Genomic DNA, 45823 nt, shown 5'->3' on the forward strand with positions numbered 1-45823 from the left:
TGTTTTTTTAATAAAGTAATCTTACCTCAAAATAAGCTAGTCAAAAATACTTCAGAAAAGGATACTATAGACTAAATTCTCATCAACTAACGATAATCAATCTAAATCTTTAAAATAAGTTCAGATACTGATTTATTGGAATAGTTAGCTATTATTTATACCTAAAATATGATGATCGGTTATCAATCTTACAATAATTATTCTGTAATCATTACTGCATAGACTAAATGAATTTTTCAAAAAAACGATGGACAAATTGTCCATCGTTTTAAATCTTAATGTTTAAGAATATAAACATCTTTTAAATAGTAGTTTTTCGCTGGATGATTAGCTGCAAAACCTTTCACCCAAGGTTTTACTAATCTTGGTTGAACATAATAATAGACATTAATTACTGCACTATCTTTCACTAAGATCTGTTCTGCTTTGGCATAAATCTCTACTCGTTCTTCATCTGTCTTAGCACGGAAAGAAGACGCAATCAATTCGTCATATTCTTTATTCTTATAGAAAGCACGGTTGTTGGCACTATTTGATAAGAAATAATTTAAGAAGGTTGTTGCTTCATTATAATCAGCACACCACCCAGCTCGTGCCATTTGTGAGTTACCTTGACGTCGAGTATCCAAATAGGTTTTCCACTCTTGATTATCTAATGTCACATCCACAACACCTTGAAGGTTTTTCTTCCAAATTGATTGTGCGGCAATCGCCAATTTTTTGTGATTATCCGAAGTGTTATATAACAACTTAAAATTCAGTGGATGCGATTTATCGTAGCCAGCCTCTTTTAATAATTTCAATGCTTCTTCACTGCGTTTCTTTTGATCCCAACTTGCCCATTCTGGATTTTTCATCTTTTCTGCACCATTAATAAACGGTGGTGTAAACAGATAAGCAGGTTTTTGTCCTTGTTGCAAAATCTTATCCGTCATAATATGGCGATCTAATGCAAGAGATAATGCTTTGCGTACCTTAGCATCATTAAAAGGTGGTTTAACGGTATTCATTTCATAGGTATAAGTACATAAGACTGGTGGGGTATAAATTTCATTCGGCATTTCTTTTTTCAATTTTGCGAACAATTCTATTGGTAATTCCTTCCCTGTCACATCCTCATCACCAGCGCGATAACGCGCGATATCAGTTGCTGCTGACTCAATTGGCAATAATGTCACTTTTGTTAATACCGTTTTTGCATTATCCCAATAATGCGTGTTTCTTTCTAAAATAGCTTTTTCATTGACTACCATCGAAACAAGTTTAAATGCACCATTCCCCACTAAATTACCCGGTTTTGTCCACGCATCACCAAATTGCTCAACGACCTTTTTATTAACTGGTGAAAGCACGTAATGCTCTACTAATTTATCAACATACGGCACAGCCTCTGTTAAATGTAATACCAATGTATGATCATCTTTAGCTTCCACACCTAAATCTTTAACTTGAGCTTTGCCTTCTAAAACCTTATCCGCATTTTCTAATTTCAAAAAATCTAAATAACTCGCATAAGGTGAAGCTGTGTTCGGATCGGCTAGACGCTGCCAGGCATACACAAAATCCTGTGCAGTAACAGGTTCACCATTTGACCATTCTGCTTCTGGACGAAGATGGAATGTCCAGGTCTTAAAATCATCGCTATGTTCCCAAGAAGTGGCTGCACCCGGCAAAATATGTCCTTTCTCATCTGAAGTCACTAATGTTTCAAAAATTTGTCTAGCAAAATAGCCCTCTACATCGCCCTCCATCTTTTGTGGATCTAACGTTGCTGGATTAGCACTAATATTCCAAACTAGCTCTTGTTTTTTCGCAAGATCCGCACCGGCGGGTACATTGGCTGCTGTTGCTACACCTGTCATTGTTAAACCTAATGCAGCAACAAGTAATGATTTTTTAAATAAGGTTTGCATAACCTATTCTCCTTCAGTCAATATCTTCTACCCGATGTAGAATTGCTCAATTAATAACTAAAATTTAACATTTTGTAAATAAAGCGATTACTTAAATCAGCTCATTTATCCATCTTTATTTTAAAAATGTGATCAAAATTGTTTTTTACGCAAGTTAAAGTGTTAAGCTATAGTAAAAATTCTTTAAGCTAAAACGGAGTGAATGCTTATGACAAATCACGCAAATAGCAATATTGATTTTGAAAATACAGTTGCAGATGTAATACGTTTAACCCAATACAGTCACGGCGCTGGCTGTGGATGTAAAATATCTCCTAAAGTTCTTGAATCTATCCTACATACCGAAATTGAAAAGTTTATCGATCCTCATCTTCTGGTTGGCAACGAAAGCAAAGATGATGCGGCTGTTTATGATATTGGTAATGGTATGGGGATTATTAGTACCACCGATTTTTTTATGCCGATCGTTGATGATCCGTTCACTTTTGGTCGAATTGCCGCTACAAATGCAATTAGCGACATCTTTGCCATGGGAGGAAAACCGATCATGGCAATAGCTATTTTAGGCTTTCCAATTAAACTTTTGCCGCCTGAAATTGCTAGACGTATCGTTGAAGGAGGGCGCCAAGCTTGTAAAGAAGCTGGAATTGCATTAGCAGGAGGGCACTCTATTGACTCACCTGAACCTATTTTTGGGCTTGCTGTAACAGGAATTATTCCAATTGAAAAAGTGAAAAAAAATAATTCTGCACAGGCAGGTTGTGAATTATATCTCACTAAACCTTTAGGTATTGGCGTTTTAACTACTGCCGAAAAGAAAGGCAAATTGAAACCAGAACATCAAGGTTTAGCCGCACAAGTGATGTGTCAAATGAATAAGATTGGTGCCCAATTCTCTGAACTTGATGGCGTTACGGCGATGACTGATGTGACCGGGTTCGGTTTATTAGGACATTTACTCGAAATGTGCGAGGGTTCAAATGTAGCGGCAGAGGTTGATTTTGCTAATATTACCACTCTTGATGGTGTGTATGATTATATTGAGAAAGGCTGTATTCCAGGTGGTACAGAGCGTAACTTTGATAGCTATGGTCATCATGTTAGCCCTCTTACCCCACAACAAAAAGCGGTACTTTGTGATCCACAAACCTCTGGTGGCTTACTCGTCGCAGTAAAACCAGAAGCCAGACAAGCGTTATTTGCTTTAGCAGAACAGGCGAATATTCATTTAATCCCTGTTGGGCGATTAATCGAAAAATCTACCGAAAACGATATATTAGTGACCGTTAAATAGAGGAAAACCACGCTATTACTAGCGTGGTTTTCTACATTATTATCTAGAAACTAATCTAGCTTACTCTTCACCAAGTAATTTCAACTCACGTCCTCTTACTTGTTTCTTCAAGATTTCAGTAAATTCTTCGACTGAGAAAGAACCTAAATCCTGACCTTTACGAGTACGTACCGCAATCTTACCTTCTGCGATTTCTTTATCCCCACATACCAACATATAAGGAACACGTTTTAAGGTATGTTCACGGATCTTAAAGCCAATTTTCTCATTGCGAAGCTCTGATTTAACACGTAATCCAGCATCAGAAAGAGTTTTCACCACGTTTTGCACATATTCCGCTTGTGAGTCAGTAATATTCATTACTACCGCTTGGGTTGGTGCTAACCATGCAGGGAAGAAACCAGCGTATTCTTCAGTAATAATTCCGATGAAACGCTCAATAGAACCAAGAATTGCTCGGTGAATCATCACTGGTGTTTTACGTTCGTTATCTTCTGCAACGTAAGACGCATTTAAACGACCTGGTAAAGCAAAATCTAACTGAATGGTACCGCATTGCCATTCACGTCCAATGCTGTCACGTAAAGCAAACTCAAGTTTCGGTCCATAGAATGCACCTTCACCCGGTTGTACTTGATACGCTAATCCATTATGTTCTAATGCTTTCGCTAGGTCTGCTTCCGCACGATCCCACATTTCATCAGAACCAATACGACTTTCCGGACGAGTTGAAAGTTTTACATAAATATCAGTAAAACCGAAAGTGCTATAAATGTCATAAACCATCTTGATACAAGAGGTTACTTCACTTTCAATTTGATCTTCAGTACAGAAAATATGAGCATCATCTTGAGTAAAGCCACGTACACGCATTAATCCATGTAATGATCCTGATGGTTCATTACGATGACATGAACCAAATTCCGCCATTCTTAATGGAAGATCACGATATGATTTTAAACCTTGGTTAAAAATTTGTACGTGTCCTGGGCAGTTCATTGGTTTAATTGCATATTCACGGTTTTCTGATGAAGTAGTGAACATTAAATCACCATAATTTTGCCAGTGACCTGTCTTTTCCCACAAAACACGATCCATCATAAATGGACCTTTTACTTCTTGGTAATCGTATTCTTTTAATTTAGCACGCACAAAAGTTTCTAATTCACGGAAAATCGTCCAACCGTCATTGTGCCAAAACACCATTCCCGGTGCTTCTTCTTGCATATGATAAAGATCTAATGCTTTACCAATTTTACGGTGGTCACGTTTTGCTGCTTCTTCAAGACGTTTTAAATACTCAGCAAGCTGTTTCTTATCCGCCCATGCAGTACCATAAATACGTTGCAACATCTTATTATTGCTATCACCACGCCAATAAGCTCCTGCCACTTTTTGTAATTTAAAGTGATGACAAAAACGCATATTGGGTACGTGTGGTCCACGACACATATCAATATATTCTTGGTGGTGATAAAGTGCTGGTGTTGCAGTTCTTTCAATGTTTTCTTCTAAGATTGCCATCTTATATGGCTCACCACGTTGCTCAAATACGTCATGTGCTTGCTGCCAAGACACAGGTTCTTTCACCACGTCATAATTGGTTTTCGCTAACTCGAGCATACGCTTTTCGATTTTTTCTAAATCTTCGGTCGTTAGCGATTGTTCTAAGTCAATGTCGTAATAGAAGCCATTTTCAATCGTTGGACCAATCGCCATTTTGGCATTTGGATAAAGTTGTTTTAAGGCATGACCAAGTAAGTGTGCACAAGAGTGGCGAATAATTTCTAAACCATCTTCATCTTTTGCTGTGATAATTTCTAACTTAGCATCTTCGCTAATCAGATCACAGGCATCTTTACGCACACCATTAACACGTCCAACGATACAGGCTTTTGCTAATCCAGCACCGATACTTTGTGCGACTTCAAGAACAGTTACAGGTTGATCGAATTGACGTTGAGAACCGTCAGGTAAAGTAATAATTGGCATAATAAAAATCCTTACAGTGGTTACCTATACGAGGGGTAACTTGTGATTAATTAAAAAAGTTTATTTTTAACAGACTCTGCAATGATAAACACCCACAATGTGTCTGTTTCATTGCGGGCGAAAGTATAGTACAGAATGCTTTAAATATGAATAAAATTTGAAAAATTAAACTATTTTGATATTAAAGCGAGGAATTCTTGTTTACGTTCACGATCTTGTTGGAATACGCCACCATACGCAGAGGTTACGGTAAAACTATTCGCATCACGAACACCACGGCATTTCACACAAAAATGGGTTGCTCTCACATAAACCGCCACATCTTCTGTTTCTAATAAGGTTTGAAATGCAACTAAAATTTGTTCCGTTAAACGCTCTTGCACTTGTGGACGTTGCGCTAAAAAATCGACCACACGATTAATTTTCGACAAACCAATCACCCAATCTTTTGGATAATAAGCCACTGATACTTTGCCGGCAAATGTAACAAAATGATGTTCACAGGTACTGGTTAAATTAATATCATTCACCAATACCATTTCACTGACATTCATTCGATTTTCAATACGAGTAATTTTAGGGAAATTATGGTAATCCAGACCACTGAAGATCTCATCAAGATACATTTTAGCTAAGCGTTTTGGCGTTTCTTCTAAACTATCATCACGCAGATCCAACCCTAAAATATTCATCACTTCACGCATATGTTGTTCAATTTTTTGGCGGCGTTCATCTTGTGTTCCAACACGTGCCACCATTGGCGTTTCTATGCCTTTCGCCGATAAAGCCGCTCTAACTTGCTGAGCTTCTAGTGAAATTGTGTTCATTAACCACTCCTTAATTTTCCGGCGAATATTCTAACAACGCTAATACATTTATGAAAGACTAAATAAACATTTACTGAAATAGATTCAATTTAAAAATAAATATCCCTTATATTTCTCAGGTAAATTTTCTGTTAATGATTATTTAGGCTTCTTTTTTAAGGAAAAATTGAAATACCCATTACGGAAAAAGATAAGCAAATACTAGATAGACTTACACCAAGCTAGATTTTCTTGAGTAAATCAAACTACGCCTACTTCTTTTTCTAGCAAGAAATGCTATGATTGGCGGCGGCAAAAAGGAGTATGTAAGATGAACCGACGAGAATTGTTACTACATGAAATGGGAATCACACTTTGGGAATTAACTCGCCCAGATGTGTTACAGGGCATAGGTAACATTCAACTTTCATCACAGATTCATACGCTATTACTCACCAATCAACCGCATTTACTGCAACAACCATTAGTACAAGATTTACTGCGTGCAGCAAATAGCACAACCAACAACACGTTGCTCACCCTTTCCAGTGATAAATTAGCTCGTGTTGAAAGCCAGCAGCCCCTACTAATTTTTTATACTGAAGATTGCCAAACAGCATTAGCGAATTCTCCTTTTGCAAAACCACCACACCAAGTCATCGCTTTGCCAAAACATCTACAATTAGACGCTGTACAAAAACGGCAAATTTGGCAACAGATTCAACAATATTTAATCCAGTATGATGAACATTGATATTCAACCGATCCAAGAAACTGATTTCGCTCAAATCTTCTCTATTGAAACTGCTGCCCATACAGTACCATGGAGTTTAGGGACGCTAAAAAATAATCAGGGAGAAAATTATCTTAATCTCAAACTTTTACAACGAGATCAGATTGTTGGTTTTTGTATTTGCCAAATGGTGCTTGATGAAGCTACCTTATTTAATATTGCGATTACGCCTCAATCACAAGGACAAGGGTTAGGTAAAACTTTATTGCAATCATTAATGGCACAGTTAAGAGAAAAAGGGATAAATACGCTTTGGTTAGAGGTACGTGAATCAAATAAAAAAGCCCAATGTTTATATCAAACACTCGGCTTTAATGAAGTTTCTCTACGCAAAAACTATTATCCTCTGCCTGATGGCGGACGTGAACACGCGATTATTATGGCGTGCTACCTCTAGTAGAAGACAATAACATAAATAATACGGCGTGATGATATAACACCGTATTATGTTGAAACCTAACAACTACAACTCTGACTGACGATAAACTAATTTAATATCTTCACCGATTTGTGTCATTTCAGCGAGTTTCCATAAGGGAGCATCCGCAAGATGATGTAAATTCGGCAAATGGCATAACCCTTTTGCCTGATCTCCTAATAACTTCGGCGCGATATATACAATCAGCTCATCTACAACCCCAGCTTCAATTAACTTACCCGCTAAAGTTGCTCCCGCTTCTACCCAAACAGAATTGATCTGCTGTTTGCCTAAAAAAGTAAATAGATCCGTTAAAAAATAGGGGCTTTCCGGTAATTGTTGCTGCTGACAAAACTCAGGATAACCTTGCATTTCTCTGGCTTGCGAACTCACTAACCAAATTGGCGTTGGTGTTGCAAATAGACGCCCTGTTGGTGATACCTTATGTTGTGAATCTAAAATAATACGTAGTGGTTGACGTAATTTTTCCTCTGGATAGATCGCTTGTATCTGTGGTTCTAATTGTGACCAACGCACCGTCAATGCGGCATCATCGATTATTACTGTTTTACTGGTTGATAAAATGGCAGACGCCATCGCACGATATTGCTGCACATCCTGTCTGGCTAACTCACCTGTAATCCACTGACTTTCACCATTTGCCATTGCAGTTCGCCCATCAATACTCATTGCCATTTTTAATTGTACATAAGGCAAACCAGTTCGCATTCTCTTTAAAAAACCACGATTTAATTGTTCAGCTTCCTTTTCTAACAACCCTACCGAGGTACTGATTCCTGCATCGGCTAACATTTTCAAACCACGACCAGCTACTTGCGGATTGGGATCCTGCATTGCTGCCACTACCCTCACCACACCTGCTTCAATTAATCCTTTAGCACAAGGTGGTGTCCGCCCATAATGAGAGCAAGGTTCTAAAGTCACATAAGCAGTCGCACCTTTTGCGTTTTCTCCTGCTTCACGCATTGCCATCACTTCTGCATGACCTTCCCCTGCTTTTGCATGATAACCTTGCCCAACAATTTTTCCATCTTTAACTAACACACAACCTACTGCTGGATTAGGGGTACAAGTAAAACGTCCTTTTTTGGCAAGTTCAATTGCCAATGCCATAAACTGCTGATCTTGTTCTGAAAAACCTACTGCTGACATCTTAATCGTTATCTCTCTCTTTTAATTTTTCAATTTCATCACTAAATTGTTTAATATCATCAAAACTTAAATAGACCGAAGCAAAACGAATATACGCTACTTTATCCATCTTCTTTAATTCATTCATCACTAAATTACCGACCAATTTACTCGGCACTTCTCTTTCCCCAGTTGCTTGTAATGCATGTTCAATGCGCATAATCGCATCTTCAATTTGTGCCTCACTCACTGGGCGTTTTTCTAACGCATGATAAATCCCAGTACGCAGTTTTTCTTCATTAAATGGCTCTCGATTACCATTATTTTTAATAATACGTGGAATAATTAATTCAGCCGATTCAAAAGTAGTAAAGCGCTCCTTGCATTGCAAACACTCACGACGGCGTCTTACTTGATAACCTTCAGCGACTAAACGGCTATCAATTACTTTAGTTTCTGGCGCTGCACAAAATGGACAATGCATAAATGCCTCCTTTACTTAATGGATATATTGATGATTACCTTAAAAGGTAATGGCGTTTTATCCCAACTCTTGTAATAAATTCAAAATCCGTTTATCTGAAATTGGGTAAGCGGTTCCTAATTGCTGTGCAAATAAGCTAACTCGCAATTCCTCAATCATATACCGAATTTCTAAAATTTCATCTGAAATTGGTTTTGATTTTGGCAATTTATTTAATAGCTGTTGATAGGCTTGCTGGACTTTTTCAATCCGTAGCATTGCCGCCCTGTCACGATTAACATCTTGTGCCACTTTATCTAGGCGTTTATCAATCGCTTGCAAGTAACGATATAAATCCGGCAAACGCTGATACCCTGTTTTTTCAACAAATCCTGGATAAATCAACTCTGCTAATTGTGCTTTGATATCTGATAAGGCAAACGCTAAATTGAAATCTAAACGCCCTTTCATACGTTTATTAATTTCAAATACTAAAGTTAAAATTTGTTCTATTTTTTGTGCAATCTCAACTGTAATTTCATTTAAATTTGCGCGCACAAAATCCCGTAGCTGTTCAAATTTTTCTTCTTCCCAAACAAATCCACCAAAATCAACAATTAACTTATCGACCGCACAAGCAATACAGTCATCAATCAGCTGTAATACTGTACCAAAAGGGGTGAAATATAATCCCAGTTTTGCTTTATTTGGCAATTTTTCATGTAAATATTTGATTGGCGACGGTACATTTAACAGCAATAAACGACGTAATCCTTGTTGCATCGCTCGTTGCTGTTCAAATTCAGTTTCAAATAGTTTAATACCAACTGATTCTTTCTCATCCACAATTGCAGGAAAAGCTTTAATGCTAAAACCTTGTTTCTTTTGCTCATAAAATTGCGGTAATTTATCAAAGTTCCAAATATGGATTCCTGTTTGTTCGATACCATCATCAGCAACTTCGGCAATACTTTGTTGAATACGATCTTTTAATGCGACTTTCAAAGCATCAAGATCGCTATCTTCAGCGATTTTACGTCCTTTTTCATCAATGACTCGGAAAGTCATTTTTAGATGTGTCGGTACTTGTTCCCAATTCCACTCTGACGGTTCAACCCAAACTCCAGTCATCTTTCTAAATTGTTCGCTCAAAGTTTCTACTAACGGTTTTGCAAAAGGTTCTGCTCGTCCTAAAAATGCTTCTGCATAATTTGGCGCGGGGACAAAATTTCGTCGTTGAGCTTTTGGCAACGATTTAATTAACGCAATCACCAACTCTTTACGTAAACCCGGAATTTGCCAATCAAACCCTTGTAACCCTACCTGATTTAACAGCGGTAATGGAATATGAACAGTTACCCCATCCGCATCACTACCCGGTTCAAATTGGTAAGTAAGTTTTAATTTTAAGTTACCTTGATGCCAATAATTTGGGAAATCTAAAGCACTAATATTAGCTTCTTCATTTAATAAGAAAGCCTTTTCAAAATTTAATAATTCAGGTTCTGTTTTTTGTGCTTGTTGCCACCATTTATCAAAATGGCGTTGTGAAATCACTTGTGCTGGAATACGTTGATCATAAAATTCAAATAGCGTTTGCTCACTCACCAGAATATCACGGCGGCGTGTTTTATGTTCCAGCTCCTCAACTTCCCGAATCAATTTCTGATTTTCAGAGAAAAATTTATGTTTAGTATGCCAATCCCCTTCAACTAAAGCTGAACGAATAAAAATTTCTCGGCAAGTAAGAGGATCAATTGGTCCATAATGGACAGTTCTGCCTTGAACAATCGGGACACCATAAAGTGTAACTTTTTCACTGGCTAATACCGCCCCCTGTTTTTTTGACCAATGTGGTTCGTGATAACTACGTTTTACTAAATGTTGTGCCAATGGTTCAATCCATTCAGCTTCAATACTGGCAACCATTCTTCCCCACAATTTACTTGTTTCTACAAGTTCCGCTGCCATACACCATTTAGGTTGTTTCTTAAATAAAACAGAAGCTGGGAAAATCGAGAAATGGGCATTTCTTGCCCCTAAATATTGCTGTTTTTCTGCTTCTTTATTACCAATATGAGAGAGTAAACCGGTTAGCAACGCCGTATGAATAGCAACATATTCCGCTGCTTCTGAATTAATAGCTAACCCCATTTCTCGTACAGTTAAACGTAATTGGTGATAAATATCTTGCCACTCTCGAATCCGTAAATAGTTGAGATAATCTTTTTGACATAGACGACGGAACTGATTACGTGACAGTGCTTTTTGTTGTGTTTGAATGTATTGCCATAAATTCACAAAAGCTAAGAAATCTGAATTTTTATCTGCAAAACGGCGATGTTTATCATCAGCAGATTGTTGTTTCTCTTGTGGACGTTCTCGTGGATCTTGAATTGACAACGCAGAAACAATCACCATTACCTCACGTAAACTTCCCATTTGTGCTGCACTCAACACCATTTTTCCTAAACGAGGATCGATTGGTAAATTAGCTAATTGTCTCCCACTTTCAGTTAATACCCGTTTTTTACCTGAACGAGTTTCAATCCATTTTAATGCCTGTAACTCTTCTAATAAACGTAATCCATCTTGGATTTGACGGCGATCTGGGGCATCTACAAATGGAAATGCCTCAATATCATCTAGCCCTAGTGCTGTCATTTGTAAAATTACTGAAGCAAGATTGGTTCGCAAAATTTCTGGATCGGTAAATTGTGGTCGATTATTGAAATCTTCCTCTGAATACAGACGTATACAAATCCCTTCACTCACACGTCCACAACGCCCTTTACGTTGATTCGCTGAGGCTTGTGAAATTGGCTCAATCGGTAAACGTTGTACTTTAGTACGATAGCTATAACGCGAAATTCTCGCCGTTCCCGGATCGATCACATATTTAATGCCCGGTACAGTTAATGAGGTTTCTGCTACATTTGTCGCTAAGATAATCCGATTTAAGCCACTTGGATGAAAAATACGATTTTGCTCTTGTGCCGATAAACGAGCATACAGTGGTAAAATTTCTGTATGACGTAATTCTCTTTTTTCTAGTGCTTCTGCTGTATCTCGGATTTCCCGTTCACCATTCATAAAAATTAAAATATCACCTCGACCTTCTGCTTGCAGTTCATCTACTGCATCAAAGATCGCTTGTAACTGATCCTGATCCTCGCTCTCTGCCACAGGGCGATAACGTACTTCAACAGGATAGGTTCTGCCCGATACTTCAATAATCGGCGCATGATCAAAATGGCGTGAAAAACGTTCAACATCAATCGTTGCTGAGGTAATCACCACTTTTAAGTCTGGGCGACGTGGTAATAACTGTTTTAAATACCCAAGAATAAAATCATTATTTAAACTGCGTTCATGGGCTTCATCAATAATTAACACTTCATATTGGTTTAGATAACGATCTGATTGGATTTCTGCTAATAAAATCCCATCCGTCATCAATTTGATTTGCGTTTCATCACCAACTTGATCATTAAAACGCACTTTGTAGCCAACTAAATCGCCTAATTCTGTTTGTAATTCCTCTGCAATTCGGGTAGCCACTGAACGAGCCGCAATTCGCCGCGGTTGTGTGTGACCAATTAAGCCTCGCTTTCCTAAACCTAACTCTAAACACATCTTCGGTAATTGCGTTGTTTTACCCGATCCGGTTTCTCCTGCAATCACGACAACTTGGTGTTCTCGAATAGCAGATAAAATCTGTTCTCGGCGTTGGCTAACTGGCAATTCTTCTGGATAAGTAATCGTTATAGTTCGTTGCTGGCGTTGTGATAATCGTTGTTTCGCTACCATTACTACTTGATTAAGCTCGGTTTGTAATGCTTCTTTTGCTTGTTGTGGTGTATTTTTAATCCGAGCCATTAGCGGATATTTTTCCATCAACATTACATCATTTAATTGCGATAACAATTCACGTTGCCACTCTGCTAACGGTTGTGAATGTCTTGCTGTTTTTTTATTGAAATGACGTATTTTTTTATTATTTGTTTTTTGTTGTTCTGACATAATTTTTTGGAAAATGAATAAAATAATTTGACTATTATACTGGTGTCACGTCTGGGAACAAGCCACAAGCCAATTCCCCTTTCTAAATCTATCTAAAATGGTCTTCTTTCTTTTTTGATTGACCCTTTAAATAAAATCTTTTATAAATTTGACCGTTTATTTTTTAATAACATATCAATAACTTTTTCTTTGTGGGGAAATCATGCAAAAACTATCACTAACACTATTTACCTTAGTATTAGCCACTGTCGCTAATGCTGAAACAACCTTAGAACATGGTGAAAATGTATTTAGCCAAAATTGTGCTATTTGTCATGGTCAGCAAGGTGAAAAATCTGCACTTAATCAATCAGCGATTATCAATAAACTAAGTGTTGATGAGATTGTAACCACATTAAAAAAACGTAAATCAGGTGAAATCGTTGGTCCGGGGAATACGGTTAAATCTCGTCTAAATGAAGATGATATGAAAGCGGTTGCTGAATATTTGCAAACCTTAAAAAACTAATGCTTCTATTAACAATAAAGGCTGAACAGAGTTCAGCCTTTTCATTCTCTAAATAATATTAATTAGAAGCGGTAATTTAAACCTAAGCCGTAAAGCGTTGCGGTTGATTTAGAATCAAATGTACCGCTTATCCCATTTTGTGATTCAGTAAAGGTAAGATTTTTACCTTTAATAAAGGCAAAACCTGCATCTACAGAAAGATTTGGTGTAAAGCGATAAGTTGCCCCTAAAGTGTACCAAGTACGATCGGTATCTGGGATTGAAATAGAATGGTAGCCTTTAGATACTGCACTTTCATCATGAGCTACACCCGCACGTAAGGTTAATTTATCATCCACATCATAGATAAAACCAAGTGCAATACGGGTAGTATCACTAAAGTTTTCATCTTTTTGAAATAATCCTTGTCCGCCACGATGTGCATATAATTCTTGGAAACGGCTCCATTCTGTACGTTTTACACTATAAGTAACGGCAAATTTTGGTAATACACGGTGATAACCTGCCACTTCCCAATACGCTGGTAAAGGTAATGTTAATGAACCATCCCCATTACCACCTTTAATATTTAATGCAGGCCATAAGGCTGTAGGAATATCAGTAGTATATTTTCCATCAAAATCAAGTGATACATGTGAATGATATGCTACACCAATACGGTTATTTTCATTAAATTCATATACCGCACCAACATTCCAACCATAACCCCAAACATCACCTTCTAACTTATGCCATAAAGTAGAATTATTTAAACCAAGTGCGGAAAATACAGGATTAGTTAGTGATACTGCCCCCAAACGACGTTCAACAACTGCATCTGCATATACCGCATTTAACCCTGCACCAATACTAAAATTATTAGTTATACGGTACGCTCCGCTTAAATTGAAATTTAACGTAGTTAAGTCGGTTTTACCTGCAAATGGTCCCGCATTGTAACCATTGTCAAATTCTGTTGCTAAACCATAATTAACGTTTACTCCACCACCCACAGAAAAACGATCATTAATTGGATAGACAGTATAAATGTAAGGAACTAATTCCTTAGTTGCAATGTTCTTATGCCCTGCGTCCACTGAACCAAATGTTCCTGTTAAATCAATATTCGGATTTACATAAATTCCACCAACAGAGATTTCTGGGCGTTTAAAGAAAGTCATCAACGCTGGATTAGAAGCAACCACTGAAGCATCATCTGCAATCGCAGCATCCCCAGCATAAGCACGGCCTAAACCAGAAGTTGAAGTTTCGTGTAGTTGGAATGCAGAAGCAAAAGCACCTTGCGATGCAACAGCCACTAAACTTGCAAGTAGAGTTTTGGAAAGTAAACGCATTTTAGTTATTCCTTGTAGTTATTAACAATGTTTTTTTAAAGTTCGCATATTAGGGAACTTTATTAATTAACTCAATACAATTTATGGCTATTTATACAGTGATTAGACCAGTACCTATGGTTTACTTTTGATATAGATCAAAATTACTTAACTCTTCACGGTTTTCTTACGCTCTCGTGTTAAAATAAATTTGTTTTTTTATATCTTTTTTTGAAATGGAGCTATTTATGAGTCAAATGAAATGCAAAGCAGAAGAAGCGAAAGTATGCTGCTGCGTTGATGTTGGTACGGTAATTGATAATGAAGATTGTGGCGTAAACTTTAGCCAAGTTTATGCAACTGAAGAACAAGCCAAAGAAGCATTAGCTTATTTAACCGAAAAAGCACGTGCAGCTGAAAGCGATCCTTGTGAAATTACCAGTGAAATTGTGGCGGTAGATGGTGGTTATCAACTTAATGCAAGTTTTACTTTCTGCTGCCAAGCTGAAACTATGATTTTCCAACTTTCTACTCGTTAATTCTCTTGAGATGGTATGTAGTAAAATCTACATACCTTTTCTTGTTTTAGTCTCCAATATTATCTTTAGAGAAAACTGAACTAATTCTGTAGCTCCGCACCCTGTGCAATTTGGTCAGCAAATTTACCAATACTAATCGCAAAATAGTAAGATTTATTCCAATCCATAATGGTTTTAAAGTTTTGAGAAACTAAAAATGCTCTACCCGCCAAACCATTTGGTAACACTAACCACACTCTAGTGCGTTGTAATTGAGAGATAGCACGTTGTGAAAATGCATCTTGTGGCAATAACACGCCTAATCGCTGCCAATCCGCAACTGAACGTGCCTTATTGTTTTCTGTACCAGCCATATTTGGATCTAACCAACCTGATAATTGTACTTCAACACCCCAAGGTAATTGATTATTCCAACCCACAGTTGCTAAATAATTTGCAATAGAGGCAAATGCGTCATAATAGTTTTGCCAAATATCGGCGATTCCATCGTTATCACCATCTTTCGCATAACTTAGGTAAGAACTTGGCATAAATTGCGTTTGCCCCATTGCACCAGCCCAAGATCCTTTCATTTTTTCCCGTTCTATATGGCCGCGATCAATAATCCTTAACGCTTTAATAAATTCATTCGCAAATAACGATTCCCGGCGTCCTTCAAACGCTAAGGTCGCTAACACAGATAACACATCAAAATTTCCTTGATAACGGCCAAAACTGCTTTCCATACCCCATAACGCAACCAAATATTGTGGTTGAACCCCAAAACGTTGGCTGGCAGTTTCCACTTCTTGACGTTGTTCTGCAAAATAACGAATCGCTAATGCAACTTTCGTATTAGTTAAAACCCGATTCAGGTAATTCGTTACCCCATTCGGATTGACTTGAGGAGGCGTTGAGCTAGAACGCTTACGGCCTGCTTGTTGTTGATCCAATTCAATAGAACGTTCTACAAATTGAATATTTTGTTGTGAATAAACTACAGTTGGATCCACCCCTTGTGTCACTGCTTGTTGCCGTAAATAATCCACATAATGATTAAAATTTGCTGGTGTTCTACTATGTGGATAATTGAAATTAATATCACCAACATTGGTCGGTGTAGAAGGCGAACTACTACATCCAACTAAGAGTAATGCTCCTAAACTTAAAATTGCTTTTTTTAACATCTTTTTACTACACTAATCACACTAAACTATATTTTATTGTTCTTAAAACTCTCTAATAAATTCTCTGGTGGTGGCGGCATCTGTAAATAGAAACCCTGCTGTTTAATTTGTGCTAATACCGTCTGATTATCTAATTGCGCCAATTTTTTCGGCCCTAATAAATTAAATAACATCACAAATTGTGGTTTACCAAAGAGATTAAGCAAGGCTTCTGGTACATTAGAAAAGTTGTCATGTTTTTCAATATAGAGATACATTCCCTCTTTTTTATGACTTTTATAAATTGCACATAACATCTGTGTTCTTACCTATTCTCTTGTTTAAATACACCCCAGTAATTCGCACTTACATCATTATTCAGCCAGAAATTGCCTGTAATTGGATTATAGTGATAGCCTTTTAACTGTTCACAAACCAATCCTACTTGATCACAATAACCTAATAACTCGGCTGGCTTAATAAATTTCTCGTAATCATGCGTTCCTTGCGGTAATAGTTTCAATACATATTCCGCACCAATCACCACCAACGCCCAAGCCTTTAATGTTCGGTTGATAGTTGATAGAAATAATACCCCATTCGGTTTTAATAACTGCTGGCAGCTGCGAATAATGGAAAGCGGATCAGGAACATGCTCTAACATTTCCATACAAGTAATCACATCAAATTTTTCTGCACCTGTTTGCTGCTGATGATGCAAAAACTCTTCGATAGTAATTTTTTGATAATCAATCTGTAATTGGCTTTCACTGGCGTGTTGACGTGCAACTGCAAGCGGTTCAGAACTCATATCAATTCCAGTTACTTTGCCACCTACTTTAGCCAAGCTTTCCGATAAAATACCGCCACCACAACCAACGTCTAATACTTTTTTGCCCGCTAAACCACCCGTATGCTGCAAAATGTAATTAACCCGCAATGGGTTAAGCTGATGAATCGGTTTAAAATCACCATTTAAATCCCACCAAGTAGCTGCCATTTTTTCAAATTTTGCCAGCTCTTGTTGATCTACATTTGCTGTTAGTGTTTTTTCTGTCATCTATTCTGATCCTCTTCCTCAACCCATTGATTTTTATCCAATAGTTGATCTGCCAAGGTTACTCGCTGTTTAAAGCGCCAAATTTGTTGTTGTAATGCTTCCCCTTGATCAGAAATGGTTATCTGTTTTTGACCAATAAAAGTTGCATTCCCTAATTGACTAATCATTCCCAATACCTGTGCATTACCGACTAATAATGCTGGTTTTGTATTCACTGGGTGAACTAATGATTGCCCAAATGTTGAAATTGGCGTTTGAATGCCAAGTAAATCCATTATGGTTGGCAATACATCATACTGTGAAGCATATTGCTGCAATCGCTGTGGCGGTAAACTGCCATCTGGTGCAAAAATGACCAACGGAATATGAAACTGCTCATCTAAATTTTCTGATGGTAATGAATTCAATGTATGATCCGCTGAAAAAATAAAGATTGTATTCTGATACCAAGGTTGTTTCTGCGCTGCTTGCATAAATTGTTCTAATGACCAATCAGAATAACGTAACGCATTTAAAAACCCTTGTTCACTGCGAGGATCATGCGGATAGATATGAAACTCTTTTCCTGCATCCGCAAACGGTTCATGTGTTGTACCAGTAAATAAAAATGCAAAAAAAGGTTGATCAACTGGAGTCTGATTAATTTTTCCTAACAAAAATTGCAAACTGTCATAATCCCATCCAAAATGTGGCGGCGCTTGAGGATACTCTTTAATAATTGGCACATCCTCTTTGCCATAATACTCTTGGAAACCTAATACACTCGCAATACTATTCACATTAAATGAGCGGCGATTAGAAGTTTGCATCATAATGGTTCGATAATCCCGTTCATTAAGAATCTTACCAATCTGACTAAGATGGTTAAGCTCTAATCCAAAGCCTAACGTTGGGTGATTACTTAAAGCGGGAACTGAAGATAAAATTGCTTGGATACCAATAATGCTGCGCTTTCCTGCTGCGTAATAGTGATCCCATGTTTGAGATTGGGTAATCAACTGATCCATAAATGGCGTAACGTGATAACCTCGATGTGCTAACCCATCAATATATTTATAACTCCAACTCTCTAAAAGAATAAGCACAATATTCTTTCTCGTTGGGGCTACTACTGATTGAAATTTAAATTGCTCTTCTGCATTTGGTAAAGCTAACTTTTTCTCCTCTGCATTCAGTAGATTTAATGGTTTAAACTCTTCTCGTGATCTAATTTGTTTCATCACCACAAATGGCGTATTTAAAATAAGATTGGCTTGATTAATTGAAGCAGTATTTTCAAACGCATCTGCATAACTAATTGGGCGACCTTGAATAATCATTCCTCGCGCCAACCAAACACAACAAACCACAAAGAATAGACTAGAAACGAGACGTATTGGCAAAGAAGGTAATTTTGTTTGTATCTGAGTTTTAGAAAGCGGTTTGATAATCCAGTAATAAAAACTACTAATAACCAATAACAAAAATAAGCAACCTAAAACAGTATGTAACAAGCGAGAACCAAACGCTAACTCAAAAATAAAGGAGATATCCTCTCCGATCACAGTCACTTCCCGTCCCAGATGACGATAAACTTCACCAAAGTAGGTTAAATCCACTAATGAAATGACACTAAAGGCAACAAAAACAATTAACGCTAAATACGCTAAAATTTTTTGTAATTTAGCCCGATAAATGAAACGAAAAGGTAACGCACAGATCAAGAGAATCGGTGCTAAAAATATTGTGGTGACATTAAGATCAAAACGAATACCATAAAAAAATGCCTGCAATAACTGTCCAATACTTAAATCATCAATAAAATATTCTGAATAAGTTATAACAAATAATAGCCGTAAAACAGCAAATAGGCCTATTGCAAACAGAAACAACTTTACAGGCAGTTTTAAATATCTCATTCCTTATCCTATCTAGCTAAATAGCGCTTGAGTTAATAATGTTGTAATTTGCGCATAACCTGCTTGGTTAAAATGTAAGCCATCATCAGTGAAGTCTAAATTTAACTTACGATAACCATCTTGCAAGACTGTATTTGGCGATAACAATGTGATCTCTTGATTTGCAAAATGTTGGCGTAATTGATGGTTGAATTGATCAATTTCAGCATTACTACATTCACGCTTAAACGCCATATAACTCACTTCCATTAAATAGAGTTTAGTTGCTGGATTGATTTGTTTTAAGTAAGAAATTGTTTGATCCAACCAATACAATGTATCTTCTGCTCGCCAGCCTGGTCGACACATTTCATTAATGCCTAAGAAAATTAAAGTATAGTTACCTAAGCCTTTTACTAATTGTGGTTGTAAAATCAATTCCACATATTGTTGCGTTGTAATCCCACCAATCCCGAGGTTATTAACTGGCGTATTATTTAAACAATCAATATCCCAATAATCCCAGAGTGAATGACCAATTAACGTAATCTCTTTTGTCGACGCAAAATCTGCTGATTTTTCTTTAATACGACGCTGTACATTCAGTAATGAAGTTTGATAACGCACTCTTAATTGCAAAATTGCTTTGACTAATTCATATTCAAAACTATCTTCAATCCATAATGCTGCTTCTTTATCTAATTTATACTGCACTGTCGTTGCAGAAGTTAAACGATCAGCTAAATTTGCTATAAAAATTGCGTCATTCTGATTGCCTTTAGCATCCGTTGAAATTAAATAATCTGCCTGTGTTTGTTCAAAATATTGGCAACTTTGCTGAATATGGGTGGCTGATCGTAACGGCGCTTCTGGTGCTAAAATTGCACAATATTGATATTCATCGGCTAATGGATCTTCTGTTTGCCAACAACGGATTAATGTTTCTGGTGTCGCTAACTGTGCTGTTTCACATAATTGAATATCGATTGCATAACGACTTAGGGCATCTTGATATTCAAGTTTATCTGTCATTACCACCACTTTATCAAAACAGTGACTGTTAAGTGCCGCTTCAATGGTATAACCTGCGACTAATTTACCCTCTAACATTAATACATTTTTATTTGGTAAATCAGCTTGTTCTGTTGCTCGCACAGGAATTAATGCAATACGTTTCATCTTTGTTCCTTATAACTTACGCAATAATTTATACACTTTGCCTAAAACTTTACCCGGTAAAATCCGCGTGGTAGCACGAATGAGAAATACAATTAAGGCACTTATTGGATTTTGTATGCCTAACTTTATTTTTAATTTGGCTAATTTCCATTCACTTTTGAAATATTGCAGACCACGACGACGGTTATACATACCTTGTCCAGCACGCATCTTGATTAAAATATCAGGTAAATTATGCGTAATATTGCCTGCACTTAGAAAACGCAGCCATAAATTGTAATCTTCTAAAAAGAGGTGATGCTGATAGCCACCGACTGCCTGAATGGCGGATTTTTTATAGGCTAATGCCATATGATTAAATGGGCTACGCATAGGTGCCATTTTTTTGATCTCGTTATCTTCAATTGGCACACGGCGAATTGATTTGACTTCTGGATTATCCGTATCAAACTCTTCAATTTGCCCACCCACCATAGAAACTTCTGGATGAGCTTCAATATATGCCACTTGTTTAGCAAAACGATCTTCCACACACAGATCATCGGTGTCCATTCGGAACACCCATTCATAACTACATTCTGCTAAGCCAGCATTTAAGGCTTTCCCCAAACCAACATTTTCAGGTAAAGGTACAATTTTTAGTGGTAAACGTGATTGCCACTCAGCAACACAATCTTGTAATGGTTGTGGAATCGGACCATCATAAACCAACACAATTTCAGTTGCTGGTACGGTTTGCGCAGCTAAACTTGCAAAACATTGCGTTAAATATTCTGGCTTCTCTTTGAAATATAACGACATTAATACAGAAAAATTCATTGTGGCGTTCCTTATTGCTTTTGACGCTGTAAAACTTGCTGATAACAATCAATTAACTGTTGAATATGTTGATCAATACTAAATCCTTGTTCACGCATTTTGTCCGCATAACTTTCACGTTGTGCATTGCGTATCGTTTGTTGAATTGCACTCACCCAAGGTTCAACAGTTTGATTAATTGGATGAAAATTAACCAAATCTGTTATGGCTACTTCATCTGTTACTGTATTACTTACTAACGTTGGCAAGCCATTACACTGCGATTCCAACGTTGAAAGTGGAAACCCTTCAAACAAAGAAGGCAATAAAAAAATATCAAATAAATTCAATAACTGCGGCACATCTTTGCGATATCCAAGGAAAATTACTTGATTTTGTAATTGATGTTCAGCTACCCATTGCTGATATTCCGCTTGTAGTGGTCCTACCCCAATCAAAAAAAGCTTATATGATTGCGATTGCTGCGCTAACTTTTCCAATAGCTGTAATAAAAACTGATGATTTTTTACTGGCTCAAAATTACCAACATGTCCTAAAACAATCGTATTTTCATCTAATTGAAACTGTTCACGTAATTGCTGACGTTGTTGCGGATTAAAAGCAAAACGATCACAAGCAATCGCATTATAAATAATTTGATAAGGTGAATTTTTAAATAAGAACTCCCCTGCTACACGGCTACACGCAATACGATCTGTCACAAATAACTTGGTTAATTGATAAAACAAGCGATTAATCTGCGCTTTAATTTTGCTGCCTGATGGCTGACTACTGTGTGAATGTAAAATTCGACCTTGAATATTATGCTGTTTAGCAAAATAAAAATGGATAAACGACAAATAAGGGTTATGTGCGTGTACCAAATCAAAATGATACTGCTGATATAATTTCTTTGTTGCTTGCCATAATTTACCCGTTAATAAATTTTTTATCGAAAATGCCGGTAAATGATGAAACACGACGTGATGATTACGGGCTAAAATCGCCGCTTCGAACTCCTCAAAGCGTTGTGCAGTATAATAAGTAATATGCAATACATATTTATCTTGTGGAAAGTGTTGTGCAACGCTTGTTAGATAGCTACCAACACCACCATGTACCGCAATACCACATAAATATAAAATATGAATTTTAGGCTCTTTCGTTTGCATTTTTGACCTCTGCCAACTCAGCTAGATAAAAATAGCCCAATAAAGCAATAAAACTAATCATCCCTTTAATCAAGAGAATAACATAAAGTGTTAATAGCGCAAAATAGAGTAATGCACGTTGCGATTTTAATGCCATAATTTTTGCAGTTAAATAACTATGAGTCATTAAATTCACAATTAATCCAACTAGCCCTACCGCAAAAATAATTCGCAAATAGCCAACATCGGTACCCATATAATACAGACCATCTAGGCTATTTTGTGCTAAATAGAATCCATCACCAATCAACCAAGTAGCTAATGTCGTTGGTAAAATCTGATACATTTCTAACAAAATATCTGTTGATTCTGTTTCTAATCCAGCACCAGAGAAAAGATTGATAAAGAGTTCTGCTGCAAAATAAAATAGCTTTGAATGGAGTAAATCTATCCCCAATAAATTGTTTAATACTGCATATAAAAAAATCAGTAATAACAACAATGCGGTTGGAATAAGTAAAAAACAGAACCAGGCTAAACGATAATAATCAGTAAAATAGCGCTGATAGCAGAAAATAACCGCACCAATCGCAATACCAACTAACACCGTTCGGGCTAATAACAGCCCAACTAAGCTAATAAACGCGAGTAACACCAAATCACGAATAAAAGGTAATCCTATCCGTTGTTGAGCTAAGCGAAACGCTAACAGAATAATTGTAAGGGCATAAATGATACCAGAACCAAAAAATTGGGTACCAAAGCCAATAAAACGATTTCCTTGTTCTAATGAAGCAACAATTAACCCTCTTCCCTCGCTATACCGTACTAGGAACAGCAATAAATCCTGCATAAATGGCAATAGATTTACACACAAAGTGAGTACAGATTGAATCACGACAACATTAATCCAAATCCCAGATAAACGTTGATAATCTACATTGCCATATACCACAACAGCAAAGCGATATAGAAAATAAGCCGCAAACAAATAAATAACTGGTGTAATTCCATTTTGAATCACATAAGCAATTTCCATACCAGCAGGATTGATTAATTTTGCGGGAAAGATAGACAGGATAAATGGGATCACCATTAAACTAAGTGGAGCAATTTGATAAGCCATCCATTGCTTACGCAAATAATCACGCAATAGTAGTCCTGCACCAATCACCCCCATTGTCACCGACGGGTGCAAAGGAATGAAATTATATTTGATGTTAAATAACCAAGTAAAAACTAAACAATAAAATATAAATTTCTTCATGGTAGTGTGATTAGTGAGGATTTTCCTGACAAGATACTATTTTTTTAACCATTTAAGCCCAACTAATTTCAGCCAACGCATAAAAAGAATTCCTTTAACTGGGTAAGGTACTCTCCCAACTTGGCGATAGATTTTGCATAATTTGCCTAATTTTAATGCACTAATATTGGCACGGTTAATCGACAAGGAATATTGGGTAATCTCTTCGTCCGTCAGTTTTAAGTTTAAATGCGTGAATAAATAGTGGTGAATTTTGCGTAATACCTCATTTTTTAACGCTAAATTCTTCGCTAATAATCTTGTTTCACTATTTGGCAAAATACGATAGCGCAGTACCACATCCGCTAAATTGGCAAATTTATAACCTTTGCATAATAGATGTACCCAAAGACCATAGTCTTCTGCTCGATAATATTGTTGCTGATAAACAAGATCTTCTGGGTTTAACACGTTAAGGTTAAACATCACTGTTGGATGATGGAATGCTGAAGCTAAAAAGAGGTGGGTTTTAATTGCCATATCCTCTTGCGGCAAAACTAATGTTTGTTTTTCAACATTCTCACCAAAAGTTTCAATCGCCCCGCCAACCACAGCCACTTGCGGATGTTGTTCTAAAAAAGTCACCTGCTTTTCAATCCGATCGGGTAATGCAATATCATCTGCATCCATTCGAGCAATGTATTTCCCCTGCGCTAATTGAATTGCTTTATTTAAAGTAGCGATTAAGCCAAGATTCTGTTCATTTTCAATATAACGAACGCGTAAATCTTCTTGCGCTAATTGCAATAAAATTTCTGCTGACTTATCTGTTGAACCATCATTCACCACTAACACTTCTAAATGATGGTAACTTTGTTGCAAAATTGACTGTACTGCTGCTTCAATATATTGCTCGCCGTTATAGCAAGGAATAATGACTGAAACTAAAACATCATTTTTCATCATTTTGACTCATTTAATAAATGACATTGATTAAAATCTTGTAGCCAGGTTTGATAAAAAGAGGCATTTTTCCCATACGAGTTATCATAGATATACACTTTTTTTCCTAATAAGATCCCAAGGATAAAACAGTGCAAACGTGTGGTATAAATCTGATCAAAGCGATTTAAGAAGTTAATCCCCAATTCCATATAAAAATCACGACGATTTTCAATTTTTTCTAATGGCTGCACATATAACGGCATTAAGATTGGTAAACGATTCGCCGCACGGAATAAAAACTCTCTAAACGAGAAATTAGCAAAATTTGGATTATATTTGATCAGTTGTTTAAATTCTTTCTCAAAACTCGGCCAGTCAGAAACAGTCACATTTTCTAATTCGGCAACTTCATGGTAATCCGCAGCTGTATTCAACTCTTTATCTGTACGTTTTACAAATAATGTTTTACCTGTCTTTTCGCCTGAAATGAAGCTATCTAAATTTAAACAAAATGCCATATCCGGTAATAATAAAATCTGACATTTAGTGAAATATTTATTTAATAGGCCATAAGAAACCTGATCTCTAGCACAAATCGTTACATTCCCATGTGCATTGAAAATTTCCGCACTTTTTTCTAATGCTTCTTGTGATTGGAAATAAACAGTTTGTGGGAATACAATCACTTTATTATTTGGGCATTGACTAATGACACGCTCACGTAATTTTTGGCATACATCCCAAACATCGCCAAAATTACCACCACCATGAAATAGAATAATGTCATCTTTCTCAATTTTATTAAGATCAACATTATAATAAGGTGCTGCATATTTTAATTTATAGGGTAAACGTGATAAATAAGCGACTTCCCCTGCCCAAATAGCTTGGTCGCCAATATTCTGATGATCAGGAATATCTAATAGCACATAATCATTATCAATTAATGGATCAAGACGATCATAAATAAGGTCGCTTAAACGAGATAATTGCGGTCTATTTGGATTGATCATAAAACTCTCTCTGTTATTTTTTTCCAAACTTTACCTACTAAACGTTGATTGAAAATAAAGAACATCACCAACGCAATCGCAAGTAAGACAAAATTAATAGTAAGCTGATTTAGATTAACTAAATAGCAATAAACAAGACTCAGCCCAAAAGGAAACCAAAAAGATTTCCAGCTAAGCTGTACTGGATAAAAAGATTTCACATCTTGCTGACGAATTAAAAAGACAATAATAAAGCTGACTAATGTCCCTAATGCTGCGGCAAATAAACCAATTTTTGCCATTAGACAAAAGCTTATCACAATATTAATCACTGCACCTAATAAGGTTGTAGTCAAAATTTTAAGCGTATTTTTCTTTTGTTGATAAGCTGTTCCTAAAAACGCACAAAATGAAGTAAATACCGTTGCCAATACTAATAAAGGCATATATTGCCACGCAGAATAAAACTGTTTAGCAAAAAGATAATGAATTAATGGCTCACTGATACTGATAAAAATTAAGCCAATCGAGAACATAAATTTAGATAATTGGGCAAACGTTTCTGTCGTTACTTGACGATAATCCCCATTATCATTTTTTAAAATGACATCCTGCCAAGCTAATAAAAATAACGAGAAAACAATCATTAAAATACTTGGCAAGCGAGAAGAAACCGCATAAATTCCATTCGCAGCTGTATCAATTTGTTGAAAGATAATATATTTATTCGCCATCGTCATTAGCCACCAGCTTACAGCATTAGGCACAAGCGGTAATGCGTACATAAGCATGGGTTTTAATAATTGACGATCAATGCTCGACCAAGAGAGATATGCCGAAACTTGCCAACGAAATAGAATAATTAAAACCACCACCAAATTGGCAGCAATCATACCGATTAATACAGCAAATAATTTATCACTAAGTAACCATAATCCAATCACTGAAAACAACAACAATAAAAATGAATAGAGAATCCCTGACAAGGCAAATTTTTGAGTTAATTCAAGCCCTCTCAACGCTTGCTGTAAGATATAAAACAGTGATGAAGTGACTAATAAGATTAAGGTTTCTACTAAATAAGGTTGTGGATAAAAATAATTAATACCAACTACCAGCAGTAACATCACCAAGCACGCCAACATAAACATCAACAAAGCACTGCTAATCACTTTTGCTTCTGTTCCTGTTATTCTATCTTCAGCAATTAACCAACGATAAATCGCATCCGATAATTGTAGAGTAACCACCGGCGTAACTAACATAGTAAAAGTTAAAATCAGATCATATTGCCCCATTTCCACTGTGGATAGGTACAGTGAAAATAGAGGCAATAAGAGAAAAGAAAGTATTTTTGAACCAAAACTACCAATACTATAAATTAAGGTATTTTTTAGTAGTTTATCGCTAACTGCATTTCCCATCTTATTTTTTCTTTAATACTCGGATAAACAGTAAAAGTAAGCAAGATAAGATTAGACCAAATAAAAAGCCAATCGCCAAAATAAGTGCTTTTTGTGGTTTTACCTTATATGGTGTAGTTGGTGAGGTTTTATATTGAAACGCATCAATTTTTAATGCTCCTGCATCATCAACTAATTCTGCTAATTCAGCAATTTGTTGCTTCGCTGCATAATACGCTGCTGGATAAATAAATTTTTGCTGTTTTAAATTTTCAAGCTGCGCTGCTAAATTTTGGCTGCCTAATAAATAAAGATATGGGCTTGCTAAATTGGTTTTATCACTATCTAACGTAATATTGAGATGTAAATTTTCTTTATCTGAACCATTACCCACTAACTGTGCTGCTGCTAAAGCGGATTGTAAATATTGAATTTGTTCTTGTTTTTCCAACTTCAACTGTTCTTCAATTTGTTTGCGTTGGAATTTTAATCCTATCATTTTCTGTTCTACTTTAATTAAAAACTCAACAATCGCTTGTTGATAAGTAACTCGATTAGCAAATTGCACAAACTCATCTAATGTTTTTTGTAGCTGTTGTTCATTATTATCAATAAAAGTCAATTTTGCTGATGGCGTATCGGCTGATGCTTTATTTTCTGAGGTAATTACAGTGATATTATTTCCTTTTTTATTCATATCAGGTGTAACCACACTAATGCTTTTAATTAATTTTTCTAATATTGCTCTCTTTTCAGTATCACTTTGTTGGGCTGTTAATGATTTATATAAATCTGATTCTACAAAATAATTTTTACGTACATCATAAATAGAGGTGTTAGTTACCAACTGATTAAATAGTGCAGCTGTCACACCAGTAGCATCAAATTTTTCACCGCTAATTAATGCATAACGTCGATTTAAATCTAATAATTTCTCTACTGATATTGCATTTGCTGGCAATATTTCAGCCGAAGAACTCCATTCAGATTTAATAGAGTTTGCATAGAAATAAGAAGCACCAGTAAAAATAATAACAGATACAACAATCCACCATTTTTTCTGCCAATAATATTGAAAAAGTTTAGCTAAGCTAAACATCTCATCCTGTTCAATATAAGAGTTATTTGCTGATGTCATACTTTTCCCTATTCCTTACTTTCTTTCATAGAATAAAATCTGAGATTATTTAATTTTTACTCAAGATCTGAATATTATCTTAAGAAATCTAAAGGCACTTATTTTACACTTGAGGCTATAAAAAGAAAACGTTATACAAAAAGAAAGGGCTTCGCGAAGCCCTTTCATTAACAGTAACAGTCAATATGCTATTGATTAATTAGTCGAAATGATCACTCGGCGGTTTTCAGCTAAACAGGATTTCAACTTATCACCACTCACTGAATCACAACTCACGATTTGCACTGACTTTCCCAATCCTTCAGTTTTAATATTTTTAGCAGAAATCCCATTTTTTACTAATTCAGCTTTCACCACTTCCGCTCTTTTTTTTGAAAGTGCCAAGTTATAGCTCTCAGAACCTAAACGATCTGTATATCCAGTAACAGAAATTTTCTTATCTTTAGGCAACTTTTTTGCTAACTCAGCCACCATCCCACGGCTTTCTGGTTTTAATTCACTTGAGTCAAAATCAAAAAGAAAATCACTCGAAAGAGAAATAGTTTGACCTGATTGATTATTACCACATCCTTCTGGCAACCAATATAAAGACTGAGCATCTAGATTTTCATCAAATAAGACCTTAAATTGGCATATTTTGCGTTGACCATTTTGCAAATAATTAAATACATAATCCCATTCACGAACACCAAATAATCCTTCATTGAAATGAGGACGACCAATCAATGCTACAATTTGGTCTTTATTCATACCTTTTTTAATTTGGTGAACATTATCCCAATTTGGCTGCATACCTCTTTCTGTGCCATGGCTATTGAAGGTACTTTTTTCCACTTTAGGCCATACTGGTTGATCAGTAGTCCCTTCTTTGCTCACTTTACTTAAATTACCACAAGCCGCTAGTGCCGTTGATAAAATTACTGGTAGTAATAATTTATTTAATTTCATAGATAGGTCCTTTGATTGTACTGAATAATTAAATTTATTATAACTATATTTATATAAAAATTCATATATAAAATTAAGGAGTAATGGACAAAATGGAGGCTACAATCATAAAACAGCCTCCTAATGGACATTTTGGAAGCTAAAAGTCATTTTTACTCATCAAATAATCCTGAATAAACTTTATCTTACGTTCCTTCTTTAACCCTTGATGGCATCTCAATTTGTTCTTTAAATCTCCAAACAGACCTTCTAAGTAATTTGTGGTTTTTGGAATGTCTAATTCCGGATATTTCTCAAATTGAAATAACAACGGTATATTTCGTTTTAAACTGAAATAAGCCGTTCTCAGACGTTTATGGGTATACCACATTTTACCTGTTTCTAAATTGATGCTACGTTCATTTAGATATTCTTTGTGTTGTTGATACCATTGTTTCAAGCCTTGTTTGAAATCTTTTTCTGTACAATTTTTCATTCGATATGTGAGGGCTAACAATGCTTGTGGTGCAGGATCTTTAGGATGACGCGATAGGTAGTGGATGATGCATTGTACTTGGTGGAATTGACAAAGTTGTACAGGAATATCAGACAATAATGTGGTTAATCCACGTCGTCCATCGCAGATAATACTTTGTATTTCAATATGCTGTGATTTTAGGTGTTGAATACCCATAAGGTAGTGTTGATTGGTTTCGTATTCAACTGTTTTGATAAAAAGTATTTGCTGCGTTCGGCTGTCTGCAAAAACCATGACGCCGTATTCTCGTCCGAAATAGGTGGTGTCCATCAGTAAATTAACAGCGATTGATGTCGGGGTTTTAAGTGTAATTTGGACTTTATCCAAGTGTCGTCTGATGGTCTTTTCGTTGCAATGATAACGAATGGCAAGTTGCTTGATGGTTTGCTTGCCTTGTGTGTAGGCTAGCCAAATTTCGTGAGAATTGATGCGATTGCCACCGTCAAATTGACGATGACAATCCGAACATTTGTAGCGTTGTTTATGGTTGCGAGTGCCATTCTTTTTGACTCGATTTGAGCCACAGAAAAAGCATTTTTTGTATTCAAAGCCTTTGACCTATCTAAAAGCCTTTCATGATAAGCTTTTCAGAAGTTTTTAGCATCCAAATTGTCCATTACGCCAAAATTAACTATTCTTTACAATTTCTGCAATTTTCTCAGCCGATTGTTGCGCTAATACTTCATCTTCACACTCAACCATCACACGAATTACTGGCTCAGTTCCTGATTTTCTTAGTAATACACGACCTTTACCATGTAATTTTTTCTCAACTTCCGCTGTCACTTGTTTGACGGCTTCGCTTTCTAACGGATTTGCCCCACCTTCAAAACGTACATTAATTAACACTTGTGGGAAGAGTTGTACTGCACTGGCTAATTCATTTAATGACATACCGTGAGTAATCATCGCAGCAAGCACTTGTAAAGAAGCGATAATTCCATCCCCAGTCGTATTTTTATCTGAAATAATGATATGACCTGAATTCTCGCCACCCAACTTCCAACCACGTTCAAGCATTTGCTCTAAAACATAGCGATCACCAACTTTAGCTCGAACAAATGGAATACCAAGCATTTTTAGGGCAAGTTCTAAGCTCATATTGCTCATTAATGTACCAACTACACCACCAGACAATTTTCCTGAACGCAAAGCTTCACGAGCAATAATAAATAGAATTTGGTCACCATCCACTTTATTACCTAAATGATCCACCATCATAATACGGTCACCATCACCATCATAAGCTAAACCAACATCTGCTTTGCTTTGCTTAACGACTTCTTGTAACGCACGCACATCGGTTGCACCACAACGTTCATTAATATTCATTCCATCTGGCTTAGTACCAATTTCAATCACCGTTGCCCCTAACTCACGCATTACATTTGGTGCAATGTGATAAGTCGCCCCATTTGCACAATCAACAACAATTTTCAATCCTTCTAAACTTAGATGAACTGGGAAGGTACTCTTACAGAACTCAATATAACGTCCTGCAGCATCATTGATTCGGCTCGCTTTACCTAAGTCAGCAGATTCTACACAAGTCATTGGTTCATCCAACATTTGCTCTATTGCCAGCTCTACTTCATCAGGTAATTTTGTACCGTGGGCAGAAAAGAATTTAATCCCATTATCATAATAAGGGTTATGTGAAGCTGAAATCACAATCCCTGCTTCAGCACGAAACGTACGCGTTAAATACGCAATCGCTGGTGTCGGCATTGGCCCAACAAACGCAGCTGAAAGCCCTGCTGCGGCTAAGCCTGCTTCCAATGCGGATTCCAACATATAACCAGAAATCCGTGTATCTTTACCAATTAATACCTTACGAGACCCTTGTGTTGCTAACACTTTTCCGGCTGCCCAACCTAATTTCAAGGCAAATTCAGGCGTAATTGGAGAAGTACCAACACGACCACGCACACCATCTGTACCAAAATATTTACGTTCTGCCATATAATTTTCCTTTTCTATTCTGTGGAACGATAATGGGCTGATATTCTACTACAACTTATTATCGCTTTTAATTACTCTTATTTAATTGTGGCTTGCCAAATTCGTAATGCATCGACCGTCGCCTCTACATCATGCACACGAACAATCTGCGCACCTTTCATCACTGCAATTAATGCACCTGCCACACTACCAATTACACGTTGATCAACAGGCTTATCTAAAATATTACCGATCATCGACTTACGTGATAAACCAATCAATACAGGATAGCCAGTTTCAACAAAACGGGTTAAATGATTTAATAATTGATAATTATGTTCAACCGTTTTTCCAAACCCAAATCCAATATCTAAAATCACATTTTCACGACGAATTCCTGCTTGTTCGCATTGTTTCGCACGTTGTAACAACCAATCTAATACCTCTGTGACGACATCTTGATATACAGGGTTATGCTGCATCGTCCGTGGCTGTCCTTGCATATGCATTAAACATACAGGTAAATCTAACTCAACTGCGGCTGCTAATGCGCCATCTTCGGTCAATGCACGAATATCATTAATTAGATCCATCCCGACTTTGGCCGCCTCTCGCATCACCTCTGCTTTTGAAGTATCTACTGAAATCCAACAATCAAAACGTTGACGAATCGCTTCCACTACCGGAATAACACGATCTAACTCTTGATTTAGTGTCACTTCATCTGCCATTGGACGTGTTGATTCACCGCCAACATCAATTATAGTTGCACCTTGTTTTAACATTGTTTCTGCATGATATAACGCATTATCTAACGCTAAAAACTTCCCACTGTCTGAAAAAGAATCTGGAGTAACATTCAAGATCCCCATCACTTGTGGTTGAGATAGATCTAATGGTCGTTGATTTTTACTATATAGTTTCATTTTATTACTCTTGTTTGTCTGTATGCTGTTGTGCTCGACTTGGTACAGGCGTACCTTTAAGCCATTTACGTATCCAAAAACGATTTGGCAATAATTCTGCTAAAATATCTGCACTTAATGGCAGTGGCTCACCATAAATCATCGACGCTAATGTTTCGCCTAATAGCGGTGCAGAAGTTAGCCCTCTTGAGCCTAATGCACCAAATACATACAAATTATGATGATAAGCTGCCTGCTTAATCGCTTGACGACGGCGTCGTAAATTAAATAAATTTTGATAAGCTTGCGTCTGTTGTTCAAAATCACCTACGTTACCTATAATCGGCAATCTATCCCGTACACTACAACGCACACCTGTTCTCGCCAAATTTCCACTTGTATCAATATCGGCTAACCAATCTGCTGGAGCCAGATTTTGCTGAATTTTCGTCTGATTTTGTTGCTGTTCTTCAGCACTAAAGTGACGTTGTTCACAATTCCGCACATGGCTTGCCCCAATACAATGGAACTGTTTTGTTTGATCTACTGGCGTTAAATAACCGTCATAACATAACACAGCTTTTAAACGGCGTAATCTATCCGTACTCGGAATTTGGCTCACCTGACCGCGTACTGAATAAGTTGGTAATTCTACTGTTTGTTCAAAACGATTTAATTTGTGTCCATTGGCAATCACAACTGTACTATGAGCAATCTGTCGCTCTGCCATAGATAAATGCCAAACATTCTCTTGATAAGTCAGTGTTTCAATCGTTGTATTTAATTCAATTTTAACGCCTTGTTGCTGTAAAAAATGGGCTAGATTCTGTACTAATTGTCTTGGATTTAGCCAAGCACCATGCGGAATAACCGCCCCATCACAAGGCAAACTCAACCCAGCACGTTCACTAAGTTCTTCTGCGGTAACTAAACGAAATAATGATTCAGGAAAGCCACGCTCTGCAATTTTGCTCAATTTTTGCTGGATCGAAGGTTGATAAGCACATAACAGTACATCACACCATTGATGTTCAACATCAATTTTCTGCATTAATCCTGCTAAAAATTGCTGCCCATATGCAAAAGCATGCGTATAAAAACGACAATGACGTTCATCATCATCACTTAACTGCGGATAAAATGCGCCCTGTTTATTCCCCGAAGCATTTAATGCTAACGCCTCATCTTCACAATAAATTGTGACTTGGCTTCCTCGTTGCCATAACGCATAAGCCAAACAGACTGATGCAACTCCTCCCCCAATAATTGCGACTTCTTTAGCTTCATCAGCCGCTGCTGGCAAATACCATGGGGTTGTAAATGATGATGGCATCTCAACTAATTTACTACCATGTAAACATTCTCGTTTATGTGCAAATCCTTTTCGTTTGACAACGGAAAATCCGGCAGCACTTAACCCTTTACGCACGAAACTTGCAGCAGTAAACGTAGCAAAGGTTCCCTGCACGGCAGTCAAACGAAACATCTGTTGAAATAAATTTTCTGTCCACATACTCGGATTTTTACTTGGTGCAAAACCATCTAAAAACCAAGCATCAATACAATTCTGATAAGAGTCGCCTAATTGCGGTAAGTTATCTTCAATCTCACCAAACCAAAGATCTAATCGTACTTCATCAGAAAAAATATAACGATAACACCCAGCTATGGGTGATTGCCAAAATTGTAGTAACTGCATTACGGCAGTTTGAAATTGTGGATAAGGTTGATATGCCTGAATTAGGCTTTCTGCGGACAAAGGGTATTTTTCAAAACTAATAAAGTAGAGCCTTTTTAATTTAGCTTGCGGAAATGCCTGGCGGAATTGATGAAATAACGCCATTACCGCAAAAAAATTTAATCCAGTACCAAATCCCGTTTCCGCAATCACAAAATGTTCTTTATCGTACGTCTGCCAGCGCTCCCACAGATTGTTACCCTGTTGAAATACATAGATACTTTCTGCTAAACCGTCCTCTGGAGAAAAATAGATATCATCAAACTGGTTTGAAATTGGCGTATTCGCTTGAAAGGATACGTCTGCAAACGATACTTTTTGAATAGACATAAAACGTGAATTGAATAGATAACTTTATCAAAGGTGGCTAATGATATTATAATCACCGGCGAATTTCATCTAAATATCCATTGCTATTTGAAACATCCTGCCAGACAACGTTATAATTAGCGGCAATTTTGGGTACATTTCGGCAAGATATTGATTATTTTTAGCAATGAAAATTGACCTAAATGGTCTTATCTGTTCCTTGTTTTACAAAAATTTCTTGTATTCTATGAAATTCCTAGTATAACAACCGACAATTTTTGAATTTTTTAAATCCATTCAAGCTACATAAGGACTACGAATGAAAAGAGCTGTGATTACTGGTTTTGGCGTTATTTCTAGTATTGGAAATAATAAGGAAGAAGTTTTAGCGTCATTATTAGAGGGAAAATCAGGCATTACCACTATGCCAGAATTTGTGGAAATGGGAATGCGTTCTCATGTTGCTGGTACAGTAAAACTTACTCCTAGTGAACACATTGATCGTAAAGTTATGCGTTTTATGGGAGATGCTGCTGCTTATGCTTATCTTTCAATGAAAGAAGCGATTGAAGATGCTGGTTTAACAGAAGAAATGGTGTCTAACGAAAGAACTGGTTTAGTGATTGGTGCAGGAACAGGTTCTGCACATAATCAAATCGTTGCTGCTGATGCTATGCGTACTCCTCGTGGTGTAAAAGCGATTGGCCCTTATGCAGTAACTCGTACTATGGCTTCTAGCGTGTCTGCTTGTTTAGCAACACCATTTAAAATTAAAGGCGTGAATTATAGTATTAGTTCTGCTTGTGCAACCTCTGCTCACTGTATCGGTCATGCGGTTGAATTAATTCAACTTGGTAAACAAGATGTTGTTTTTGCAGGTGGCGCAGAAGAATTATCTTGGGAATGTGCTTGTGAATTTGATGCTATGGGTGCAGTTTCAACTAAATATAATGAAACACCAGAAAAAGCTTCTCGTGCTTATGATGCTAACCGTGATGGTTTCGTTATTGCAGGCGGTGGCGGTATCGTTGTTGTTGAAGAGTTAGAACACGCCTTAGCTCGTGGTGCAAAAATTTATGCTGAAATCGTCGGCTATGGAGCAACTTCTGATGGTTATGATATGGTTGCACCAAGCGGTGAAGGTGCTGTACGTTGTATGAAACAAGCACTTGCAACTGTTGATAGCCCAATTGATTACCTCAATGTTCACGGTACTTCAACTCCGGTTGGTGATGTTAAAGAACTAGAAGCAATTAAAGAAGTTTTCGCTGAAAATATGCCAGCTATTTCTTCAACTAAATCAATGACAGGTCACTCTCTCGGTGCAGCTGGTGTACATGAAGCAATTTATACCCTATTAATGTTAAATAATGATTTCATTGCACCAAGTATCAACATTGAAACACTTGATGAACGTGCTGAAGGTTGCAATATCGTTACCGAAACTCGCCGTAATGCAAACTTACAAACAGTTATGTCAAACAGTTTTGGTTTCGGTGGTACTAACGCAACACTTGTATTTAAACGCTTTGCAAATAAATAAGTTTAAAACTGTTACTTTTTATAAAATCCCTTCATTACGAAGGGATTTTAGTTTGATAACTATTTAATATTTTTAGATATTTTTGCTCTAATTAATATTTAGGTTTCGTCCTAAAGGACGACCTACTTTTATTCGCAAGCAAGCTTGCTCACTCTAACGAGCCGTTGCAAGCAACGTTCAAAAAGCTATCGCTTTTTGTCATTATTCGTATAAAGAAAAGTAGGCAAAAGAAAATACGCCCTCGCACACTTGCTGTTCCTCATTCCAATAAGATTTTCCGGGCGGCAAAAAACAGAGATTTTTCTCACTACGTTCGAAAAATGATCACTTTTTTTGCCTGAAAATCTTATTTGCATTCGGGCAAGTGTGAGAGGGAACCTAATTAGACATTTATTAAAATCTGCGACTAAATTTAGGTTTATCTTCATAAAAATTAAAACCCTCTGTATTTGGTATTAACCCTATCCCAAAGTTGAGTTAAAATTTCGCTCATCTTTTTGAATAAGGAAACGTTATGTCAGATTTACTCACTTTTGAACAAGCACGCAGTCAACTTCTTGAACAACTCCCTTCTGCAATTAACCGTCCTACTGAAACGCTTTCATTAGCAGATGCAGATAAACGAATTTGTGCCAAAGATATTATTTCACCAATCAATGTACCCGCTTTTGATAATTCAGCGATGGATGGCTATGCAGTACGTTTAGCCGATTTAGCACAATCAATGACGCTTAGCGTAGCGGGTAAAGCATTTGCAGGCCAACCTTTTACTGGTGAATGGCAACCACTGAGTGTGGTACGAATTATGACTGGTGCAATGGTTCCCGAAGGAACTGATGCCGTTGTAATGCAAGAAAAAGTTCAAGTGAATCCTGATGGTTCCGTTTCATTTAGCGAAATGCCTAAATGCGGTGAAAATATTCGCCGTATTGGTGATGATGTTAAAGTTGGAGAGATTGTACTAACAAAAGGCGCTAAGCTCACTGCCGCTTCTCTGCCATTACTTGCTTCTCTTGGTATTGAGAAAGTAGAGGTTTTTCCTCGAATCAAAGTTGCGATTGTTTCAACTGGCGATGAGTTAGTTCCTGTTGGTCAACCACTACAAGCAGGTCAAATTTATGATACTAACCGTTTTGCAGTAAAGCTGATGTTACAACGCTTGAACTGTGAAATCTTAGACTTCGGTATTTTGCCTGATAATGAACAACAATTTGAACAGGCTTTTCGTGAAGCTCAACAACAAGCTGATCTAGTGATTACCAGTGGTGGTGTATCTGTGGGTGAAGCCGATTTTACTAAAACAGTAATTGAACGCTTAGGGAAAATCAATTTCTGGAAACTATTAATGAAACCAGGTAAACCATTTGCTTTTGGTAAATTAGAAAATGCTTGGTTCTGTGGATTACCTGGTAACCCTGTTTCCGCTTTTGTCACGTTCTATCAATTAGTCCAACCAGCGATTGCTAAACTAAGTGGATTTAGTCAATGGAAAGCACCACAACAATTTAATGCAATTGCAGCGACTTCCTTGAAAAAAAGCCCAGGCCGTTTAGATTTCCAACGCGGTTTTTATCAATTAAATGAAAATGGCCAAATTGAAGTAGCACCAGTACGTTTCCAAGGTTCACATATGTTCAGTTCTTTTGTACAAAGTAACTGCTTTATTGTGTTAGAAAAAGATCGCGGCAATGTCGCTGCGGGTGAAACAGTCACTATCGAACCATTTAATTACTTACTCGATTAACGATGCAAATAGAACTTACTGATCATGAAATGATGCGTTATAACCGTCAAATCATTATGAAATCTATTGATTTTGACGGTCAAGAACGCTTAAAAGGCAGTAAAGTATTAATTATTGGGTTAGGTGGCCTAGGTTGCGCCGCCTCACAATATTTAGCAGCTGCTGGAATTGGCGAATTAATGCTAGTAGATTTTGACACCGTAGCACTCTCTAATCTACAACGCCAAGTTTTACATAATGATAGCCGTATTGGTTTAGCCAAAGTTGATTCAGCTAAACAGACACTATCAGCATTAAACCCCCTAATTACGATCAACACAACCAATGCCCAATTAACAGATGAACAATTAACTTCACTCATTGCGCAATATGATGTTGTTTTAGATTGTACCGATAATGTTGAAACGAGAAATCAGCTAGATCGTCTGTGCCAACAACAACAAAAACCGTTAGTTTCTGGGGCAGCAATTCGTATGGAAGGGCAAGTCAGTGTTTTTACTTATCAACCAAATACCCCGACCTACCGAGATCTTAGCCAACTCTTTGGTGAAAATGTATTAAGCTGTGTTGAGGCGGGAGTATTATCACCAATTGTTGGCATTGTTGGTTCAATTCAAGCTTTAGAGGCAATTAAGGTCTTGTTGCAAATTGGTACCTCTTTATGCGGGCGTTTATTGATGATCGATGGGTTAAATATGCAGGTAAGGGCTATTAATTTGCCGCATAGTTAATTAATCACAAATCTTAATAAATGTTTAATGGGTCCCCCTCTCACACTTGCCCGAATGCATATAAGATTTTCAGGCAAAAAAAGTGATCATTTTTCGAACGGAGTGAGAAAAATCTCTGTTTTTTGCCGCCCGGAAAATCTTATTGGAATGAGGATTAGCAAGTGTGTGAGGGTGTGTTTCTTTTGCCTCCTTTTCTTTACACAAGTAAAGAAAAGGAGATCGCCCTTTAGGGCGAAACCTAAATGCTAATTAGGGCAAAAATATCTAAAAATATTAAATTGGACTTTGTCATCAGACAGAGGTGTTATACAAAATAACATCTCTAACTTACCTTCTAAAACGCCGCCGCCTTTGATGAAACTGCTTACTACGTTGCTGATTTTCTATTGGTCGCCGCGAGAGTTTAATTGCTACAATTTTGACTTTTCTACGCCGAAAAACATAATGCACACTACTCGCAACAACTAATCCCACCAATAAAATTACAATCACCTCTGCATACAAATAACGAAATTGTTGATTAATATTGCTTTCCGTTGTTTGTCCATATTGCCCATCAAAAGTCACACGCAAAAAGCCAATAATATTATTGGCATTAAAAATAGGCTCCACAATTTGCTGTGTTTTTAACCCATCACTTTCCCCGTCTAACCCCAACTGCTGCCGTAAATCTAAAGCGTGTTGGCTTTGTGCTAATAATTCACCATTACCATTATAAACAGTGGCATCAAGCACAAATTTTTCACGACTAAATGTATTTAACACATCAGTTAATTTTTCAGAAGAGGCATTATTAGCTAACAGGGTAGAAAACAAGTTTGCTTGCTGGCGTACCAAAATATGTGAAAGGTTTGACACTTGGTTGATACTAGCGAGCTGCGAACCAAACTTAAATTGATTAATCCCAAATAAAATCACGCCAATCGTGATACAGCTCATAATCAGGATACCTAGCAACAAGGCAATCCGAATACTCTTTTCTCTAACACTATACAAGATCTTACCTTTATTATTTCTATTCTGGTCAATTTATGCTTAAATGCGGATTGTAACAAACTTTTTCCTTTAACCCTAAAAATTAAAAATAAGGTTTTTTCTATGCAAACGCTATTTCCTATGTTACCAAAACCACCCCACTATCAACCTGATTTACCTCGTTTTCTTCTTTATACCAATAGCTTTACTCCAGAAAAATTAGCACAATTTTTACAACAAAGTGAACAAGTTCAACAATTAGCAGAATGGAATATTTTTGAATATCACTGTGTTTTATTACAACACCCAGATCCAGCACAATATATTACTCTTGCCCATCAACTTAGCTTCGATTTATTTATTCTTAGCGCTACTCCACTTTTAGACCAAGCTGGACTATTAGTTATGGATATGGACTCTACTGCAATTGAAATTGAATGTATTGATGAAGTAGCGAAACTCGCTGGCACAGGTGAAATGGTGGCAGCAATTACAGAAAGTGCAATGCGTGGGGAATTAGACTTTAAACAAAGTTTAAGACGACGAGTAGCCACTTTAAAAGGGGCTTCTGCAACCATTTTGGATCAAGTCCGTAATCATCTCCCTATTATGTCAGGATTAGAACGAACCTTAACTGAGCTACAAAAACTCGGTTGGAAAGTGGCGATTGCTTCAGGTGGATTTACTTACTTTGCTGAAGTTTTACAACAAAAATTTGGCTTAGTTGCTGTTTATGCTAACCGCTTTCAAATTAAAGATGGTTTTTTAACGGGTGAAGTAGAGGGTGAAATTGTTGATGCACAATATAAAGCTAATGTATTGCAACAATTAGCACAACAACATCACATTGATATTCAACAATGTATTGCAATTGGTGACGGCGCCAATGATTTATTAATGATGCAAGCTGCTGGGCTAGGTGTGGCATATCATGCGAAACCAAAAGTGCAACAACAAGCCCAAACTATGGTAAACTTCGCTGACTTAACAGCACTCCTCTGTATTTTGAGTGCTAACCAACAAGATTTCTATTTTCAACAACAAAAATAACGAGGAAAACTATGCCTTCATTTGATATTGTTTCTGAAATTACAATGCATGAAGTTAAAAATGCGGTTGATAATGCTAATCGTGATTTAAGTAATCGTTGGGACTTCCGTAATGTAACGGCTTCTATTGAATTAAATGAAAAAAATGAAACTATCAAGGTCGCAACTGAATCAGATTTCCAACTGGAACAACTTATTGATATTTTAAGAAACGCAATGCAAAAGCGTAATATCGAACCAACTTCACTTGATATCCCTACCGATTATGAACACAGCGGTAAAACTTATGCCAAAGAGATTAAAATTAAACAAGGAATTGAAACAGAACTTGCGAAAAAAATCAGCAAAATGATTAAAGATTCTAAATTAAAAGTTCAAACACAAATTCAAGGGGATAAAGTACGAGTAACAGGTAAATCAAGAGATGATCTACAAAGCGTTATTCAATTAGTAAAAAGTGCAGAATTGGGACAACCATTCCAATTTAATAACTTCCGCGACTAACACTAAGGGGAACACTATGTCACAAGTTAAAGAAAACAAACCCGGTTTATTTAGAAAACTCCTAAAAAAATATGATGATTTTTGTCAGGAACTTGGTGTCGATCAAGGAGCTTGTCGCAGTTGTGTTCCTATTTATAAACAAGATCCTGAACCTGAAAAAAAAGCAGCTGATAAAGAAAAAAACGCTTAATCACGCTTGCTAACCATACTATTAATTCTCAGTTAATCAGTCTTTCTGATTAACTGTTTTCTTTTTTCTAAATAAATTCTTTATTTCATTATGAAAGACTTACAACAACAAATCGAACAGTTACGTAATGAACTCCGTTATCATGAATATCAATATCATGTGCTTGATAATCCTGTGATCCCTGATGCTGAATATGATCGAATGATGAATCAGCTAAAACGGTGGGAAGCCGAACATCCAGAATTGATTACTGACGACTCGCCTACTCAACGAGTGGGGGCTAAACCCGATAACGGTTTTCAACAAATTCGACATGAAATCCCAATGTTATCGTTAGATAACGCTTTTTCAGATCAAGAATTTTTCGCCTTTATCCGACGTATTGAAGATCGTTTAGGGGCATTACCTTCTCCATTCACCTTCTGTTGTGAACCTAAATTAGATGGCTTAGCGGTAAGTATCTTATATGTAAATGGCAAACTTACCCAAGCCGCCACACGTGGTGATGGTGTAACTGGTGAAGATATTACCGCCAATATTCGTACTATTCGTAATATTCCATTACAGCTCCGTACAGATAACCCACCTGCTCGTTTAGAAGTAAGAGGTGAAGTTTTTATGCCTCACGATGGCTTTGAAAAACTTAACCACTATGCTTTAGAGCATGGAGAAAAAACGTTCGCTAATCCACGCAATGCCGCAGCGGGATCATTACGCCAACTTGATCCACAAGTAACTTATCACCGACCATTAATGTTAAATGCTTACGGTATTGGAATCGCCGAAGGCGTTGAATTGCCAACGACTCATTATGACCGCTTACAATGGCTAAAAAGTATTGGTATTCCTGTTAATAAAGAAATTCGCCTCTGTAATGGAACAGATGAAGTATTAGGCTTCTATCGTACCATTGCTGAGAAACGAAGCCAGCTTGGTTATGACATTGATGGTACTGTACTTAAAGTCAATAATATTGCCTTACAAAATGAATTAGGATTCATCTCACGTGCCCCTCGTTGGGCTATTGCTTATAAATTCCCTGCTCAAGAAGAACTCACCATTCTCAACGATGTTGAATTCCAAGTTGGACGTACAGGTGCGATTACCCCCGTAGCCAAACTTGAACCAGTTTATGTTGCTGGCGTTACCGTTAGTAATGCGACATTACATAATGGTGATGAAATTGCCCGTCTTGATATTGCGATTGGTGATACCGTGATTATTCGCCGTGCTGGCGATGTAATCCCACAAATTATAGGTGTTGTACATGAACGCCGTCCTGATAACGCTAAACCAATCATTTTTCCAACTCGTTGTCCAGTCTGCGACTCTGCTATCGTACGTATTGATGGTGAGGCTGTTGCTCGTTGTACTGGTGGTTTAGTTTGTGAAGCCCAACGCAAAGAGGGACTAAAACATTTCGTGTCACGTAAAGCTATGGATATTGATGGGGTTGGCGATAAACTAATCGAACAGTTAGTTGATAAAGAGTATTTACATACTCCAGCAGATCTCTTCCGTTTAAGCAAAGAAACCTTAATGGGCTTAGAAAGAATGGGCGAAAAATCTGCGGAAAATGCGCTCGCTAGTATTGAAAAAGCCAAACACACTACACTCGCCCGTTTTCTCTTTGCTTTAGGTATTCGTGAAGTCGGCGAAGCGACAGCACGCAATCTCGCCAACCATTTCCATACATTAGATAATGTCCGTCAAGCAACACTTGAACAACTATTAGAAGTTCAGGATATTGGTGAAGTTGTTGCTAACCGCATTTTACTGTTCTGGCAAGAGGAACATAACCGCAACGTAGTTGAACAATTAATTCAACAAGGTATTCATTGGGAAGATGTACAACCGGCAAAAGAGATCCAAGATAATCCATTAAAAGATAAAACCGTAGTTCTCACTGGTACACTTACCGAAATGACAAGAGATGAAGCTAAAGCAATCCTATTACAATTAGGTTGTAAGGTAACTGGCAGCGTATCAAGTAAGACTGATTTTGTCATTGCGGGAGATAACGCAGGTTCTAAGTTACAAAAAGCTGAAAGCTTAGGCGTTAATATATTGACTGAGCAACAATTTCTCGAGATCGTTAATCAATAATCTTCACTCAGTGATCAACGGATGAACCTATCCGTTGATCCATTTATTGATGCGTGAATTTTACGCAAATAGTCAGCCCTTATCTGACAAAACTAGACTTCACTTTTATCTTTGTCTATAATCGTCCAGTCTTTTCAGCGCCCCCATAGCTCAGTCGGTCAGAGCAGTCGACTCATAATCGATTGGTCACAGGTTCAAGTCCTGTTGGGGGCACCAATTTAGCGCTATGCTTTCCATTGTTTCCAATGAATCAACTGCCCTCTATTATTGATTATTCTAATTTTTTAGTGGCATTAACAATGCTACATTTTATGTATTAGTATGTAAAGTATATTTTTACTATTAATAGTGAATAAATTATTCGTTGTATCTAAATAGAATCTACAATCTTCCTTAACATATCTACATCAAATTCTATATAACTTAATGTTGTTTTAATGTCTCTGTGTCCGAGCAATTTTTGAGTTGCATACAAATTCTGCTCAGGACTTTTCATTAATTGCGTTGCTATCGTGTGTCTAAAGCGATGTGGTGATAACTTTATTTTAGTTATTTTGGATAATTTTCTAAAAAAATGTGCTAACTGATCATTAGTCATATTCCCATCACGACGACGTGTTGTTGAAGAAAATATATTGATATTAAATAACTGAGAATTATTTGGTACTTTTCTTACTTTAAGTTCATTAATCAAAACAGCTATATAAGGATATAATTTTGATGATATTGGAATCATATGATCATCGTTATTTTTATTAATATAATGAGGAATAAAAATTGTCTTATTAGATAGATCAATATTATTGATTTTTAATTTTAAAAGCTGACTACGCCGCATCCCTGTGTATAACAGCGTAAAAATTAACGCTTGTGCGAAAACAATTGTACAATATCCATTATCACATAATTTCTCAATATCTTCTTGCGTTATATATTTTGTAAGTGCTTGTATGTCTTGCTCTTTAATAATTTTTCTTTGTTTACGTGGTTCCTTGACAAACGTACCCGTAAACGGGTTATCTTTACGGTTAATGAAATGGTTTTCAATTCCCCAATTAATGACCGCTTTACAGTTTCGAAGATAACTATTAACGGATGTTTCTCTAAGTTTGCATAATTGCTCATTGCGCCAATTACAGACAAGCTCTTTTGTTATCTCGTCTGCTAATATTCCGGGATACGCTCGAGTAAAAAGTGATACCATCTTTCTATAGCTCTTTTTAGTTTCCGGTCTTAAGTATTTAATAATTAAGAACTTTTCAAGTAAATCATCGAATGATAAACCATCATAGAAACTACTCTGTAGTGTCATCACTTACATCCTGTAAAGTCAGATACATATTATTAAAATAATGCTTATTGGTCAAAAAAGCTATATTTTCAATAAGGTATCCCTTAATTACAGATGATCGATACTTACCGATAACTTTACAAGTCCATATATTATAATTACCGGGTTCTCTCTTTTTATGTATACCTAATGCCTGAAAGCTCTTCTGTAATGTACGCCACAAGTCATCATTATTGTGTCCAAACATCGTTTCACAATACAGTTTAAAAATCGCCGGAGTGACAAGAAATAATTGATTATCAACAATATGTATTTTGGCATCTGGTTCATTGATACTCAATTTATCAGCTGTTAATGATGTTCTTAACCATTCAACAAAATTCTCTGCTGTTTCATTATGTTTGTTAGTGTTTGAAAGTATATCCATTGTTGTATTGTGATTTTCACTATCTGTAGTGTTATCAGACGGCATAGAAGCTGCTGTCACAGTTAGTTCAGTATGAGCTTTAACTTCATCATTGCTAATTTCATTTTCTACTTTATCTTGTTGATTGTTATCAGCAAATAAATTTAGTGCGAAATCAAAGCTGTCCGCTTCCTGCGGATTACTCTGCTCTTCTTTGGTTGATAACGATTCACTATTAATAACTTCCTGCTGCAGTACTTTTGAGGTTTCTTGTGTATCGGTTATCACATCAGTTGGAATGTGATTAGAACCAGCTTGATTATTTGTACTTTGTTCTTGTGTGGTCTCTGCTGCTTCTGTTGATTGATCAATAATAACTGTTCCAGCAAATACGGGTGGACGATCATTAAAACTGTTCCAGATTAAAGATGGGCTGACTTTAAGCAATGTAAAGGTATTTTTCGGTTGCCAACCAGCATCTGATTTAATCGTACCATTCCAAATTGCTTTATTATCCGGCGTTGACTCAATAATCCGGTGTGCTTGCATTTCGTCAAACATTTTACTGTTTTGACTAGGAACTGATATACCATTCTGCATTAAATAGGCTCTAATCTTGTCTGTAACCGTTTTACTGACAAGATATAATGCATCATCAGTAAGCCAACCATCCGATCCGCTTTTAGGGTTATTGAGTTTTAATTCGTGTTCAACGAGATAACGTAGTGCAACAAGAATTTGATTAGCAAATGATTTTTGTGGCTGTTTTAGTTTTGTG

38 protein-coding genes, 1 tRNA gene and 1 pseudogene are annotated in these 45823 nt (G+C 36.8%); 13 read left to right on the top strand and 27 right to left on the bottom strand.

From position 1 onward, the window contains the following. Window positions 1-275: 275 nt before the first annotated feature. Window positions 276-1913, bottom strand: coding sequence for an ABC transporter substrate-binding protein (locus PF272_RS02160; protein ID WP_413789413.1), 1638 nt, complete (start codon window positions 1911-1913; stop codon window positions 276-278). A 208-nt stretch (window positions 1914-2121) separates the two neighbouring features. Between PF272_RS02160 and selD the strand changes: the two genes are divergently transcribed. Next, window positions 2122-3207 (top strand): selenide, water dikinase SelD, encoded by a 1086-nt coding sequence (gene selD, locus PF272_RS02165; protein WP_271141440.1) that lies wholly within the window; start codon window positions 2122-2124, stop codon window positions 3205-3207. A 60-nt stretch (window positions 3208-3267) separates the two neighbouring features. Here selD and thrS read toward each other — a convergent pair whose 3' ends face one another. Both thrS and folE read right to left on the bottom strand, forming a co-directional pair. Next, entirely contained in the window at window positions 3268-5199 is a 1932-nt protein-coding gene (gene thrS / locus PF272_RS02170) for a threonine--tRNA ligase (RefSeq protein WP_271141441.1), read from the bottom strand. 170 nt (window positions 5200-5369) lie between these two features. Continuing rightward, window positions 5370-6026, bottom strand: a complete 657-nt coding sequence (gene folE, locus PF272_RS02175; RefSeq protein ID WP_065234229.1) for a GTP cyclohydrolase I FolE — start codon at window positions 6024-6026, stop codon at window positions 5370-5372. Window positions 6027-6336: 310 nt separating this feature from the next. Here folE and PF272_RS02180 point away from each other — a divergent pair, with 310 nt between their 5' ends. Continuing rightward, complete coding sequence (locus PF272_RS02180; RefSeq protein ID WP_271141442.1) at window positions 6337-6759, top strand: DNA polymerase III subunit psi; 423 nt, start codon at window positions 6337-6339, stop codon at window positions 6757-6759. Then, entirely contained in the window at window positions 6749-7195 is a 447-nt protein-coding gene (rimI, locus tag PF272_RS02185) for a ribosomal protein S18-alanine N-acetyltransferase (RefSeq protein ID WP_271141470.1), read from the top strand. Before PF272_RS02180 ends, rimI begins: the two co-directional genes overlap by 11 nt. A gap of 66 nt (window positions 7196-7261) precedes the next feature. Here rimI and ribD read toward each other — a convergent pair whose 3' ends face one another. Genes ribD through hrpA form a run of 3 tightly spaced genes read right to left on the bottom strand, consistent with a single transcriptional unit; the run spans window position 7262 to window position 12854 of the window. Further along, window positions 7262-8389, bottom strand: a complete 1128-nt coding sequence (gene ribD / locus PF272_RS02190; protein WP_271141443.1) for a bifunctional diaminohydroxyphosphoribosylaminopyrimidine deaminase/5-amino-6-(5-phosphoribosylamino)uracil reductase RibD — start codon at window positions 8387-8389, stop codon at window positions 7262-7264. A 1-nt stretch (window position 8390) separates the two neighbouring features. Further along, complete coding sequence (gene nrdR / locus PF272_RS02195; protein WP_065237489.1) at window positions 8391-8852, bottom strand: transcriptional regulator NrdR; 462 nt, start codon at window positions 8850-8852, stop codon at window positions 8391-8393. A 57-nt stretch (window positions 8853-8909) separates the two neighbouring features. Further along, on the bottom strand, window positions 8910-12854 hold the full coding sequence (gene hrpA, locus PF272_RS02200) for an ATP-dependent RNA helicase HrpA (protein ID WP_271141444.1): 3945 nt from the start codon (window positions 12852-12854) through the stop codon (window positions 8910-8912). A gap of 202 nt (window positions 12855-13056) precedes the next feature. Here hrpA and PF272_RS02205 point away from each other — a divergent pair, with 202 nt between their 5' ends. Further along, window positions 13057-13362, top strand: coding sequence for a c-type cytochrome (locus tag PF272_RS02205; protein ID WP_271141445.1), 306 nt, complete (start codon window positions 13057-13059; stop codon window positions 13360-13362). Window positions 13363-13424: 62 nt separating this feature from the next. Here PF272_RS02205 and PF272_RS02210 read toward each other — a convergent pair whose 3' ends face one another. Continuing rightward, window positions 13425-14705, bottom strand: coding sequence for a porin (locus PF272_RS02210; RefSeq protein WP_413789414.1), 1281 nt, complete (start codon window positions 14703-14705; stop codon window positions 13425-13427). A gap of 218 nt (window positions 14706-14923) precedes the next feature. Between PF272_RS02210 and PF272_RS02215 the strand changes: the two genes are divergently transcribed. Beyond that, the gene (locus PF272_RS02215; protein WP_065234222.1) at window positions 14924-15214 is read left to right on the top strand and encodes a YfcZ/YiiS family protein; all 291 of its coding nucleotides are present in this window, start codon (window positions 14924-14926) and stop codon (window positions 15212-15214) included. An 80-nt stretch (window positions 15215-15294) separates the two neighbouring features. Here PF272_RS02215 and PF272_RS02220 read toward each other — a convergent pair whose 3' ends face one another. The 17 genes and pseudogenes from PF272_RS02220 to mnmC all read right to left on the bottom strand — a co-directional run bounded on the left by PF272_RS02220 (window position 15295) and on the right by mnmC (window position 34521). Next, the gene (locus tag PF272_RS02220) at window positions 15295-16380 is read right to left on the bottom strand and encodes a lytic murein transglycosylase (protein ID WP_271141447.1); all 1086 of its coding nucleotides are present in this window, start codon (window positions 16378-16380) and stop codon (window positions 15295-15297) included. Window positions 16381-16406: 26 nt separating this feature from the next. Continuing rightward, window positions 16407-16676 carry a YcgL domain-containing protein gene (locus PF272_RS02225; protein ID WP_271141448.1) on the bottom strand — a complete coding sequence of 90 codons (270 nt, stop codon included), beginning with the start codon at window positions 16674-16676 and terminating at the stop codon, window positions 16407-16409. A gap of 8 nt (window positions 16677-16684) precedes the next feature. Continuing rightward, window positions 16685-17419, bottom strand: coding sequence for a bifunctional 2-polyprenyl-6-hydroxyphenol methylase/3-demethylubiquinol 3-O-methyltransferase UbiG (gene ubiG / locus PF272_RS02230; RefSeq protein ID WP_271141449.1), 735 nt, complete (start codon window positions 17417-17419; stop codon window positions 16685-16687). Then, complete coding sequence (locus PF272_RS02235; RefSeq protein ID WP_271141450.1) at window positions 17416-19317, bottom strand: LTA synthase family protein; 1902 nt, start codon at window positions 19315-19317, stop codon at window positions 17416-17418. Before PF272_RS02235 ends, ubiG begins: the two co-directional genes overlap by 4 nt. A 12-nt stretch (window positions 19318-19329) precedes the next feature. Continuing rightward, on the bottom strand, window positions 19330-20475 hold the full coding sequence (locus tag PF272_RS02240) for a GDSL-type esterase/lipase family protein (protein ID WP_271141451.1): 1146 nt from the start codon (window positions 20473-20475) through the stop codon (window positions 19330-19332). A gap of 9 nt (window positions 20476-20484) precedes the next feature. Then, the gene (locus PF272_RS02245; protein WP_065238106.1) at window positions 20485-21294 is read right to left on the bottom strand and encodes a glycosyltransferase family 2 protein; all 810 of its coding nucleotides are present in this window, start codon (window positions 21292-21294) and stop codon (window positions 20485-20487) included. 11 nt (window positions 21295-21305) lie between these two features. Then, complete coding sequence (locus PF272_RS02250) at window positions 21306-22445, bottom strand: glycosyltransferase (RefSeq protein ID WP_271141452.1); 1140 nt, start codon at window positions 22443-22445, stop codon at window positions 21306-21308. Next, on the bottom strand, window positions 22426-23691 hold the full coding sequence (locus PF272_RS02255; protein ID WP_271141453.1) for a hypothetical protein: 1266 nt from the start codon (window positions 23689-23691) through the stop codon (window positions 22426-22428). Before PF272_RS02255 ends, PF272_RS02250 begins: the two co-directional genes overlap by 20 nt. Window positions 23692-23727: 36 nt before the next feature. Next, window positions 23728-24636, bottom strand: a complete 909-nt coding sequence (locus tag PF272_RS02260; protein WP_271141454.1) for a glycosyltransferase family 2 protein — start codon at window positions 24634-24636, stop codon at window positions 23728-23730. Continuing rightward, window positions 24633-25628, bottom strand: coding sequence for a polysaccharide pyruvyl transferase family protein (locus tag PF272_RS02265; protein ID WP_065239568.1), 996 nt, complete (start codon window positions 25626-25628; stop codon window positions 24633-24635). Before PF272_RS02265 ends, PF272_RS02260 begins: the two co-directional genes overlap by 4 nt. Next, entirely contained in the window at window positions 25625-27031 is a 1407-nt protein-coding gene (locus PF272_RS02270) for an oligosaccharide flippase family protein (protein WP_271141455.1), read from the bottom strand. The genes PF272_RS02265 and PF272_RS02270 overlap by 4 nt, the downstream gene beginning before the upstream one ends. A gap of 1 nt (window position 27032) precedes the next feature. After that, window positions 27033-28148, bottom strand: coding sequence for an LPS O-antigen chain length determinant protein WzzB (locus tag PF272_RS02275; protein WP_271141456.1), 1116 nt, complete (start codon window positions 28146-28148; stop codon window positions 27033-27035). 195 nt (window positions 28149-28343) lie between these two features. Further along, the gene (locus tag PF272_RS02280) at window positions 28344-29096 is read right to left on the bottom strand and encodes an OmpA family protein (RefSeq protein WP_271141457.1); all 753 of its coding nucleotides are present in this window, start codon (window positions 29094-29096) and stop codon (window positions 28344-28346) included. A 139-nt stretch (window positions 29097-29235) separates the two neighbouring features. Further along, a pseudogene (locus PF272_RS02285) lies at window positions 29236-30138 on the bottom strand (IS256 family transposase, variant Zn-binding type); the annotation flags it as partial. A 102-nt stretch (window positions 30139-30240) separates the two neighbouring features. Then, window positions 30241-31575: a phosphoglucosamine mutase gene (gene glmM / locus PF272_RS02290; RefSeq protein WP_271141459.1), complete on the bottom strand. Its 1335-nt coding sequence runs from the start codon at window positions 31573-31575 to the stop codon at window positions 30241-30243. Between the two features lie 77 nt (window positions 31576-31652). Next, on the bottom strand, window positions 31653-32480 hold the full coding sequence (gene folP, locus PF272_RS02295; RefSeq protein ID WP_271141460.1) for a dihydropteroate synthase: 828 nt from the start codon (window positions 32478-32480) through the stop codon (window positions 31653-31655). Between the two features lie 4 nt (window positions 32481-32484). Next, window positions 32485-34521 carry a bifunctional tRNA (5-methylaminomethyl-2-thiouridine)(34)-methyltransferase MnmC2/FAD-dependent 5-carboxymethylaminomethyl-2-thiouridine(34) oxidoreductase MnmC1 gene (gene mnmC / locus PF272_RS02300; protein ID WP_271141471.1) on the bottom strand — a complete coding sequence of 679 codons (2037 nt, stop codon included), beginning with the start codon at window positions 34519-34521 and terminating at the stop codon, window positions 32485-32487. 304 nt (window positions 34522-34825) lie between these two features. On the opposite strand from mnmC, the gene fabB reads away from it, so the two are divergent. The 3 genes from fabB to moeB all read left to right on the top strand — a co-directional run bounded on the left by fabB (window position 34826) and on the right by moeB (window position 38524). Beyond that, window positions 34826-36049, top strand: coding sequence for a beta-ketoacyl-ACP synthase I (gene fabB / locus PF272_RS02305; RefSeq protein WP_271141461.1), 1224 nt, complete (start codon window positions 34826-34828; stop codon window positions 36047-36049). 514 nt (window positions 36050-36563) lie between these two features. Next, on the top strand, window positions 36564-37793 hold the full coding sequence (gene moeA / locus PF272_RS02310; protein WP_271141462.1) for a molybdopterin molybdotransferase MoeA: 1230 nt from the start codon (window positions 36564-36566) through the stop codon (window positions 37791-37793). Window positions 37794-37795: 2 nt separating this feature from the next. Further along, window positions 37796-38524, top strand: coding sequence for a molybdopterin-synthase adenylyltransferase MoeB (moeB, locus tag PF272_RS02315; protein ID WP_271141463.1), 729 nt, complete (start codon window positions 37796-37798; stop codon window positions 38522-38524). Window positions 38525-38851: 327 nt separating this feature from the next. On the opposite strand, the gene PF272_RS02320 is transcribed toward moeB, so the two are convergent. Continuing rightward, a complete protein-coding gene (locus PF272_RS02320; RefSeq protein ID WP_271141464.1) occupies window positions 38852-39520 on the bottom strand; it encodes a YtjB family periplasmic protein in 669 nt (222 codons plus the stop codon). 102 nt (window positions 39521-39622) lie between these two features. On the opposite strand from PF272_RS02320, the gene serB reads away from it, so the two are divergent. The 5 genes from serB to PF272_RS02345 all read left to right on the top strand — a co-directional run bounded on the left by serB (window position 39623) and on the right by PF272_RS02345 (window position 43564). Further along, the gene (gene serB, locus PF272_RS02325) at window positions 39623-40549 is read left to right on the top strand and encodes a phosphoserine phosphatase (RefSeq protein WP_271141465.1); all 927 of its coding nucleotides are present in this window, start codon (window positions 39623-39625) and stop codon (window positions 40547-40549) included. 11 nt (window positions 40550-40560) lie between these two features. Then, on the top strand, window positions 40561-41052 hold the full coding sequence (locus PF272_RS02330; RefSeq protein ID WP_065235292.1) for a YajQ family cyclic di-GMP-binding protein: 492 nt from the start codon (window positions 40561-40563) through the stop codon (window positions 41050-41052). 16 nt (window positions 41053-41068) lie between these two features. Further along, window positions 41069-41242, top strand: coding sequence for a DUF5363 family protein (locus PF272_RS02335; RefSeq protein WP_197494403.1), 174 nt, complete (start codon window positions 41069-41071; stop codon window positions 41240-41242). 90 nt (window positions 41243-41332) lie between these two features. After that, the gene (gene ligA, locus PF272_RS02340) at window positions 41333-43348 is read left to right on the top strand and encodes an NAD-dependent DNA ligase LigA (protein ID WP_271141466.1); all 2016 of its coding nucleotides are present in this window, start codon (window positions 41333-41335) and stop codon (window positions 43346-43348) included. Window positions 43349-43487: 139 nt separating this feature from the next. Further along, a tRNA-Ile gene (locus PF272_RS02345) sits at window positions 43488-43564 on the top strand. A gap of 154 nt (window positions 43565-43718) precedes the next feature. Here PF272_RS02345 and PF272_RS02350 read toward each other — a convergent pair. Continuing rightward, on the bottom strand, window positions 43719-44660 hold the full coding sequence (locus PF272_RS02350; protein WP_271141467.1) for a tyrosine-type recombinase/integrase: 942 nt from the start codon (window positions 44658-44660) through the stop codon (window positions 43719-43721). Continuing rightward, the coding region (locus tag PF272_RS02355) for a helicase/relaxase domain-containing protein (protein ID WP_271141468.1) at window positions 44644-45823 on the bottom strand (1180 nt) is incomplete at its 5' end. The genes PF272_RS02355 and PF272_RS02350, both read right to left, overlap by 17 nt.

The organism is Gallibacterium faecale (assembly GCF_027920745.1).
Taxonomy (GTDB): Bacteria; Pseudomonadota; Gammaproteobacteria; order Enterobacterales; family Pasteurellaceae; genus Gallibacterium; species Gallibacterium faecale.

What these genes read in the sequence shown, in the direction of transcription:
- PF272_RS02160 (WP_413789413.1), bottom strand. Translation starts at nt 1,913, where the DNA reads ATGCAAACCTTATTTAAAAAATCATTACTTGTTGCTGCATTAGGTTTA.
- selD (WP_271141440.1), top strand. Translation starts at nt 2,122, where the DNA reads ATGACAAATCACGCAAATAGCAATATTGATTTTGAAAATACAGTTGCA.
- thrS (WP_271141441.1), bottom strand. Translation starts at nt 5,199, where the DNA reads ATGCCAATTATTACTTTACCTGACGGTTCTCAACGTCAATTCGATCAA.
- folE (WP_065234229.1), bottom strand. Translation starts at nt 6,026, where the DNA reads ATGAACACAATTTCACTAGAAGCTCAGCAAGTTAGAGCGGCTTTATCG.
- PF272_RS02180 (WP_271141442.1), top strand. Translation starts at nt 6,337, where the DNA reads ATGAACCGACGAGAATTGTTACTACATGAAATGGGAATCACACTTTGG.
- rimI (WP_271141470.1), top strand. Translation starts at nt 6,749, where the DNA reads ATGAACATTGATATTCAACCGATCCAAGAAACTGATTTCGCTCAAATC.
- ribD (WP_271141443.1), bottom strand. Translation starts at nt 8,389, where the DNA reads ATGTCAGCAGTAGGTTTTTCAGAACAAGATCAGCAGTTTATGGCATTG.
- nrdR (WP_065237489.1), bottom strand. Translation starts at nt 8,852, where the DNA reads ATGCATTGTCCATTTTGTGCAGCGCCAGAAACTAAAGTAATTGATAGC.
- hrpA (WP_271141444.1), bottom strand. Translation starts at nt 12,854, where the DNA reads ATGTCAGAACAACAAAAAACAAATAATAAAAAAATACGTCATTTCAAT.
- PF272_RS02205 (WP_271141445.1), top strand. Translation starts at nt 13,057, where the DNA reads ATGCAAAAACTATCACTAACACTATTTACCTTAGTATTAGCCACTGTC.
- PF272_RS02215 (WP_065234222.1), top strand. Translation starts at nt 14,924, where the DNA reads ATGAGTCAAATGAAATGCAAAGCAGAAGAAGCGAAAGTATGCTGCTGC.
- PF272_RS02220 (WP_271141447.1), bottom strand. Translation starts at nt 16,380, where the DNA reads ATGTTAAAAAAAGCAATTTTAAGTTTAGGAGCATTACTCTTAGTTGGA.
- PF272_RS02225 (WP_271141448.1), bottom strand. Translation starts at nt 16,676, where the DNA reads ATGTTATGTGCAATTTATAAAAGTCATAAAAAAGAGGGAATGTATCTC.
- ubiG (WP_271141449.1), bottom strand. Translation starts at nt 17,419, where the DNA reads ATGACAGAAAAAACACTAACAGCAAATGTAGATCAACAAGAGCTGGCA.
- PF272_RS02235 (WP_271141450.1), bottom strand. Translation starts at nt 19,317, where the DNA reads ATGAGATATTTAAAACTGCCTGTAAAGTTGTTTCTGTTTGCAATAGGC.
- PF272_RS02240 (WP_271141451.1), bottom strand. Translation starts at nt 20,475, where the DNA reads ATGAAACGTATTGCATTAATTCCTGTGCGAGCAACAGAACAAGCTGAT.
- PF272_RS02245 (WP_065238106.1), bottom strand. Translation starts at nt 21,294, where the DNA reads ATGAATTTTTCTGTATTAATGTCGTTATATTTCAAAGAGAAGCCAGAA.
- PF272_RS02250 (WP_271141452.1), bottom strand. Translation starts at nt 22,445, where the DNA reads ATGCAAACGAAAGAGCCTAAAATTCATATTTTATATTTATGTGGTATT.
- PF272_RS02255 (WP_271141453.1), bottom strand. Translation starts at nt 23,691, where the DNA reads ATGAAGAAATTTATATTTTATTGTTTAGTTTTTACTTGGTTATTTAAC.
- PF272_RS02260 (WP_271141454.1), bottom strand. Translation starts at nt 24,636, where the DNA reads ATGATGAAAAATGATGTTTTAGTTTCAGTCATTATTCCTTGCTATAAC.
- PF272_RS02265 (WP_065239568.1), bottom strand. Translation starts at nt 25,628, where the DNA reads ATGATCAATCCAAATAGACCGCAATTATCTCGTTTAAGCGACCTTATT.
- PF272_RS02270 (WP_271141455.1), bottom strand. Translation starts at nt 27,031, where the DNA reads ATGGGAAATGCAGTTAGCGATAAACTACTAAAAAATACCTTAATTTAT.
- PF272_RS02275 (WP_271141456.1), bottom strand. Translation starts at nt 28,148, where the DNA reads ATGACATCAGCAAATAACTCTTATATTGAACAGGATGAGATGTTTAGC.
- PF272_RS02280 (WP_271141457.1), bottom strand. Translation starts at nt 29,096, where the DNA reads ATGAAATTAAATAAATTATTACTACCAGTAATTTTATCAACGGCACTA.
- glmM (WP_271141459.1), bottom strand. Translation starts at nt 31,575, where the DNA reads ATGGCAGAACGTAAATATTTTGGTACAGATGGTGTGCGTGGTCGTGTT.
- folP (WP_271141460.1), bottom strand. Translation starts at nt 32,480, where the DNA reads ATGAAACTATATAGTAAAAATCAACGACCATTAGATCTATCTCAACCA.
- fabB (WP_271141461.1), top strand. Translation starts at nt 34,826, where the DNA reads ATGAAAAGAGCTGTGATTACTGGTTTTGGCGTTATTTCTAGTATTGGA.
- moeA (WP_271141462.1), top strand. Translation starts at nt 36,564, where the DNA reads ATGTCAGATTTACTCACTTTTGAACAAGCACGCAGTCAACTTCTTGAA.
- moeB (WP_271141463.1), top strand. Translation starts at nt 37,796, where the DNA reads ATGCAAATAGAACTTACTGATCATGAAATGATGCGTTATAACCGTCAA.
- serB (WP_271141465.1), top strand. Translation starts at nt 39,623, where the DNA reads ATGCAAACGCTATTTCCTATGTTACCAAAACCACCCCACTATCAACCT.
- PF272_RS02330 (WP_065235292.1), top strand. Translation starts at nt 40,561, where the DNA reads ATGCCTTCATTTGATATTGTTTCTGAAATTACAATGCATGAAGTTAAA.
- PF272_RS02335 (WP_197494403.1), top strand. Translation starts at nt 41,069, where the DNA reads ATGTCACAAGTTAAAGAAAACAAACCCGGTTTATTTAGAAAACTCCTA.
- ligA (WP_271141466.1), top strand. Translation starts at nt 41,333, where the DNA reads ATGAAAGACTTACAACAACAAATCGAACAGTTACGTAATGAACTCCGT.
- PF272_RS02350 (WP_271141467.1), bottom strand. Translation starts at nt 44,660, where the DNA reads ATGACACTACAGAGTAGTTTCTATGATGGTTTATCATTCGATGATTTA.